Consider the following 56,542-nt stretch of genomic DNA (forward strand, 5'->3'; position numbering starts at 1 on the left):
TGCCATACCTGCTGTGATAGAACCACCAGGGCTGTTGATGTAGATGTGAATATCTTTTTCTGGATCTTGAGATTCCAAGAATAAAAGCTGGGAAACGATTGAGTTAGCTACGTTGTCATCAATTGCACTACCAAGCATAATGATGCGGTCTTTTAATAGTCGAGAGTAAATATCGTAAGCGCGTTCTCCACGATTTGTTTGTTCAATTACTGTAGGAATTAAATTCATCTGTTATTTCCTCCTTCTAAAGCTTTCTTAGTCTTATAATACAATTATGGTCAATAAAGGTCAAACGAAACCACTTTAAATCAAAAAAATATGTAGTTGTATCATGAAATATTCGCTATGTTTTCGAAATTCCCTGCTTATGTATCTTCAACATCATAACCGAATTCCATAAATTTAAACGTTATGAAAAGTGGAGAAAAAAAGAAAAGAACGCCTTTTAACTGAAGCGTTCTTTCGATAGTTAGTCTTTTAAAAGATAGGTAACTCTATTTAAAATCTTTTCAATTTGTTTCGCGTTTTTACTATACATTTCGCTTGCTGATTTCGACTTTGTTTCTAGGGAAAATAGTTCAAGATCAGCATGACATTTTTTTAAAGATGCTAATAATAAAGGTTTGTTTTGAGGAGAAGGCATTTGGAGTTTGTCATTGTAAATGTCGATAGTAAGTTGTCCGTATGAATCCACTTGACCGAGAAAGACATTTTCAATAACAACACCGAGCTTTTCTAGTTCAGAATGTAGCCAAGCGCGGTTATGTCCACTAGAGGATAAAGGTTTATCTAAGACATTGCCATCCATAATAACAGTTTGCGGTTCTTTTTCATTCGGTACTTTTAATCCAAGGTCTTTTGCAGTAATGGGCTGAGAATCTTTCTTTAATAATACATTTAATTCTCCGCTCGGTTCTAAGACAGCAAATTCGACTTCAGCTATACTGAATGCACCATTTCCTCTAAGAAGCTCAAGTAACTCATCACTTGTATATTTTTCTTTCTTTAAATTATCCTCAAGTACTTTTCCATCTTTTATTAACACTGTAGATTTTCCTTCAAAGAAATCTCTAGCAGTTTTGTTTTTCAAGGAAAGAATTCCAACGAAAAAAGGTACGGAGGCGAAAATAAGTATAGCAAAGACACCATGGAAAAACTTTTGGTCAAGCCCTGTAGATATTTGAGCGGCGATATCACCGATTGTCATTCCTGCTATGTATTCAAAAAAGGAAAGCTGAGAGATTTGCCTTTTTCCTAAGCACTTTGTAATAGTGAATAAAATGATTAATATGAATACAGAGCGAATAATGACAAGTGTCCATTCCGGCAGGTGAGACATAGTCATTTCCTCCAGTCTACTTAAAACCCTTTATATTGAGGTTCTTCACGTTCTAATACTGAAACTCTATCCTTTAAATCAGTGATGACACTGTCCATTTCTAACATACATTCATGAAATACGCGTTTTGCTTCGTCATCTGTGGAATTTAGCGAAAGAGAGCTTAAACTTGCTTGAGCGCCCCTTACACTAGCAAGGCAAGTTTTTACGCTAGCAATAACAGTCATACAAACACCCCCTTATCCTTTCGGTTTGAATAGCAATGCGCCAATGAAGCCGAAAATAATAGCTGCAGATACGCCGGCGCTCGTTACTTTAAACATGCCGGTAATAACGCCAACGATACCATGTTTTGCAGCTTCTTCCATTGCACCGTGAACGAGTGCATTTCCGAAGCTTGTAATAGGTACAGTTGCCCCGGCTCCAGCGAAATCAATTAATGGTTCATACAAATTGAATCCATCTAATATAGCTCCAGCAACGACGAGTGTTGCCATTGTGTGAGCGGGTGTTAGTTTTACAACATCAAACATAAGTTGTCCAATTACACAAATAAGTCCACCAATGACAAAAGCCCAGAAAAAAATCATTGCGTTGCACCTCCAAATTCAATTGAAACGGCGTGAGCGATACACGGAATCGTTTCTTCTTGTTGGAATGTAAGTGGAGATAGTAAAGCACCTGTCGCAACGACAAGTATTTTTTTGAACTCTCCTCTTTTCATTCGATTTAATAAATGACCGTATACGACGGTTGCGGAACATCCTGGTCCACTAGCACCGGCTATGACAGGCTGTCCTTCTCTATAAATGAGGAGTCCGCAATCTTGAAACTGTTCGCTCATTACTTTTGTTCCGTGTTTATGTAGTAAGTCATAAGCAATTTCGCGTCCTACATGTCCGAGATCGCCTGTTACAATTAAATCGTAGTAAGAGGCATCAATTTGACGTTCGCGTAAGTGAGCTTCAATTGTGTCGACGGCAGCTGGAGCCATTGCACCTCCCATATTAAACGGATCCGTTAATCCCATATCAACGACTCGTCCGATTGTGGCAGATGTTACCCTAGGGCCGTGCCCAGTATCGCTTAAAATAGCGGCTCCTGCTCCGGTTACTGTCCACTGTGCAGTAGGCGGCTTTTGTCCACCGTATTCGGTAGGATAGCGGAACTGTTTTTCTACAGCGGTGTTATGACTTGAGGCACCAGTTAATAAATATTTTGCGCCCTTTGCGTTTACGATACTTGCCCCAAGTGCTAAACCTTCCATGGAAGTAGAACAAGCCCCGAATAATCCGAGATAAGGAGTGCCCAGTGTGCGGCAAGCAAAGCTTGTAGGGGTAATTTGATTAATTAAATCTCCTGCGAGTACGAATTGAATATCGTCTTTACGAAGTTCTGCTTTTTCAGTAGCCCGGCTACAAGCTTCTTCGAATAAAATTTTATGTGCTTTTTCATAGGAATCTTGTCCGAGCCATAAATCTTCATGAAGGATATCGAAGTCTTCTGGGATTTTCCCTTTTGCCTCAAAAGGTCCACCAACGACTCCTGTTGAAATAATAACGGGTTTGTTTTCAAATACCCACGTTCGGTGTCCTTGTAACATTTATAGCCCTCCCCATTGAACGAGAATCGTTTTAATAAGTGCGATGACAAAAGCCGAAAATACACCAAATAAAATAACAGAGCCAGCTAATTTAAACATGTTACCGCCAACACCAAGAACAAATCCTTCCGTTCGGTGTTCGATACAAGCTGCAATAACGGAGTTTCCAAATCCAGTAACAGGTACAGCTGTACCAGCACCAGCAAACTGCCCAAAACGATCGTATATACCAAATCCAGTTAGTAACATAGAAATGAAAATAAGAGTTGCGACGGTTGGATTTCCTGCCGAACGTTCAGTGAAATCAAAATATGTGATGTAAAAAGTAGAAATGAGTTGTCCGATGAAGCAAATAAAACCACCAACGAAAAAGGCTTTTATACAATTTTTTAAGACAGGTCGTTTCGGTTCGCGTTCTTGTTCGAATTTTTTATACTCCTGTTGTACAGGGGTTAAGTTTTTATCTTTACTAGACATTGCAATCCTTCCTTTTCTTTTAAAAAGCGTTAAGTGTTAGACTCCATTTTTTTACCAATGAGTTTTAATTGCTTATTAATCTCATCTTTAGATACTTTTTTTTCCTTAATCTTTCTTTCGAGCTTTTCGAGTAACATAAAGATTTTTTTATCTGTACTTACACGAACATCGAAAGTAGGGTGCTCATCACTTAGCTGCTTTTGAAGCTTTTTACGAAGCGGTTTTAATCCAAACCTTTCGTGATGCTCAGGTGTAACTGCTATGTAGAGATCTAAATTTGAATTCACTGCTGTGCTTTTTATAATTTCATCCATAGCGAGAGCTCTTTTCTTCGCTCCTTGTGATATAGATTGATTAAAGGATTCCGTACTCGTCTTTGTTAACTTTGGACCTTTTTCTTTCTCCGTTTGTTTTGCTTCTTCTTTCACTTTTTTATCTAAAGGACTATTATCACATCCGGTAAAAGAGCTAAATAGAAGTGCAAATAATGCGGTTATGAGGCCGAGTTTTCGCATAATTATCATTCCATTTCTATTGCAATATGTAATGTGATAGAAAAAGGATGACTGCATATCATCCTTTTTCTATTTCACAGCAAGATTGGTTCGTTATTGCTGTGAGTATTGTGGTTCTTCCTGTTGGACTTCTTCAACACGTGGGTTTAAAGAATCGATAATCGTTTGTGTTTGCTGCGCAGCTGTTTGAAAAAGTTGCTTAGCTTGTTGGTTATCCGTATCAAGAGCGAATCCCTCTAAGCTAGCTTGTGCACTTTTTAATCCAGAAACAGTTTGCTTTAGTTTCGTAATTACAGTCATTGAATGAAGCCCCCTTTGGAATATCAATTCATAGGTTATAATTTGTGAGTTGGGGAGAATTTATGATTGGAAAATTTAGGGGTGGAATAGATTTTATATGCTTTTAGCTAAGATGTATAAGGTATTACGGGGATATTTTTATTGATTTAGATGGATTTTATTGCTATTATTATGAGAAGAAAATGAAGTGTTTTCTATAATCATGCGCCCATAGCTCAGTCGGATAGAGCGGTGGTTTCCGGTACCACGTCTGTCGGGGGTTCGAATCCCTCTGGGCGCGCTTTTAGATTTTTAAATAATTACATGTTTTTTCTTGAAACCTTGATATAACTGGACTTATATAATTTTGTAGGAACTATCTATTTCAAATAAACTTATACGTTTAGAATTATTTTTGCACGATTTTTGCACGTTTTATATAACTGATTGGAACAAATTCAACATAGTTTGATCAACGATTCTAGATTCCTTTTGTTCCATTTCATCTAAGACATGTGAATATGTTTGTAGTGTAATTACAATATCTTTGTGGCCAAGTCTTCTTGAAATGTATTTTATATTAACGCCATTGTATAAGAGTATAGATGCATGTGTATGGCGTAATGAATGACATGTTATTGGTTTAACATTGCACCTTGCGCAAATCTTTTTAAGAACTTTGTTTACAGCGTTATTTGTTATAACTTCCATTTGATTATTAATAAAGCACAAATTTTTAGTATTCCTTAAACCTGTTTTCAGAGCATGTTCTTTTTGGTGTTTTTGTAAATCTTTTAACAGACTCACTGTTTCCTGATCAATTGTTATTGTACGTACAGATTGATAATTTTTAGTGTTACCAAAGTCATTCTTATCACGATAATCCCAAGTCTTATTGATTGTAATTGTTCTCTCTTCTAAGTCTATACAGTCCCATGTCATCCCCATTATTTCACCAAATCTTGCCCCAGTGGCTATGGCAAAAAGAATTATATATCTTGAAATGTATTGTGGTGTCAAATTTGCGCGTAATTCATCCACTATGTTTTTCATCTCTTCTTGATTGATAAACTTTAATTCTTCTGATTTTGTTTCATTTTCTCCATGTATGATAGCTTTGTAAGTAGGGTCCCTATGCAAAATTCCATCTTCAATTGCATATTTTATACATGCTTTAACGCAGTTATGTTTTTTCTTGACGGTCATTTTAGCACGTTTTTTAGATAATTCATTTAAAAAGTTTTGATATAAAACCCTATTTAAGTCTTTCATACGGACACCAATAAAATGTTCTTCGACTAATTTTACAGATTGTAAAAGGTTTTTCTCATGCGATAGACTATGTTTTCCTTTTTTATATACCTCAAACCATTCTCGCATATACTCGGAGAATAGTTTATCTTCTGCATTTAAATTATGTCCACGACTTATTTTTTTTCTAATTCACTTGCTGCAATTGCTGCTTCCTTTTTGGTCGAGAATCCACCTTGGGTTTTTGTTTTGTATTTATCTCCATCTTTATAAGAAACGCGATACCTCCAACCAGTTGCTCTTTTTTCAAAGCTTGCCAAGTTTTTCTCCTCCATTCAAAATAAAATTCACTAAAACTTTTGAATGTTTATATGTGTATCAGTTAAGAAATGAACTAAGTAATTTTTATGATAAAAAGATACTCCTTTTGTCATCCGGATATATTCAAATGCATCTATAACACAAGCCGTTGTAACTTCAAGTTCTTCTGCTATATCCCAAGGTGTTTGGATGCCTTTTTCATAGCATAGTATTAAAGCATCAATTGTAACGATTCGGAGGCAGCCTATTTTTCGGGCTTGGAATTCTTGCTGACGTTCGGTAATAGTTTCCTGTTTAATTATATTACCTATGCCTTTCTCAAAGTGAGCTATTTCCTCACTAACTGTTACGTACTTTTCTGCAATGGTTTGATTAAGATTATTATTGATATATATTTCACTACCAACACAAAGTCCACTTAACCCATTAGGCATCTCATTATTAAAGTTGAAAGTTATTTCTGGATATTGTGCTATAAGTGTTTCCAACTTGTTCATATAAATGCTCCTATTTTCTTTTACTTTTAACAAAATTAATGAAGTCCATTACCTCTTGTAGTTCTTCTTTGCTTAAATTATCTTCCATGTGAGCTGCGATTACCATATGAGGATCCTCTTCTGTTTCCTGATCCTTGTTTATAGTGATAATCCCTGATACATCATCATCAGTAATTCTTTCTCCTTTTTCCAGCTTTTCTGCTATCGTAAAGAAACTTTGGGGACTTACCTGTAATGCCTTTGCATAATTTTGTATATCTAACTCATCAAGTGTGCTATTTCTATTTTCATGACCAGATATGGTGCTTTGTTTATAACCAGTAATTTTTTCTAAATCTTTTTGAGTCATTCTTCTGTATTTACGTAAATATTTGATCGCTGGACCCAGAATATTTTTTTTCAATTTCAAGTTACCTCCATCCATTGATACGATAAGGATAGTATACTCTAAAATAACGCGTGATACAATAAAAATATTGTGCATCGTAATATTATTTTTGTGTATAGCTTGAATAATATCGAGATATGCGATATTATTTGGTCATCGGATAATTCGGAGGTGACACAATGACTGTTAAAGAAGAAATTAGAAAGAAATATTTAAAACCTAAACGAATTTTAAAAAGAGAAAGAATGGCACGTGATATCACGATTGCAGAAATGGCAATTGCATTGGGGATCAATAGAGACGCATACTCTGCGAAGGAAAAAGGGAAATTTTCATTTTCGGATTATGAGATGCAAGTTATTAAAAAAAAGTTAGGCTTACCAATTGAGTATCTTTTTTTTATAGATTAATATCGAGTATCTCAATATTTTAAGGAGGGTTTTTAGTGGAAAAAGAAAAAACATGGTGGGAAATGAAAGATTTAAAAAAAGCTACTGGATATAGTTATGGTTGGTTAACACAAAATATTCTTTACAAACCTTGTTATAAAAAAATATTGGATATTAATAACGGTGGTTTTGTTTATTACCCAGAGTCTAGAGGGAAAAAGTGGTTGTTTATAGCTGATAGAATGCAAGAGTTTCTTGAAAAGCATTTTAATCAGATTGTGAGTAGATAAAAGCAAGTTAACTTACATATATCTATTAAGCCAATAAATCTTAAGGAGAGTGAAAAGCATGAACGGAGGTGAGTTAATTGAAAAATGGTAAAAAGCCAACAAAAAAAGAAAAGATTCATATTAAATCATACAATTTGAATCCTGATAATTGGTTGATTTTTAAAAAAGTAAGTAATGAATTGCATTTGGTGCATCGTAATACGAATAAAACTAAAGTTATTTCGAATTTGTAGAGGGGGAAATTAACATGAATCATTTAACAGTAGCAAACGAACAAGCATTAGTATTTGAAAACAACGGAAAAGTAGTAACAGATAGTCTAATGATTGCTGAAATGTTTGTAAAGACACATGACAATGTGTTGAAAGATATTAGAAAACAAATTGAATATGCGGGACCTGAATTTTCACTCGTAAATTTTCACGAGTCAAATTATGAAAATGAGCGTGGGCGAAAATACCTTAAGTATAACTTAACAGAAGAAGCTTTCACGTTGGTTGCAATGAGTTACAACACAAAAGAAGCTGTTCAAATGAAAATTAAGTTTATTGAAGAGTTTAAACGAATGAAACAACACATACAAAATCAGCAACAACTTCCTAAAGATCCAATGAGTATTCTGAAACTCACATTTGATGTTTTAGAAGGTCAAAAACAAGAAATTCAAGATATTAAATCAGATGTGAAGGATTTACGAGAAAATGCCCCTTTATATGCTATTGAATGTGATGAAGTATCAAAGGTTGTAAGAAAGTTAGGTGTTCTTCTATTAGGTGGTAAGGAATCTAATGCTTATCGGGATGTTAGCCTTAGAAAAAAAGTGTATAGCGATATTTATAGTCAATTACATAGAGAGTTTGGAATTAGTAGTTATAAAGCTATTAAACGTCATCATTTAGATAGAGCGATTCAAATCATTAATGAAGAATATTCACTTCCAATCATTTTAGAAGAAGAAATTACAGCTACAAATGCACAAATAAATATGGCGGAAGTTCAATAGGAGGAGCAATCATGCAACAAAAGATTTTAGTGATTACAAGTAATTTCGCAGGTTTTCCAGGTATCAGTGAATTTCACTCAAAAGATGCTGCGAAAGAAGAAGTTAAAAAGTTAATTCAAAAAGGTGTAAGTCCAAAATTAATTCGTGTAACGCAAGAAATCCCTATGAATATTGATATTCAAGTAGATGTTGAATTTTAAGAAGGAAGGCTTAGGTGAGAAAAATAATGGAAGTCATGATTGATTTAAATACATTTGCTGATGGAGCACTTGCTGAAAGATTTCATCAAGAGTTTGAGCGTGTAATGGAAAATATGGCGGATTTAAATACTGATCCTAAAAAAGCAAGAAAGATTGTTTTAACACTTTCGTTTGCTGGTGATAAAAAACGTGATGTATGGAATTGTCAGGTTCAAGCCACTTCAAAACTAGCACCAACAGAAGCGGTAGAGTCTAAGATTCTATTAGATATGGACCAAAACGGAAATTTAGTTGGTCAAGAGTTATCTTCTGGAATCCAAGGACAGTTTTATATGGATCTACAGGGTGATGTGAAAACAGATGTTGGACAACCTGTAGAAGAAGTAGAAGAAAATCAGGCTGCTGAGAAGCAAACAGTAGTAATCGATTATATGAAAAGTAAATCTAATTAAGAAAAGGGGAAATAAAAATGACTATGACAAGAGAAGCAATTGAAAAGGTATTAGAGATTGGAACGATTGAAACACATAAAATCGGGGAACAAACTTATTCAACACAACGATTACATCTTGTGCAAGAACCAACACCAGCGGAAATTATTGTTCGTAGTTTATCTGGTTTAGTAGGTTATGTGAAATCAGAATTTGACACAACTGAACCTGTAATGATTCATATTGTAAACCCAACAACGGTAAGTTGCTTTACTGCTGTTAATGGAGATAAGGCTAGAAGTACTTATATCGAAGCACAAGCATCTATTCCACGTTTTAATTTTGGAAGCTTTTATGACAGAGAAGAATTTAATATTGCATTGCAATCAGGTTTTGTACAAAACAATCATCGAGACATTGTTTTGCAGGTAGTAGGTACGGTTGTAGAAAATGATGTTAAGGAAATTGGAGATGATGGTGTATCGCAAGCTGTAACGGTGAAAACAGGAGTTGCGAGTAGAGGGAATGCAAAAGTACCTAATCCAGTGCAATTAAGCCCATATAGAACATTTGTTGAAGTGGAACAACCAGAAAGTAAGTTTGTGTTTAGAATGCGTGAAGGTGCTCGTTGTGGTTTGTTTGAAGCTGACGGTGGGGCTTGGAAATTAGAAGCAATGAATAACATTAAAGAGTACCTAAATAACGCATTATCGCAAGAAGTGGAATCTAAAAAGGTGTTTATTTTAGCCTAATGGACATTATAACGGTAGAAAGTACAACGAATGTCTGTATCTTTGGATTAGGGATAGCGGTACTTGCGTATGTAGTTTATAAAGGCGGTACTTTCATTGAACAAAAATTTGATGAAAGTGATCGCTTAGAAAGGGAGGCTTTAGTGATGGGAATAGAAAGCCGAGTTCTTCCGGAACATCTAGAAAAGGCTTTGGAATTAGAAGAGGAGCGTAGAGAGTGTATACAAAATCTGCATCTGTTATATAAACAAATGAACCAGGCAAATAAGAAAAGGAATAAAACTTTGTATCTTGAATTACATAACGCTTATCAGAAGCAAAGTATAAGAGATTTAGAGATATCAAAACAGTTATCAGCTATGTATTTTAAGAAACAGAAAAGTGATCGTGAAGCAGAAAGAACAGAGGTTTTTCGTGTAGCAGATCGTCTTGAAAAGGTTGGTGGCAGAAAAGAAGTAGTTGAAAGAATTCGCAAGAATGCATAAGAGAAGAACCCGCTGCAACGGGTCCTAAAGAAAGAATAATAATACGTATTATAACAATTAATTGATGTTTTGGAAATAGGAGAGGTAGGAAATATGGGTATTTTTCGAGTGAAAAAGGATACGAATTATTCGGTTATACACAATACGCCTTTGCGCGATGAAAATTTAAGTTGGAGGGCAAAGGGGTTATTGGCTTACATGCTTTCTTTACCGGATGATTGGACATTTCATGCTACTGAATTAAGTCAACATGCCAAGGATAGCGAGAAAACAACAACAAGTATCCTAAAAGAGTTGAAAAAGGCAGGGTATTTGAAGAGATATCCAATCCAAAATTCAGAAACAGGGAAAATTTCACATTGGGAAACCATTGTTTATGAGTTACCAACCATAGATACCAAAAACCATAGGGTGGATAAACCACCTAGTGGTGAAACCACTGAGTGGAAAAGCCACCCTATGGATGAACCACATGATGGTGAAACCACCGAGTGGACGAACCACCCTATGGAAAAATGCCGACTACTAAATACTAATTCTTTACTAAGTACTAATAATATACAAAATACTAATTATTATCATGATGATAATAAAGAATCGAAATCACATGTATTAGTCGATGAAGAATTTAAAGTCAGTTATAACTTTTTAAAAGGTGAAGGAATTCCATTAAGTGAAATTGCCATTACGGAATTAGGAGAGTTTTGTGATTCGTTTGGTAGCGAATTAATTAAACATGCTGCTCACAAAGCCATTGATGAAAATAAACCAAAATGGAATTATATTAAGGCTATTTTGAAAAGCTGGGAAAAGCAAAAAGTAAAAACATTAGATGATGTTGCTGCATTAGATAGACGCTTTGAAATGAGTAAGAATAAGCGATTGAATGGTTCGGGACCAGGTCGTTCAAATAGAAAAGAAATTGTTCCAGATTGGTTACGTGAAGATGTTGAGCCAACTAAAAAAGAAATTGAAAAGCAAAACTCGCAATCTATTGATGAAGAGCGTGAGAGATTGCAAGAAATGCTAAACAAATATAAATCATAGGAGCGATTTACATGTTAAATCCATTTGAAGATGTAATTGGTGAAGAGTGTTATGAATGCGAAAATCCTTTTCCTGAGTCTGATATGAGTAAAATATATATTTCTGGTTTGGAAAGAACTTTATGCAAGCAGTGTAGAGAGCAGCTTGAACAGAGAGTAAAAGTGTTAGATTTTCGTGTCATTCATGATGTTCTAAAGGAATTGATAAAAGGATTTGGCCGAGAGAAAGTCCGTCAATTTGATTTAGTAACTGCAAAAAGATACGTGATTGACAACGAAGTAGATCTAACGATTGAAAAACGTGGTGGCAAGTTCAATCAAGAACTTTTAGGTGAATTTGTTTCCTTATCTACTGAAGAGTTAATCACAGTCATCGAATTTTTAATGAGAAAAATGAATCCTAATCTATGGATGAATGCTGTGATAGGGAACGTGTTAGAGCAACGAATGATTATTACACTTTCACCGATAGAAGGTGAGTTAAATGACTGAACAAATTACAATGGATCATGATTTTATTTATGAGCCACTAATAGATACATACATGGTGGATATTATTACAGAATCAGGATTTAAATTAGAATTTTGTGAAGCTGAAACGAAAGAAGAAGCGGCATTAAAAATTCGTGAAAAATATCGTAAGAATTATAGTTTTAAGATTCGTAGTATTGAAGTTTCGAATAGATCGTTAAAAGAAATTCAAGAACTTAACTAACAATTGAATAGGAGAAGATACTCATGCGGAATCCATATGATTATTATATAACTCCAGAAGAATACGAAGTAGCAGCTGAACACGGAATTGGTCGCAATTTATTAGATTATAGGATTAGAAATTTGGGTTGGGATAAAAATCTCGCAATAACTAAATCACCTCGAAAATCAGAATGGTCTAAAGTGAAAGAAATTGCTTTAAAAAATAATATTAGCAGAACTACATTTAATAACCGAAGAAAAAGAGGATGGAGTTTAATAGATTCAATGACTAAGCCTCCATTGAGTCGCGAGGAAGCTTTGGAGCGTGCAAATGAATGCAGATGTGTACTGACATATGAACAATTACAACAGGCAGAGAGAATTGGATTAAAACGAAGTACAGTCTATGATCGGCTTAAAAAATTGAAATGGAATATGGAGGATGCGATAACAACACCAGTATTAACACGATCAGAATGTGCGAAGAGGTCTTATTGGGCCAATATGGTTATTCCATTGAGAGAAGAACGAATGAATCGCAGAAAGCTAACTTATATAGCAAAGTAGTTTGAATTCATAAATCTTTAATTAAGGAGAGATAGGGAATGAATTTACAAATTGATGAAAAGAATGTAGCTGCTGGTCAATGGGTTGTATGCAAATTGAAGGATAACAAAGTTATTACACAAGTGAAACGAGTGATTAAAGATACATTTAACAATAAAGTGGAATTATGGGGATCGTGGGGATGTGAAGGAGCAATACATGGTGATTGGGGCTACAATCATGCGAATAAATGTAGATATGCCACAGTTGAGGAAATCAACGCAGAAAGTGTAAGACGTGTATTTGCACAAAAGGGACGTAAGCCAAATGAGTATCGTTCTGGTGATATTGTAACAGATGACGTGTACGCATCTCGTGTTTTACACGTAATGGATGATAGAGCAACAGTAGAAGTTATGAATTTGCATCAAACGTATGAAGTAGCAACAGGAAATTTAGAAATTCTATTTTTCGCTGAAGATATGGCTGGATAAAGTAAGTGAATAAAAGGAGTGATGCTATGTTCTCGTTATTTGTAGGAATTATAGTGTTTATCATGGTGTTGTCATTTTTATGGATTATAGCAGGTAAATTAGGAGTTTTTGAGTGTATTGGAAACGTAGTATTAAAAATTAAAAACATGTTCAAGGAGGAAAAATAAAATGAATACAAAGAAAATTGTAGGTGCAGCAGTAGTAGGATTCAGTCTTTTAACAGGCGGAATTTTAACTGCAATGAGCGTAAAGGTGATTGACCAGGGGCATGCAGGTGTTGTTTATAACAGAAGTACAGGAATTGAAAAAGAAACTTTAGGGCAAGGATGGCACTTAGTTTCACCATTTAAACGTGTAACAGCTTATCCTATTTCAACAGAAACGGTTAAAGTGGGTAAATTCAGCGTACAAACCAAAGATGGTAAGCCTTTAACAGTGAGTCTATCTTATGATTACATGAATGATGCAGAGAAACTGCCTAAGATTTATAACAAATTCAAAGGACAAGCTCCAGATGTGATTGAGAACGGGTGGTTGCAGACTCGGCTTAAGAAAGCTACATTAAACGTTTTCTCTAACTATTCAGTTCTTGAGGTATTTCAACATCAAGGGGAGATTAACGGAGCAATCGAAAAAGAGTTTAGAAAAATGGTAGACACTACTGGATTCTTAGTAGATTCCGTTACGCTAGAAGCGCCTAAACCAGATGCAAATACAGCGAAAGCAATTCAAGGAGTAGTAGACGCTCAACAAAACCTTGAAAAAGCTGAGATTGAGAAAAAGCAAGCTACAATCAATGCAGAGAAAGCTATTGAAGAAGCAAGAGGGAAAGCTGAAGCGAATGAGATTATTAAGAAGTCTTTAACTCCAGAAATTGTAGAAATTAAAAAAATTGAAAAATGGGATGGTAAGTTACCGCAAGTAAGTGGAGAAGCTAATCCGATGATTCAAGTTAAATAGATTATGTTCCCAGGACTTTCTGAAATGAGAGAGTCCTGGAGTGTTATTAAATTTGAATTTTATAAGCAAAGGAGAATGCAAAGTGCAGAAATGCAATTATGTTGGTTGTAAAAGTGATGCGACAACTAAGGGGTTTGTATTAGCAAGAGATTCACAAGGTAGAAAGCACCTTCCTACAGATGTGTTTGCATGCGATAAACATAAAAAATCTAAAAGTTTCTTTGAATATAAAGTTACAAAGGCATAATTAACAAAATAGTATTTGAGAAAGGAGTTATTATTATGGCTTACAGTGGGGATCATGGAGCTGCGTTTGAGAATCTAATTAATTTTTCGAATGATATGTACAAGAGAAAGAACATAGCATTAATTACAAAACGTGCTACACCTGTAGTTGTTACAAGGTTATTTAAAGATGGAAGAATAAAAGAAGGATATTTCGAAAAAAAGTCAACCGTTGATTATGACGGAATATATAAAGGGCGAATGATAGCATTTGAAGCAAAAGCGACAACAAATAAGACAAGCTTTGCTTTACAAAATATATCACCACATCAAATTGAGTATCTAGAACAAGCTGAAAAGTTGGGGGTGATTTGTTTCTTCTTAATTGAATTTAGTATAGAGCATTCCATTTTCTTAGTTCCGTTTGAATTAATAAAAGAATATGTTCATGCTGCGAAATTAGGTGGACGGAAATCAATACCACGAGCAGTATTTAATGATAAGGCTTATCTTGTAAAACCAACTGATAGGGCGTTAGTAGATTACTTGTATTATGTAGATAAGTTAGAGTGGGTAGCGATATGAATAAAAAAGAAGCCCGTATTGCAATTTTAGATTTACAAGAGAAACATTGCACAGGTTGTGATTATAGATGTAGTAGGGATGTAGCACATTGTTGGACAGAATGTGCTACAGGAATAAGAATAAATGAATTAGGCGTTTTGTTAGGTGGTCGTATTGGTACGGACCAGAAGAAAACAAGAACAGTGAAAGAATGGAATGCATTTTGTAAGAAGGCAGTAACTATGAGTGATAAAGGAATGACATATGTGGGAATTGCAAAGAAATTGGGTGTGACTACAGCAAATTTGCATACTCAAATGAAAAAACGAGGATTGAAATAATTAATTTCACATACTGTAATTGTGATATCAAAATAAAAGACAAGTTTCGACAAAGAAACAACTGTCAGAACCTTAGTAATTTGGAGTTATTTTTCTTTTTGAATACAAATAGATGTACAAGTGTTAAAGCGTCTTAGAAAGGAAAATAAACGTGTTTTATGAGGTTTGTTGTTTTAAATAGAAAGTAGGTGAATCATCATTTGTTTGACTGGCTGAAAGACTATCAGAAATTAGAAGAAAGAATTGCATACTTAGATTACAACTTAGATAAAGCAAAAGCTGAATTGAAACGCTGGGTCAGTGGTGATTTGCGAGAAGTACGTTTAACTGCTGAATCGGAAGGTGCAAAAGTAGAAGAACGTATTGAAGCAATTGAATATGAGTTAGCAAATGAAATGAATGCCATGTATGACCTTATGGAATTGATTAATAAGTTTAAAGGGCTAGATAATCAAATACTTGTGAAGAAATACATATATGGTATGACATTAGAACAAATAGCATGGGATTTAAATTACAGTCCGAATTACATTAAACGTAAGCATGCCGAAGTAAGAAAGATAATAAAGTTTGTGGATGATTTATAAGGTTACTTTTTGGGAAGGTACTTTTAGGGAAACGAAACTATTGCAAATATGAATTATAGTAATAACATAAGATTTTGACGAAAGGGCAACTGGTGCACGGTTGCTCTTTTTAATTAGACAAACCATATCCATATAATAATGATAACAGCAAAGATAATGATTAGTATTTGTGAGAATTTCATAACATGCTCCTTTTAAACTATAGTGTTTGCAAAGGAGTGTCGAAGCATTCCTTACGGGTGCTTTTTGTTTTGGAGGGATAAAAGTTGGATTGTAAACATGAATTTATTGAGTTCAGAGTACATTCGAAGATTACGGATATATGCTCTATATGTGGTCGCATTGCAATGGAGAGCTTGATGACTATAAAACCTGACCAGAGACTTAAAAGCTTTTCTACTGCTGAATTACAGAGAGAAATTGATATTCGAGTGGACTATGAAAGAAAAGAAGAGAGGGAATAAAAGATGGATAATCAATATCTTGTTAACGAAATTCAAATGTTGAAACTTGAAATAAATCAGTTAACAAAAAATATTAGTGATTTACGAAGAGATAGAGATGAAATGGTTCAAACGATACATGTTATGTCACAAAGCATAGAGGGAATAAAGCAAACGGTTATTTCCCTTGAAGATATGGTTCGAAAGTAGATAAATACTGATGAAGAAGGAGGAAGAGCAGAATGGCTAATAACAAATTAAAGATTAATATTGATGCCGATACATCAGAAGCGTTAAAACAAATGAAAGAAGTAACAGAAGCTGCTAATGAATGTGTGGATGCATTGGAGAAGTTAGAAAAGGTTATGAGTAGGTTTAAGGGAAAGAGCGCACTGGAAGATATTGCAGTAGAATTTCCTGTTGTTTTAAATGGTAAGACGATGTCCTCAGAAATTGTCAAACGCATTAATGATAGTAATTCAAACATTCGAATATAAATCATATTTGTTGTTAAGGAAAGATAAGCGCAAACGTGTTGCATTTGAGAGGTGTGTGAATGGCGAAAGAATATGCAAAGAGGTTCTATAAGTCAACGCTATGGAAAAAATGTAGAGCTGCATATATAGCTACAACGTTAGATGGTATGTGTGAGCATTGCAAAGAAGTACCTGGATATATCGTTGACCATATAGTGGAGATTACACCAGTAAATATAAACAATCCAGACATCACATTGAACCATAAGAACTTACAATACTTATGCTTACAATGTCATAACACTAAGACATTTAGTAAGTACAGTCCGATGAGGGAAGATGTAATGTTTAATGAGAACGGCGAATTAATTAGGAGGGATTAGAGATGCAGTGTAATGGTAAGGTGTTAAATAAAGAACAAGTAGACAAGATACAGTTCATGCTTAATAACTATTCTAATAAGGGAATGGATATTTGTACATGTGATGTAGAGCGGGTACTAAACAAACAATATATGAAACTAACAAAGCTAGAGAAAGCTATTGCTCTTAGCATAGTCTTTAATGCTATTGATATTAAGGAATTAGATGGACATGTAAGTAAAGAAAAATTATCAGATGTACTAAAAGTATTTGAAGCGCTAAAAGAAGAGATAGATGCAGATAAAGAGTTAGAAGAAGAAAAAGAAGCGCATCTAAATATAATTAATAAACTAATTGATAGTTTATTAGCAGAAAAGAATCAGGAACAAAAAGAACCAAGCCCCCCCTTTCAAAAATAAATCAAAGCCCCTTAGGGGGACCGAGAGGGGAGCTTCGTGTAACACACGGGTCATTTCTATAGGGGGTGTGGTCATGAAAGGAGTGATGACTTATGAGTAACAATCAGGAATTAGAAAAAGAAAAAAGAATTAAACGAGAAATGACACGATTAAACAGTTTATTGAAGAATTTAGATCCTAAGAAAAAAAGAGCGGTTTCTTCACTCATAAAAAATGCTGCTTTTATGGCTGTCACTTTAGAAGATGTACAAGACAAAATTAATAAGAATGGAATTGAAGAGCAATATCAAAACGGGGCCAATCAGTTTGGTAATAAAAAAACAATTGCTGTTGAAGTGCATAATAATATGACGAAAAATCACGCGCAAGTGATGAAGCAACTAACTGATTTATTACCAAAAGAGCAACCTAAAGAAGAGGATGATGGATTTGATGAATTCGTGGCTGATAAATGAGTAAGCGAGTAAGAAAGCAGTACCCGTTAACCTATAATCCAATCATTGAGTATTACAATCAAATCGAATCTGGACAAGTAATTGTATCCAGTAAAGTTAGGCGGATATATAAAAAGCTTGTAGATGATGTGTATGATACTTCTTCTGTATTTGAGTATGATGCTAAGAAAGCGAATCATGTAATAGAATTCATTGAGAATTTTTGCAAACACTCAAAAGGTAAATGGGGCGGTAAGCCAATTGAATTGGAGATTTGGCAAAAAGCATTTTTAGCAGCTTCTTTTGGATTTGTTCATAAAATTGATGGAACGAGAAAGTATAGAGAAGTACTCTTAATTGTGGCTCGTAAAAACGGAAAGTCAACGATTGCTTCTGGAATTGGATTGTATTTACAAGTTGCCGATGGTGAACCAGGTGCAGAAATATATGCAGTTGCTACGAAATTAGACCAAGCGAAATTAGTTTGGTTAGATGCCAAAAGGATGGTTAAGAAATCCCCCGTATTATTAAAGCGAATTAAACCGCTTGTTCGTGAATTGAATGCAGATTTTAATGATAGTACATTTAAACCTTTGGGAAGTGATTCAGAAACACTTGATGGTCTTAATGTTCATGGGGCGATGATGGATGAAATACATGCTTGGAAAGATAAAAATCTATATGACGTTATAGTGGATGGCACTTCTTCAAGGGAACAACCAATGATTTTTATGATTACAACAGCTGGAACTATTCGTGAATCTGTTTACGATATGAAGTATGAAGAAGCTGAAATGCTTTTAAATGGCTTGGATGATCCAGACGGTTATAAAGATGATCGTTTCTTGCCAATTATATATGAATTAGATAAAAGAGCCGAATGGACTGATAATACCAAATGGGCAAAAGCGAATCCTGGTTTAGGTACAATAAAAAAGACGGATCAACTTGAAACAAAAGTAAATAAAGCGAAAGCAAATTCTTTGCTAGTTAAGAACTTACTAACAAAAGATTTTAATATCCGCGAAACAAGTACAGAAGCCTGGTTAACATTTGAACAATTAAATAACAAGGCTACCTTTGATGTAGCAAAATTAAAGCCTTCTTATGGGATTGGTGGTTGTGATTTATCTTCAACAACTGATTTAACCGCAGCGAAGGTTATTTTTATGCTTCCAAACGATCCGCATGTTTACGTATTACAAATGTATTGGCTTCCTGAAGATTTGCTTGAGCAAAGAAGTAAAGAAGATAAGATTCCATATAATTTATGGGCAGAACAAGAATTATTAAGAACAACACCAGGCAACTCAGTACATTATAAATTTGTGACTGAATGGTTTTTAGAAATACGTGATGAATACGGTATTTATATTCCGTGGATCGGTTATGATAGATGGTCCGCAAAATATTGGGTGGAGGAAATGGAAGGCTACTTTGGTAAAGAAGCAATGATTCCAGTTGCCCAAGGGAAACAAACTCTTTCTAGCCCTATGAAATTATTAGGAGCGGATTTAGAGTCTAAATTAGTAAATTACAACAATAACAGCATTGATAAATGGTGTTTATCGAATACAGCTATTGATGTGGATAAAAACCTGAATATACAGCCGAACAAAACAAATAATCAACGTAGAAGGATTGATGGAACCGCAGCGCTTTTAAATGCATATGTTGTGCTTCAAGAAAAACGTAATGATTACTTAAATATGATTTGAGGGAGGTGAGGAATTGGGGTTATTCAACAAAATATTCGGTAGAAAACAACCGCCTACTACGACCCGTTTTGAAATGATAAACGATAATGGAGGAGGCTTTTTCTCATGGAATGGGAATATCTATCAAAGTGATATTATCAGGGCCTGTATACGCCCTAAAGCAAAGGCTGTTGGTAAATTAATAGCAAAGCATATACGAGATAATGCAAATGAATTTAAAGTAAATCCAGAGCCGTATATTAGATTCATTTTAGAAGAACCGAATCCATTAATGACAGGTCAAATATTCCAAGAAAAAATGACTGTACAGCTAGAGCTGAACCATAACGCCTTTGCATATATCAAACGGGATGAATTAGGAGTTCCAATTGAAATTTATCCTTTGCCATGTGTAACAATAGAAGTTGTAGAGGGAGCTCAAGGTGATATTTTTCTTACTTTTTATTTTAAAAATGGGAAGAGAATGACCGTTCCCTATGTTGATGTTATCCATCTTAGAAAAGATTTTAACGAAGATGATTTCTTTGGTGAACATCCAGGTAAAGCTTTATCTTCCTTAATGGATATTGTTACAACTACCGATCAGGGAATTGTGAAAGCAATTAAAAATAGTGCAGTGGTGAAATGGATATTAAAATTCAAATCGGTTTTAAAACAAGAGGACATTGATGCACAAGTTCAAAATTTCAAGAAAAATTATTTGAGTATTGATAATGAAAACGGTGGAGCAGCTTCATCTGATCCGCGCTATGATTTAGAACAAGTTAAACCAGAAGCATTTGTTCCAGATTCAAAACAAATGCAAGAAACAACACAGAGAATTTATAACTTCTTTAATACAAACGAAAAAATCATTCAAAGTAAATACAATGAGGATGAATGGAATGCTTACTATGAATCTGAAATTGAACCGTTAGCGATGCAACTTTCTGGGGAATTTACCAGGAAGTTTTTTTCACGTAGGGAACGTGGCTTTGGGAACAAAATTATTTTCGAAGCAGCAAGCCTTCAATATGCTTCTATGCAGACTAAAATGAATTTAGTTCAAATGGTTGATAGAGGAGCAATGACACCGAATGAATGGCGTTCTATTCTCTCTGTAGGTCCAATTGAAGGTGGAGACAAGCCAATTCGAAGACTAGATACAGCGTTAGTTAAAGATGGAAATACGACTGTTGAAGGAGGTGGGGACAATGGACAAGACGGAAACAAGGGAAATAGTAACGCAGAAGATTGAAATTAGAGAAGATGATAACGGAAATCGGACACTTATAGGCTATGCAGTAAAGTGGGAAAAGAAATCCGTAGTCATGGGATATTATCGTAAGTTTCGTGAGCAATTTAAAAATGGAGCATTTACAGAAACATTGCAAAATGATGACCAACGTTTTTTATGGTCTCATGATACATCTAAAGTGCTGGGAAGAACAAAGAATAATACGTTACGTTTGAGCGAGGATGCCGTGGGCTTACGCTTTGAATTGGATTTACCAGATACAACTCTAGGTAATGACACTTACAAATCTATTAAGCGTGGAGATGTAGATGGTGTTTCGTTTGGGTTTAGCATGATAAGCGAAGAAATCCAAGAACCAGATGATGATCTGATGCTAAGAACTGTTACAAAAGCAAAACTATTAGAAGTTAGCGCAGTAGCTTTTCCGGCATATCCAGATTCAGAAGTAAGTGCTAGGGGATATGATCCTTATAAACATTTTACAGAAGAAAAAAAGCGCTCGGAAAAGCGCAGAAGACTATATTTACAAACATTATTATAAAAGGTGGACTTTGAACATGAATAAAGAACAATTATTAAAACGTAAATCTGAAATCAGTGAATTATTAAGTGATGAAACTCGCTCTATTGATAACCTTGATGCAATTGAAACAGAGTTACGAGATATTAATAATCAGTTGGCGGCGATTGAGAAGCGTGAACAACTTTTAAATGAAGCACGCTCTATCAATGAAGGAAATGCAACTGGTGCTAATAAGATTGAAACATTTAATACGAATCCATTAAATGAAAAACGTGAACTTGGTACAAATACAGTTGAATATCGTAATGCTTTTATGAATTACGTATTACGCGGTGAAACAATTCCAGCTGAATTACGTGCAAATGCTGTTACGAAAACAAGTGACATCGGTTCTGTTATCCCACAAACAGTATTAGATAAAATTATCGAAAAGATTGAAGCGGTAGGAATGATTCTACCTTTAATTACTCGTACAGCTATTAAAGGTGGCGTAACAGTACCAACTTCAGCAGTTAAACCAGTCGCAACATGGGTTGCTGAAAGCTCTGGAAGTGATAAACAAAAGAAAACTACAGGAAGCATTACTTTCAACTATCATAAATTACGTTGTGCCGTAGCTGTTTCTCTTGAAGTAGAAACAATGTCTCTAGCGGTATTTGAAACAACATTAATTAATAATATTGTGGAAGCTATGACAAAAGCGATTGAACAAGCTATTGTTAGTGGTGATGGGTCTGGTAAACCAAAAGGAATTTTAGCGGAAACACCTGTTGACGGACAAGCATTAGATGTTGCGAAAATTAACTACAAAACGTTAACAGACGCAGAAGCAGCTTTACCACTTGAGTATGAAGCAAGTGCGATTTGGACGATGACGAAAAAGACATTTATGGAATTTTCGGCAATGACAGATGCAGACGGCCAGCCGATTGCACGTACAAATTACGGGATTTCTGGTAAACCAGAACGCATTTTATTAGGTCGTCCAGTTGTTCTATGTAATTATATTGATAGTTTCGCAACGGCTACTGAAGGAACAACATTTGCATTCTTATTTAATTACAAAGATTATATTTTTAATACAAACTACCAAATGGGTGTTAAGAAATATGAAGACAATGAAACTGACGATCAAGTTACAAAGGCAATTATGATTGTGGATGGTAAAGTAGTAGACAAAAACTCTTTAGTTGTTTTAAAAAAAGCTCCAGCAGCTTAATAAAGGAGTGATACAATGAATCATTTAGTCTTGAATGCTTTCATTGATAAAGAAACAAAAGTTGGATATTCAAAAGGCGATATGTACGAGTCAAATGATCCGAAACGTATTGCCTTTTTAATTGAAAAAGAATTCTTAAAAGGAAATAAAGAAATTTCTACATTCCCTAAGCATACTGGCGGTGGATGGTATGAATTATCAAATGGTGAAAAAGTGCAAGGGAAAGAGGAAGCGATGTCAGCTGAACGATCATTGAAAGGTAACCAATCATGATTTTAAAAGATATAAAAAAGGCATTGCGCATTTCTCATGATGCTCTTGACGATGAAATAAACGATGTAATAGAAGCGGCCCGACATGACTTAATGTTGTCGGGTGTTTCTTCCATCAAAGCGAATAATGACGATGATCCGTTAATCAAAAGAGCGATAAAAGTATATTGCAAAGCAGAATTTGTTGCTGAAGCCAAAGAAGCTGAAAGATTCCAGGCATCTTATAACATGTTAAAAAATCATCTCACTTTAGCAGGTGATTACAAATGAATGATATTGTATTCTTTCCAGTTGTAACGACTACTACAGATGATTTGGGTCAAATAGAAGCGGCAGAAGATTTTACAAGACAAGTATTTTGTGAGAAAAAAAGTGTTTCTCAAAATGAATTCTTTCAAGCGGGCCAAAATGGTTTTAAGCCTAAATGTGTATTAATTGTTTATACATTGGATTATCAAGAAGAACAGAAAGTACAGTATCACAACAAGAAATACAACATTTATCGCACATACGAAAGAGACGATGAAAGAATTGAACTCTATTGTGAGGTGAAGACAGGTGGCTAATATCGATGATTTATCCAATGAAATTGCTAGGGAACTACAAAGATATGCCAATGTAATTGAGGAAGACATGGAAGTGGCGAAGGAAGAGGTAGCGGATAATTTAGTGGGTGAATTAAAGCAAAAAAGCCCTAAAAATACAGGTAGGTATAGTAAAGGTTGGCGAAAAAAGAAGGATGGGAACGCAATTATTGTTCATAATGCTTTAAAACCGCAGCTTACTCATTTACTGGAGAAAGGTCATGCGAAGGCAAATGGTGGACGAGTACCAGCAAAGGTTCATATTGCACCAGCTGAAGAACATGCAATTCATGATTTTGTTGAACGTGTTGAAAGGGCGATTGGTCAATGACATTAGGTGAATTAAAGAAAGTTCTTGAGGCTACAGGTTATCCTGTGGCTTATTCCCATTTCACTGAAACACCAGGTGTTCCCGTCCCTTCACCGCCTTATGTTTGCTACTTTGTAGATGGATCACCTAACATGGCAGCCGACAATAAGACCTATCACAAAATAAATGATGTAAATATAGAGCTTTATACAATTAAGAAGGATTTAGTTGCAGAAGCCAAGCTAGAACAAGTCCTGGATGATTATGAGATTCCTTATGAGTCATATGGGACTTTTATTGAATCTGAAAAACTATTTCAAAAAATATATGAAACGAGGTTGTTGTAAATGAATGAAAACAAGGTAACATTCGGTTTAAAAAATGTACATTACGTGCCATTAGATATTAAGGATTTCTTAGTTACATTTGGTACACCAATTCCATTACCTGGTGGAGTGGAACTAACATTTGAGCCACGCGGTGATTTAATTGAATTCTATGCGGATGACATGCTTTATTACGCAGCAAGTAATAATCAGGGTTACGATGGAACATTAAGTATTGCTACTATCCCAGAAAAGTTTGCTATTGATGCACTTGGTGAGGAATTAGACGAAACAGATGGTGTATTGAATGAATTGGCTGATGCAAAAGGAAAACCATTCGCATTATTATTTGAGTTTGATGGTGATGTCAATGCAACTCGACATGTTATGTATAACTGTTCAGCAAGTCGTCCAACACTTGCATCTAAAACAAAAACAAGTTCAGCTGAGCCAAATACAAATGAACTGAAGTTTGTTTCTAGTCCAATTATTTTAGCACCAGGGGGAAGACCTATGGTTAAAACAAAAACAACATCTAAAACAACGCAAGAAATTTACAAAAATTGGTACAAAGAAGTGTACGTTAAAAAACCAGCAGCACCAAAAGGAGCGTAATAGTAAATGGAAAAGACAATTACAATAGATGGAAAACAAGTCCGATTAAAAAGTACAGCAGCTACTGTTAAACGATATAAAGCGCAATTCAGACGTGATTTATTTGCTGATATGTTTAAGTTAGGGATTTTGTCTCCTTCAAATCCTCAAGAGGGTTCACTAGCCACTATTGATTTAGCAAATGCAGATTTAAGTAAGTTAGATTTTGAAGTTGTATATGATTTAGTTTGGTTATATGCGAAAACAGCAAATCCAGAAATTGATGATCCAATTACATGGTTAGACGGTTTTGATGAATTCCCTATCTCAGAGATTATTCCAGAAATTATGGATATGATTCAAAGTACGATGGGCGCAAAAAAAAAATAAAGAAAAGTAATGGAGAGCAAGGGACTTTCAGTGATGAAGAATTAACCACTGATACGTTCCTTGCTCTTTGTTATAAAGCGAAATTAACGCATTGGGATTTGGAAGTTATGACAATTGGAGATTGTTTTGATTATATTGCAGAATTCGCTGAAATGGAGAATCCAGACAAAGAAAGAGTCAGAAAAGCAAACCAAAAAGACTTTGATTCATTCTAAGGAAGGAGTGAGAATATGGCTGGAAGAATTAAAGGGATTACCATTGAAATTGGTGGTGAAACCACAGGTCTTCAAAATGCATTAAAAGATGTGAATAAACGTAGTAATGATCTAACAAAAGAATTAAAAGATGTAGAACGTCTTTTGAAATTTGATCCTGGTAATGTGGAAGCTTTAGCTCAAAAGCAAAAGTTGTTGACGCAACAAATTGAAAATACAACAGAAAAGCTAGATAAATTGAAGGCAGCCGAACAACAAGTGCAAGCACAATTTCAAAATGGAAAAATTTCTGAAGAACAGTATCGCGCGTTTAGGCGTGAAATTGAATTTACACAAGGGTCACTTGATGGGCTGAAAAATAAGCTTGGTAATATGAAAGCTGAACAAGAGAATGTAGCGAGTTCAACAAGACAATTAGAAACATTGTTTAGTGCTACAGGAAAAAGCGTGGATGATTTTGCAGGCGCATTAGGTAATCGTCTTGTAAATGCAATTCGAAATGGTACAGCAACAAGTAAGCAATTAGAACAAGCGATTGGGATTATTGGACGAGAAGCATTAGGCACAGAAGCTGATATTGAAAAATTACAACGTGCCCTTCGATCTGTGGATGCTGGAAATTCAATTCAACAAGTTCGAAATGAGTTAAGGGATTTGCAACAAGAGGCTGAGAGAACAGAGAAGAAGTTTGAAGGGCTCCAAGTAGGACTCGAAAACGTCATTGGTGGGTTGGCAGCTGGTGGTGGAATTGCAACCGCAGTTGAAAAAGCGATGGATATGTCAAAGTTAAAAACAAAAATTGATGTATCTTTCGAAGTGCCGGAGTCATCTAAAAAGACAGTTGAAGAATCAGTAAGGGCTGTTACTGCGTATGGTGTTGACATAGATGAAGCTTTAGAAGGAAACCGTAGGCAGTGGGCATTAAATAAAGATGCTTCTGATGAAACAAATGCAGCCATAGCTAAAGGTGCCGCTGGTATTGTAGCGGTTTATTCTGATATTGATTTTACCGAATTGATACAGGAAGCGAACGAAATTGGGGCAACTTTAGGAATTACAAATGAGGAAGCTTTAGGGTTAGTTCATACTCTCCTTAAAACAGGTTTTCCACCTGAGCAACTAGATATTATTGCTGAATATGGTGACCAAATGATGCAGGCAGGGTTTACAGCAAAAGAAGTACAAGGAATTATGTCGGCTGGAATTGATACGAAAACGTGGAATATTGATAATCTTCTAGACGGTGTCAAAGAAGGACGTATCAAAATGGCGGAATTTGGTGCGGGTGTAGATAAATCTATGCAAGAGGTTTTAGATAAAACAAAGATTTCAGCTGACCAGTTTGAAAAATGGGGTCAGGCGATTGCTGGTGGCGGTGAAAATGGACAAAAGGCGATGCTTGAAGCAACCAAGGCTTTAGCTGGTGTTGAAAATGCTACAGACAGAAATGCACTTGGCACGAAGATGTTCGGTACTCTTTGGGAAGACCAAGGAAAGAAGATCATTGATACCATTTTAAAAGCAGAAGGAAAACAAGTTGATCTAAAAAAAGGTGTAGAAGATTTAAATAACACCACCTCTAAATTAGATGCGTCTCCAGCGGCTAAAATGCAAAAAGCAATGAATGATTTACAGAAGGCGCTTGAACCAGTGTTATTAGTGATAGCAGACCTTGTTTCGAAATTTGCAGAATGGGTTTCTAATAATCCAGAATTAGCAGCAACGTTAGCGGCTATTGGTGTTGCTATTGGTGTAATTTCTGGTGCGGTTATGGCACTTGCTCCTATCGTTATGGCGGTCATGGGTCTGTTTGGTATCGGGGCAGGACTAGCAGCCACGTTTGTTGCTGTAGTTCCTATTATTATAGGGCTTATAGCAGCTATAGGAATTGCAATTTATAAAAATTGGGACGATATCCAAAAATGGACCATGGAGGTATGGAATTCAATTACAGAATTTCTAACAGGAATTTGGGAAGGTATATCCCAATGGGCAACAGAAACATGGGAAAGCATTAGTGAATCTACTTCTTCAGCATGGAATGCCATTAAAGAATTTTTAACAGAACTATGGAATGGAATCATGGAGTCTTTATCTGAAACATGGAATTCGATTGTTGAAACGACTACGGAAACATGGAATTCGATTGTAGAGTATTTGACTGGAATATGGGATGGAGTAGTTGAAACATTATCGGAAGTTTGGAATGGCATCAGTCAAACTACTTCTGAAGTGTGGACAGCGATTAGTGAGTTTTTCATTAACACTTGGAATGGACTAGTTGCCTTTCTAACTCCTATCTTACAAGGAATTGCTGATTTCTTCTCTATGATTTGGAACTGTATTTCCACAGTGATTCAAACTGTATGGGGTTTTATTACTCAATACTTACAAGCAATTTGGACGGCTATTTTATATTTTGCCACTCCAATTTTCGAGTCTATACGAGAGTTTTTAGCTTCGGTATGGGAATCTATTAAAGAAAAAGCTACAGCGGTGTGGGATACACTTACAAATTTCTTAACGACTTGTTGGAATGGAATCGTTTCAATTGCAACAACTGTATTTGAGTGGATTAAAAATACAGTTACAACCGTTTGGGATACAATCAGTTCAGCAACAATGTCTGTATGGAATGCTGTTAAGAGTTTCTTACAATCATGCTGGAACGGGTTAGTAGCTTTTGTAACGCCAATATTCACCTCAATAAAAGATTGGATTGTGAATACATGGAATACGATTAGTTCCACAACAAGTGCAGTATGGAATACGATTAAAAGCTATCTATCTAGCTTATGGAACGCAATTGTTTCCACAGCGAGTTCTGTATTCAATAGCATCAAAGAAGCCATTTCAACGGTTTGGAACATGATTAGTAGCACAAGCAGTAGTATTTGGAATGGTATTAAATCTACACTGTCAAACATTTGGGAGGGTATCAAGTCAACCGCATCTTCTGTCTGGAATGGATTAAAAGAAGCAATTATGACTCCTGTTCGTTGGGTAACTAATGCGGTTAGTGGAGCATTTGAAGGCATGAAATCAGCAGTATTAGGCGTATGGGATGGTATTAAAAGTGGTATTCGTACAGCTATCAATGGAATTATTCGTATCATAAATAAATTTATAGATGGCTTTAATACACCAGCGGAATTACTAAACAATATACCAGGAGTTAGCGCGCCGACTATTCCACATGTACCGATGCTTGCTAAAGGCGGAAAGCCTGTAGGAGATGGCTCATTTATTACTGGAGAAAAAGGCCCCGAACTGTTTACTAAAAGAGGGAATTCAATTACAGTTACGCCGTTATCTTCAAAAGAAAGATCCCTCGGTATCACTGGAACTATGAATCAACTAATGAGTGATATGAGCCGAATGATGGCTAGTTCAATGAGTCAATTATCGGGATTAAAGAGTGTTATGAGTGGTGTGTATGGAAATATGTCAAATAGTAGACAAGCTATAGCAGCTGGTGTTGCAAATCAAGTGATTAATTATTCTTCGGGATCATCTGGCGGTGGGGTCATTCCAATGCTTGGTGGAGATTTAGTTATTGAAGTACCTGTTAATTTAGAAGGAAGAGACGTGGCACGCGGTACTTATCGCTATACAACCGAGTATCAAGAAAGAGAAGCAAAAAGAAACTCAGACTTTTAAGTTTGGGTTTCTTTTATTTTATAAAGAAACGGGGTGACAGTATGAGTTCTTTTACATTTAACAACATACGCAAAGATTTTATTCAAATAGAAAAGGGATGGAAAAAACCAGCGTGGGCGCCGTTAAAACGGAAATTTCTAAGTGTTCCAGGTTATCCAGGTGCAAGATTATTAACGACAGAAACTGAAATGCGAGTTTTACCTGTTCCGGTGGGAATTATTGTTCCTGATGGATCTGACTTAGAAACATTAAAAGAAGAAATAGCAGAGTGGCTAATTACAGAAAAACCTGTTGAATTAGTCTTTGATGTAACACCTGATAGGACATACCTGGCGGTTATTGATGAAGATTTTGATCCTGAGGATTTTGTTACTTTAGGTAAAGGTACTTTGAATTTTGTTTGTCCAATGCCATATAAGTTAGGGCCTACTAAAACGGTAGAATTTGAAATGGATGGACGTGGGTTAATAGCAAATGTGCAAAACAAAGGAAGCGTAGAATCCAATCCGATTATAGAGGTTGAAGTGACGAAGCCTTCCACATTTCTTGATGTATGGAATGAAACGAATTATTTTCGCATTGGATATCCATTAAAAGCAGACCAGGTTCCAGTGGAAAGAAATCAACGTGTGTTATGGGACGAGATGGGGACAACCATAGGATGGACGGATGTCCCTAAAACAGAAGACATGACAGGTGGAGGAAAGTTTAAATCAGATGGATATCGTTTTATGGCTGAATATTTAGGTGAGCCTACAGTAAAAGGTTGGCATGGTTGCATAGCCAAAAAGAATATTCCACAAGGACCATTACAGGATTTCATTATGCAAGCCTATGTACGTATTAATAGTCATCATTGGGATCAAATGGGGCGTGTGGAAATCGGTCTTCTTGATGAAAATAGCGATTATGTAGCTCGTATATCGATGAGCGATGTTCAATGGGAAGCCGAGCAAAACAGTGGATTCGCTTCTGTAGGTAATAGTAAAAAACCAGGTGGACAGGTATTCATTAATGAACATGGAGATCACCCAGACACTTGGACAAATTTTAGAGGTCGTTTATGGCTTGCTAGAACTGGGAACAGATGGGAAGCATATATTTCTAAATTTATTTTAGGTACGGAGATTGATGATGCTGAAAGGTTCGTTGTCTGGTTTGATGAAAATAACGTGAATATGAGCAAAGTAGCTCAAGTTCAAATTAGCATTTCTCAGTTTTCAAATAACATGTTTTGTTCGGAAATGTCTATTGATGATTTGAAAATCTGGAAGGTTAACATGAATACACAAAATAATCCGCCTTATATCTTTGATGTTGGGGATAAAGTAATTATCGATACTGAGCGAAGCCTTGTATCAATCAATGGTAAAAAAGCTATTAATCTAAAGGACATATTCAGCGATTATCCTGTTATTCATAAGGGTTCGAATAAACTAGAAATTATGCCTTCAACTGTCGGGACAGCCAAAGTAACGTATAGGGAGCGATTTAGATGAGGACACCAAGCGGAATCTTACATGTTGTTGATTTTAAAACGAGTCAAATCGTTTCCAATATACAACCAAAAGACTATTGGGATGATAAACGTCATTGGGAGATAAAAAATAACATTGATACATTAGAGTTTAAAGTATTTGATAATACAGAAGATGCATCTACACTCATACAGCAAAATTTAGTTTTAAAAGAGGTAAGAGACGGACGGATTGTTCCGTATGTTATTACTGAGACTGAAAAAAATTCAGATGATAGATCAGTAATCGCTTATGCATCTGGAGAATGGATTCAACTAGCAAAATCGGGCATTATCAATCCTCAGAAGATTGTAGGCAAAACCGTCAATGAGTTTATAGATATGGCTCTTGTGGGTACAAAGTGGAAAAGAGGGAAAACAGAATACGCTGGCTTCCACACTATGACGATTGATGAATTTATAGATCCACTTAAGTTTTTAAAAAATATTGCTTCCTTGTTCGAGTTAGAAATCCAATATCGTGCGGAAGTTGTAGGGTCTCAAATTGTTGGCCGTTATGTAGATATGGTGAAAAAGCGAGGGCGTGATACAGGTAAAGAAGTAACTCTTGGTAAAGATTTGATGGGTATCAAACGAATTGAGAATTCCCAAAACATCTGTACAGCCCTATTAGGGTTCGTAAAAAAAGAAGGTGGAGATTTTATAACCATCTCTACTATTAATAATGGAGTTCCTTATCTTGTAGACAGTGATGCGTTTCAGCGATGGAATGAGCGAGGTCAACATAAATTTGGCTTTTATACACCAGAAACAGAAGAAGATATAACACCACAACGTCTTTTAACTCTCATGAAAACAGAACTAGCCAAACGAATAAATACATCCTATATATATGAAGTTCAAGCACAAAGTATAGGTCGTGTATTTGGACTAGCTCATGAGCTGATTAATGAGGGGGATACAATCCGAATAAAAGATACAGGGTTTACACCAAAGCTTTATTTAGAAGCAAGAGCAATTGCTGGTGATGAGTCATTTACTGATCCTTCACAAGATAAATATGCATTCGGAGATTATCGAGAAATTGTGGATGCTAATGAAGAATTGCGGAAGCTCTATAATAAAGTGCTGGCTTCATTAGGTAGTAAACAAGAAATCCTTAATCAGCTTGATGAGTTAGTTAAAGAAACTGTTGTAACAGCAAACAATGCTCAAAAAGAATCCGAATCCGCCAAGAAACTTGCGGAAAAGGTCCAGGAAAACCTGAAAAATAATACGGTGAATATTATTGAAGCTAAAAATCCACCGACCGATAATCTTATAGTAGGTAAGACATTATGGCGAGACATTAGCAACGGTAAACCAGGTATTTTAAAAGTGTGGAACGGTAAAGGTTGGGAACTTCTTATTCCTGATGTAGAGTCAGTAAAGGAAGAAACACTGAAACAAGTTAATAAAGATATTCAGCTCACAAAAGAAGAATTAAACAAAAAAGTGGAAGAAGCGCAAAGTGAAACCAATGGACAATTCAAGGAAGTTAAAAATAGTCTCCAAGAAGTTTCGCAAACTATTAAAAATGTACAAAACTCTCAAGGTGAAATTAATAAAACTGTTTCTGAAATGAAACAAACTAACGAGGGTTTTACTAAATCTATTGAATCGTTAACAAAAAAAGACGGTGAAATTACTGAAAAATTAAATACAGTGGAAGATACAGTTGAAGGTACAAAACAAACGATTGCCGATGTGAAGCAAACAACAAATAATTTAACAAAAACAACAAATGAAATAAAGAATACTGCGACTTCAAATAAGCAGACCATTGAACAATTACAAACCGATATGAGTAACATTTCTGTAGGTTCAATTAATCTAGCAAGCGAGTCAGAAATAGGGTTAAACAAACAGAATATGACCGGAATATGGTCAGACAGTAAACAAATGACTCTTTCCAATAAGATTAATTACAGAAACAAAACGTTTACTATCTCCTTCTTATTTACTGGGAAAATGACGAAACTCAATGCAAATCCTTGGTTTGGTGTGGAAATTGCAATAACTTATATAGATGGAGAGCAAGAATGGAAATCTGTACGTGCAGACTCACAATTAAAGATTAATGTAGATTATAAGGACGAGCCTCTAACTGTTACATTCAAAACAAAAGATAAGGATGTAACTCAAATTAGGTTTTATTACTCAGGACGCAATATTGATGGTAATTTAAACTCACATCATGCGAAATTGGAAGAGGGGAACATAAGAACTACATGGCAGCCTGCTAATGATGAGGTTACTTCTAAAGAAACGTTCACGAAAAAAACAACTGAGATTGAGCAAAGTGTGAATGGAATCAAAGAAAGTATTAAAACGGTAGAAAAAACACAAACCTCTTTTAATGAACGTGTTAACACTGTAGAAAAGAATGCAGAAGGAACAACTGCAAGTGTTAAGAAATTACAGGAAACACAAACTGAGCAAGGAAAAACATTAACTCAGGCTACTACAACGATACAGCAACACTCTGAAGAATTGAAACTAGCAATGAAAAAGAAAGATGTTGAGGATTATGTAGGTGGTTTAGGTACTGTTAACGAGTTGCGTGATGCGGACTTTAAGTTAGGACAGAAATATTGGTTTTGGAATAGTGGTAGTGGGGCTACTGGCTCTGTTGATACCAACTTAAAATACAAAGGTATGAATACATTTTCAATTACCGTTACTGGCCAGACTCAAGATCGTTGGTGGGGACTTACAAGTCAATACATCGAGTGCCAGGTTAACGAAGATTTTGTTGCATCAGGTTATTTCAATACGGATGGGAAAACACCTATTGATAGTGGTGGTGCATGTATTGAAATTGAATGGTGGACGGCTGACAAAAAAACTCGTGTTAAAACAGCTAGAACGAATATCAAGGTTGTAAATAATACGTGGGTTCGTGCTGTATGTACAGATAAAGCACCTGCCAATGCAGCGTTTGTGAGATGGCGTTATTACGTTACAAGAAATGGACGTTTATGGTGTGCTGCACCTATGTTACAACGTGGCACTATAGCTACAGAATTTTGGTTACATCCGAAAGATCAAACGGATGCTGACAAAATGCTAGAAGATATAGCCAATAGAGTAGCAACTGAACCTTACAATAAAAAAGTTACAGAATTAGAAAGAAGTATTAGTGCTACTGCAGAAGGTGTCGAAATAACATCGAAGAAACAAGAAAAGTTTATTAATGAGACTTACGCCGCTTATGTAAAAGAAACGGGTTCTAAACTTAAGGTTCTTGATGAAGGAATCCTTGCAGAAGTTAAAAAAGGGAATATCATCGCAGCTATTAACTTCTCAACGGAAAAATTAGAAATTGATGTTTCAAAGGTAGCCATTAATGCCGATACAATGGTGAAATGGTTAACTGCAAAGGGCATTGATACGAATATTATCAAAGTTAATGGCGATAAAATTACCATCGATAAAAACGGCGTTACTATTAAAATGTTAGATTTCCTTTTTGAAGATGAATGGGGAACGAAAACAACCGTTATGCCAAAACGAAATTTAATAGCCGATCATGATTTTTCTAGTGTTCCAAAATTGAACATAGGTAACCCCAATTATCAGGGGTTTGGTGTTGGATATGGTCTACCTTGGAAAGTACAAGGAAACGGTGTAGTGATAGAAAATAACACTTTTATATTTAACTATGAACAAATGGTAAATGCAGTACGTGTCGACACGTATAATTACCCAGAAACAAAAGTTCAAAATGGGATTCATCCAGGAAACTCTTATACATTGTCAGCACATTATAGAACCGCACAGATCAATGGTGTGCGTACAACTGCAAAACCACGATTGCAGGTATGCTTTGTTACGCCATTGGATGAAGTGAGTTATAAAATTTGGCACGAAATATATAAAGATTTTCCAGAGCCATCTACATTTTATGGTGAAATTAGAAGGTATAATTTCACATTTACCGTTCCTAACAATTACAATCCACAAGAACATATGATTGTAGTTAAAGTTACAGCTGCAAATGCGCAAGTTTCTGCGGGTAGAGCTGTTTGTGTTTCAGGGATAACATTGGTTAGTGGTAACTATGCTTGCATGTATAACTGGGATCGTGCGGCATCAGAAAGAGCCGATGGTCTTCAACCGTTTAATAGAATTGCTATAGGTAGCGTAAATAACAACATAGGTCCAGCTGCTCATGGGCAGACCTTTGATATAAGTACTGAAAAGGATGTATTCGTAAATCAACCTATTCTAACGCAGGGAATAAATTTAGGGCGTAATAAAATGGGCCAAGCTGGATCCATTCGTTTCTTTGATGGTGGTCAAGGCTATGGGTTTTATTTTATGGGAATGGGAGGACAATGGTACAAGCTACCTAACGTTTAGGAGGAAAATATATGGATGATTACAAAGATTTACAAGGTTATCCCTTACAAGCGGGGCAAGGTGCTCCGTTTGCTGGTAGGTTAGTAGATTCAGAAAGAAACGAAAACGGAGTATTTGTGCGAATTCCTTTTGATATGCTAAACAATGCCGGTTTATATGGCGCTAATAAAGTAGAGGTGTGGGGGGAAACAGATGGAACGATATATTTCCGTATCGCAACAAGATGCGAAATATGTAAACGCGGAGCTCGTCTGTATGAATTAGAAACGAATTTTGGGAAAAAGAAACTTTGTTTAGAGTGTTATACATCACTTACAGGGAATGATCCATCTCAAGAACCGCCAACACCAACTAATGAAAATAACACACAAACAGAGCAGGAGCAGCAATAGCTGGTCTTTTTTTATTTTGAAAAGGAGGAAAGAATGTGGATCGTATTGATGTACTATTAAAAACTTTTATTGCCACTTTTGGTGGCTTCTGTGGGTATTTTTTGGGAGGATGGGATGCAACATTGAAAATCTTATTGACGATGGCAGTTATTGATTATTTAACTGGCATAATTGCAGCAGGATATAACGGAGAATTAAAAAGTAAAGTTGGTTTCAAAGGCATCGCCAAAAAGGTGGTGCTTTTTCTTTTGGTCGGAGCGGCCGCTCAACTAGATTCAGCACTGGGAAGTAACAGCGCAATTCGTGAAGCGACTATTTTCTTCTTCATGGGTAATGAGTTACTTTCACTGTTGGAAAACGCTGGTCGTATGGGAATCCCCTTACCTTCAGCATTAACAAATGCAGTTGAAGTTTTGGGTGGAAAACAAAAGCAAGAAGAGAAAAAGGGAGATGTTCAATAATGGAAATTAGAAAAAAATTAGTTGACCCAAGTAAATATGGTACAAAGTGTCCGTATACAATGAATCCAGAATTCATTACAGTCCACAATACGTACAACGACGCTACAGCAGAAAATGAAGTATCTTATATGATTCGCAATGATAATCAAGTATCGTTTCATATCGCGGTAGATAATAAGGAAGCTGTACAAGGAATTCCTTTAGAGCGTAACGCCTGGCATACTGGCGACGGTAACGGGAATGGTAATCGTAAATCTATTGGGGTTGAAATTTGCTACTCTTTAAGCGGTGGAGATAGATATTATAAAGCGGAAGACAATGCAGCTATCGTTGTAGCTCAACTAATGAAACAGTACAATATTCCAATTCATAAAGTTCGTACACACCAATCATGGAGTGGGAAGTACTGTCCTCATCGTATGTTGGCAGAGGGGCGTTGGAATAACTTTATTGAAAGGGTTCAACATGCATATAATGGAGGTAGTAGTCTAATTAACTTAACGCCTACTCCATCTTTCAGTGGTGAAACAGGTATTGCATATATTGGAGGAAATAGCGTTAATCTTCGTAAAGGTCCAGGCACTGGATACGGGATTATTCGTCAATTAGGTAAAGGAGAATCTTACCAAGTATGGGGTGATTCAAACGGTTGGCTAAACCTTGGTGGCGATCAATGGATTTATAATGATCCATCATACATTCGTTATACAGGAGGAAAAGTACCAGCATCTTCTAAACCTTTAAATGATGGCGTTGGTGTAGTGACTATTACAACTGATGTATTACGTGTTCGTAAAGGTCCAGGAACTAACTATGGCATCGTGAAAAATGTGTATCAAGGTGAAAAATATCAAACGTGGGGATATAGAGACGGTTGGTATAATGTTGGAGGCGACCAATGGGTTTCTGGTGAATATGTGAAGTTTGAAAAATAAAACATATTACTGTACAAAAGAATAGTTTTATCAAAAAATAAATATCAATTAATTTTTTAATGCTAGTACTCATATATTGACTGTTGTATTGGTAACGGGTAATCTAAAAATACATCATTTCTTATTTCATATTTATGGTAAGTATCCGTAAATTAACCTGAAAAATCCCTTTTTGCAATTATATGCAGAAGGGGATTTTTATTTTTATGAAATTTAAAATTTACTTTTAGATAATGCCTTTAATATCGGATTTATAACTCTACTTATTAAACGGAATCCCCTAAATATAGACTGAATAACCTTCAATGATTGTCCCCCCTTAAATTAATTAGATTATACCCTTTTAAAGATATTTCTGTAAATAATACATACCCACCCGAATGTATATAATATTCAGTTAATTATTTAGAAAATAGAAACGGAAATATGTTAATCCTTTTTTGTAATTTTCTGTTATCATTAAATGAAGATATATAAAGGAGGAGGGATTTTATGTTTACTTCTACTAGGAGCGAGAAGATTACACAACTATTGAATGAGTGGTATACAGAAATCAGATCAAGAAACATTGATAATGCACACCGCATGAAAGAACAGATTGATAGCATGATTCAACAGTTAAAAAATGAAGAAAAGGAATCATTACAAGATCAAAAATTACTACTTTACTATTCCCTATTAGATTTTAGGTACAATTATTTGATAGATAATTTAGGTGTATCTAAAGATAGTTTTGATACAATTGAATCATTTGATATGCCTACTGATAACTTCCTAACATATTATTATCATTTCTTTAAAGCAATTCATTCTGATGCAATCGGAAATCATATTTTGGCAAAAGATCATTATTATAAAGCAGAATCTTTACTTCAATATATCCCTGACGAACTAGAAAAAGCTGAATTCTACTATAAATTAGGGTATTCCTACTATGACAACCAACAAGCTCTTCAAGCTATCAAAGAAGTAACGAAAGCAAAAGATATGTTTTTAAAACATGAAGGTTATGAAGCGAACGTGGCATTTTGTGATAATATGCTAGGGTTATCTTGTATAAATCTAAAAGAATGGTCGCTAGCTGAAGAACACTTTGCAGCTGCAATGGATCGCTTCCAAAAAATCGGGGAAGAGAAATTTATTATTATGGCTCGACATAACTTAGGGTGGATGTATTCTAATCAAAATCTATCTACGTTAGCTCTTCGTTATCTTTCGGAAGTTGTTGAAAAATCGCCAAATCATTATAAGGCTATATATGTCAAAGCAAAAGAACATTACAAATTAAAAGAATACGAAAGCGCTACTGAGCTTATTGAAAAAGGGTATGCAATTTGTAATGATTTACAAATTGAGGGATACCAACATCATTTCGCAATTTTAAAAGCGTTGAATGACAATGCTTCTGCCGAAGAATTAGAAGAGATTATTCTTAAAGGAATTTCTTATTTTGAAAGAGAAGAATTATATGAGTACCTTCAGGAATATGAGGAAAAGCTAGCAATCAAGTTTTATGAAGAAAATCAACATACTAAAGCAAGTCAATATTTTTATGCAAGCTCACAATCAAGACAAAAATCTTTTGATAAGGGGGCGTTAAAATGAAGAAAATAACGATTAGGGTACTAGGGATTATGGCAGCGTTTACGCTAGTAATTGGTATATACAGTCCTACCGAGAAAGATCACAGTCATGTTCATACATTAATGGAACATGGCGATGGTGGTGGTTGATTTTATATTTCTCAATAAACACCACAACTAAATATGATAAAATAACAATGGAACAGATTTTCCTGATACATTTTTTAAGTCAGATGATGTTATTAAAATTAAAGTGGTTTTCAAGTCGAAGAAGGGCACTCATTACGAGTGCCTTTTCTTTTTAGTAATTTATTCATCTTCTTCGTCTTCAAAAGCACGTAAGCTATTAAGCAATTCTGTAAAAGAGGAGCAAACAGGGTAAATTGCTTCTTCCATCTCTTCTTCCTCGTGGTCCCAAAATACAACGGTTGGAGCTTCGGGATTATTTCGGTAATCAAAGCATAGAAGGTTACCAAACGGGTCTCTAGCAAAAGGGTATACTTTATCAACTAATCTATCTTTTATACCTTCATAGTTTTGGACAATCGAATATTTATCTTCTATATGAAGAGTTAAGAGGTCACTGAATACATTTTCATCTTGTTCTGGTACATCAAATACTTTTGGGTTAGGGTATCCCCCGTCATATTTCTTCACGCACGCAACAAAATCGTTGGGTAATTTAATATTAAAATATTGTTCTACCTTTTGGATTTCTTCGTCTGTAACTGGTGTTTTACTCATAAAGGACCATGTAATATTGTTCATTTTTGCCACTCCTTATTTATCGCTATCTTTTCCCCAAATTCTATACCCACCTGTATGACCAGTATCGTGATGTATCTGATAATCTACAAGTTGCATTCTACCAGTATCTTGATGGTGATGCCACGTGTAATGCTTTGGTGTTTCACCTTGTTTAAACATTTGAATTTCTTCTTTCGTAAATTTTGAAGCTAAATCAGGGTCTTTTATTATTTGTTCGTATAATGCTTTACTACATTTTCTAAAATGTGTTGTTCTAGATTTTTTGAAGTCTGCCTCTTTTAGGATTACCTCACCCTTAGATTTAAAAATAGGGAACCCATCTGCATCATATGGAATACCTGTAACAGGATGTTTGTCTCCTGCCAACTCACCTTTTCTTAATCTTATTGTCTTAGGACCATTTGGACCTTCATAAGTATATGGAGCTGCTTTCTGCAAATACTGTTGGATACTTCCAACTCCTGCATATGAGAAAGAAGTTCCAGGTATGAATTCATAGTTATTTAATATATGCAATGCATTTCTGTATGCAGAGGAGTTTGTTAGAAGAGATTTTCCTTTTGTAAGACTTGTAAAAGCTGCTACTTTTCCTACCTGTCCAAATTTATCCAGACCCTTGCTGCCAATAAAACCTGTGAGTAGCGAGGTGACTGCATAAGCTGCATAATGTTCTCTACTTTCCATATCCCCATTCCAAAATTCATTCATGAATGAATCTGATAAAGCATTCCATGCAGCAGGAAGTGTTTCTTCATAGTTTACAATCGCATCCCGCATATTCAACCAGGTCTCTTTATCTCCCAAAGCAACAAATCCGTCCCATGCGTCTACAACGCCATCTACTACACCAGTGGAAATACCAGTCCAGGCATCGTTCAAATCCTTTTTATTTCTATCCCAAAAGGATTGTTCTGATTGTGGTGGGATTTTGCCGCACATTGCACCTTCTTCAATTGAATTATCAGCCTGACGCTTCCTATCTTCTGTAATCGATTGAATAGAAGTCACCCATTCCATATTCAACCCTTGTGTACTAAATGTACCACTTGCTGGACTAAAACCTTTCCCACTTTGTACTTCCGCAAGACCTGTTGCAATACTAGCGGCTAATTGAATTGCTGCATTATAGTTATCGCTAGATGTTTGATTAAATTCATATAGGTGTTCTAACTTTTCTTGCAGTTTACGCCTCATGACAGCAAAAAGATTTACCATAGCGTCCATGCCCGAGATTGGCATAGCTTGATTGAGTGCTTCCGTACTTGCTATCATTCGATCAATTTCTCGAATTTGTTCTAATATTTCTTGTTCAATAACATCTGTTGAAGCTACCTGTGATTGAAATTGACTTGGAAAGGCATCGTTCTGACGGATTAATTCTTCACATAAGTAAATAATTCCTTGTGCTAAAGGGCGAAAAGTTTCTGCAAAAAATGCTTTTGCACTATCGTAAGTTTCCCCTTGTAGAACGGTATCACTTGTAAAAGAATCAATTGATTGAATAACTTGTTCCATACCTTGAATGGTAGCGGTACATACAGCATTCATACTTTGTGTTTGGTTATGTACTTCCCCTAAATACATGTTTAAACTCAAAAATCTCCCCCCTTTTTTAATAAGTAAATCATACCAATTTTACGTAATAACTGTAAATGTTCGTTTCTAATTTATTGACGAAACAGAACGATTGTTCTGTAATTTATACAAACAAATGTTCCCTCGGAGGTCATCTTATGAATCATTTACTTACATGCTCATTCAATCAAAAAATACCAATTGAATTAATTTATTTAAACGGTTCAGGAGATTTCTCTCAAAGAACTGTGATTGTTAGAAAGATATATGAAGATCGTGTATTAGTGTATTGCATGCAAAAACAACAAGTTAGAATGCTGAAATTACCTAATATACTTTCTGTTGATAAAGTAAGAAATAACTATCAATATGCTTAAAATAAATAATGAGGTGAGGTCATATGTCAACAGCAATTCCAAAACCACCAAAGAAAAAGGCTACTAAAAAAGAACCTAGACCATACATGGATGAATTTGAACAACAAGAGGCTGCTGAATTAATTCAATTGGCAGTACAAGATGATACAGAATTAGTATTTACTGTGTATCGAAAATATAAAGAGCCAGATATTATTCAAGGAAAAATCGTTAAACTTGAACAACAATTGGGTAGAATTGTTGTGAATGATGGACCGAATGCAATACATAAAATTCAATTCATGGATATTTTGAAAATCGCAACACCTAGTTAATTTAGCTAGGTTTTTTTATATGGCCATAAATTCTTTATCGAAGTAGAACTTGTCCATTAAGTTGTTTACAATCCCGTTGAAATAAGCGAATTTACCCTTTTTCATTTTTACTCCGGATTTAATTTTCATAACAAACCCTTTGATAGCTTTTAAGCCAATAGTAAGTTCCTGGTCTTTAGTAAATGCTTTATCACCTGTTGTATGGTTAACGATTTTATTACACTGTCTTACGACCTTCCACAGTTCTTGAATTGTTTTAGATTCACTGTAAAAAGAGCTAACCAAAGAAACAAAACGTTCTGGTACCCAGTGAGCAACAAAATCAGCCTCTTTAATGTTTTCCACAAGTGTAGTGTTATTCTGAGTATTAGTACGTTTGTTTATATTTTGTTTTAAGGTTTTAGTAGTTGTTTTATTGGTGTGACACTTTTTTTCATTTTTAACAGGTGCTTGTGTGACAACCTGTTCCTCCACAATGATTGGTTGAATAACAATAGCGTTACATGTTTGTCTCATATCGATTTTACGCTTCATTTCTAGCTGTTTAATAATACCTAAAGACTCTAGGTGTAGGCATACTCTAATAACCGTTCTACGGCTAATATTAAGGTCTTCAGCGATGTGTTTTTTCGTTCTGAAAGATACGCCAAAGAACTTAGAAGAATAGTTGTGTAATTTATTTAATACAGTTAATTGGGTTTTGTTTAACTGATCGGCGAATTTCTCTTTGTACGCCCGAACAGTTTTATTTAATTCATCAATAGTTTTGAATGTTGCTAGATTTTTATATGTTTCATTACCTGCAATAATTGTAATTCCTTGTTTCTTTTCCATAGTGGTTTGTCTCCTTTTTGGAAACAAAAAAGCAACGTCACCAATTTGGTAAACGTTGCTTAATAGACCCTGCATGATGTAAAATAGCTCATGAGAGTATAGCAAGTGTTTACCTGGCCTAATCAGGTGGACGGTATATAGAGTGTTCGTAGCACTTTACATACACGCTGTGCTCTTTTGTTTTGTGTAGATTTTGCACGCTGAAATAATTTTGCATGAATTTTGCACGATTACTTCTGGAAATCTAAAGGAGCCTTGATATAAAAGGGGTGTTTTACTATTAGTTCGAATCCCTCTGGGCGCGTTATATAAACTTTAATATTATTTTGTGCAGAATCCCTTTGTGTGGTAAGTAAAAATACCACGTGCAAAGGGCTTTTTTGATGTTATTGTTAGCCTATTATTGTTTATTTACTGTTGAATCCGGAGCTGAAATTCCTAACTTACATTTTGTAGGTTAGGAATTTTTTATTTTAAAAATGTTAAAAATATGCAATTTTGCGAAGTTACCTAAAAACTTTGAATCTTGTAAATTTATAACTGTAGAGAACAACAAACAAACAAACAAATAAATAGAAAAACAAAAGGAGGAATGAAATGGTTAAGAAATTCAAATTTACAAAAGAGGAATTAGTAGAAGCATGGAAAGATCCACAAGTAAGAGAAAAATTAAAAGATTTACCGAACCATCCATCAGGAAAAGCGTTAAATGAATTAAGCGAAGAAGAACTAGCGGAAATTCAAGGGGCATCAGATGTACAACCAGAAACAACACCACTTTGTGTGGGAGTAATTATAGGATTAACAACGTCAATTAAGATTTGTAAATAAAAATAAAAAACAAAATGAGAGGATGAATGAAATGACAAAAGGATACAAGTTCACAAAAGAAGAGTTAGTAGAAGCATGGAAAGATCCCCAAGTAAGAGAAAAGTTAAAAGACTTACCGAAGCACCCATCGGGTAAAGCGTTAAATGAATTAAGTGAAGAAGAACTAGCGGAAATTCAAGGGGCATCAGATGTACAACCAGAAACAACACCACTTTGTGTGGGAGTAATTATAGGATTAACAACGTCAATTAAGATTTGTAAATAAAAATAAAAAACAAAATGAGAGGATGAATGAAATGACAAAAGGCTACAAGTTTACAAAAGAAGAGTTAGTAGAGGCATGGAAAGATCCACAAGTAAGAGAAAAATTAAAAGACTTACCGAAACACCCATCTGGAAAAGCGCTAAATGAATTAAGTGAGGAAGAATTAGCGGAAATCCAAGGGGCATCGGATGTACAACCAGAAACAACACCACTTTGTGTGGGAGTAATTATAGGATTAACAACGTCAATTAAGATTTGTAAATAAAAATAAAAAACAAAATGAGAGGATGAATGAAATGACAAAAGGATACAAGTTCACAAAAGAAGAGTTAGTAGAGGCTTGGAAAGATCCACAAGTAAGAGAAAAGTTAAAAGATTTACCGAAACATCCATCGGGTAAAGCGTTAAATGAATTAAGCGAAGAAGAACTAGCGGAAATTCAAGGGGCATCGGATGTACAACCAGAAACAACGCCGCTTTGTGTGGGAGTAATTATAGGATTAACAACGTCAATTAAGATTTGTAAATAAAAATAAAAAACAAAATGAGAGGATGAATGAAATGACAAAAGGCTACAAGTTTACAAAAGAAGAGTTAGTAGAAGCATGGAAAGATCCCCAAGTAAGAGAAAAGTTAAAAGACTTACCGAAGCACCCATCGGGTAAAGCGTTAAATGAATTAAGTGAAGAAGAACTAGCGGGAATTCAAGGGGCATCAGATGTACAACCAGAAACAACACCACTTTGTGTGGGAGTAATTATAGGATTAACAACGTCAATTAAGATTTGTAAATAAAAATAAAAAACAAAATGAGAGGATGAATGAAATGACAAAAGGATACAAGTTCACAAAAGAAGAGTTAGTAGAGGCATGGAAAGATCCCCAAGTAAGAGAAAAGTTAAAAGATTTACCGAAACATCCATCGGGTAAAGCGTTAAATGAATTAAGCGAAGAAGAACTAGCGGAAATCCAAGGGGCATCGGATGTACAACCAGAAACAACACCACTTTGTGTGGGAGTAATTATAGGATTAACAACGTCAATTAAGATTTGTAAATAAAAATAAAAACCAAAACGAGAGGATGAATGAAATGTCAAAAGAATACAAGTTCACAAAAGAAGAGTTAGTAGAGGCGTGGAAAGATCCCCAAGTAAGAGAAAAGTTAAAAGACTTACCGAAACACCCATCTGGAAAAGCGCTAAATGAATTAAGTGAGGAGGAATTAGCGGAAATCCAAGGGGCATCGGATGTACAACCAGAAACAACACCACTTTGTGTGGGAGTAATTATAGGAATAACGGCATCAATTAAAATTTGTAAGTAGATAGGTTTCATTCGAAAGGGGTATTCATCTCCTTTTGAATGAAACAGATTCCAATATTCGAATGCGAAAAATCGAATGTTGGAATCTGTTTCCCCTGAAGGGGACCAATTTATTGGAATATGGATTTTAAAATAAGGAAGGGGATTAAATTATTATGTTAATTCACTCATATATAAATGAAAAGGCATTTGCGAAGAGTCTTAATTTGAAAGAGCGTTATAAAACGCTAAAGAGTAGAAGAGATTTATTATTATCGGAGGATTTAAATTTAGCCCAATTAAATAAATGGATAGATAAAATGTTCAGAAGTAATAAAGCTGATTTTGATTTTAAATTAAAAATGAATGAAATGACAAAAGAAGATTTTGCGAGTTTAATTGAGAAAATCCCTGAATCAAAAGAGCATTTATATATAGATGAATTAAATGAACATGTGAATTTGCGCGTGTTAGAAATAGGAATAGAGTTGTGTGAAAGTAAGCCATTAAGTGCAGAGGAAGATTTAGGGTTTATAGAATTTGTTAGGCCGTTTGCACTTTATGCAGCCGAAATGATAGATAGTTCGTTGAAATATAGATTAAATAGGATACGTTATGAGCATGAAGAGATTAAAGAAATGCTAGTGCGATCTTTAGTAGAAGAGTTATTAAATAATGCGGTGCGATCACTAGTCTTAGAATTTAATATTGCAAAACTAAGGGAAGAACTAGTAGGAGAGACTCCAGAAGAGCGATTTCTTTCCTTTGTCAGAGAGAAAGCTAGAAATAAGGAGAATTTAATTGCGTTCTATGAGGAATACGCAACATTAACACGAAGGTTAATTTTGAGAACAGAGTATTTTATACAAAATGTTCAAATGTTACTATTTCGTTTGAATGAAAATTGGCTACAGTTACAAAAAGAATTTCAATTGCAGGATGTATCATTAAGCGAAATTAAGGTTGGATTAGGAGATACACATCAAGAAGGGAAAACAGTTGTCCAGCTTGTATTCTCTTCAGGTAAAGAAATTTTATATAAGCCAAAGTCTATGGAAATTACGAAATCGTACCATGCATTTTTAGAATGGATGAATGAGGTAAGTGGAAGTATACAACTTCCATCATATAAAGTTTTAGACTTTGGTGAATATGGATGGGAAGAAAAAATATTGTATAAACCGTGCTCTTCTAAAGAAGAGGTGGAGCGCTACTATTTACGTTTTGGTAAGTTGATTGGTTTAATGCATATGTTAAAAGGTGCTGATTTGCATTTTGAAAATATAATTGCTCATGGAGAGTATCCATACATTATTGATTCGGAGACGATTTTTCATCAATATCCAAAACTGAATTTTCCGGATAGTGCGGAAGTAAAATTGAAATATGAACAAAGCGACTCAGTGATAGGGTCTGGATTGTTACCGCAAGCTATGTTTCAAAACATCGATGGAAAAGGTATAGATTTAAGTGCTTTAAATGGAAAAGAGCAAGATTTGCCGTTTAAGGTGCTGGCCTTAAGTCAAAATAGTAAGGATGAAATGGAATTTACTATGAAAGAAGCCAAAAGTCAAAGTGCTAAAAATCTACCGAAACTTGGAGTAGAAGAAATTTATGTAGAGGATTATTTAACCTTTATTATTGATGGTTTTCAGGAAATGTGTAAATTTTTTATTGAGTATAAGGAAGAGATTTTATCAGAAAGAGGACCTTTAATTACATTTAGAGAAAATAAAATTCGCATTGTTGCTAGGGCGACTCAACAATATTGTAATTTCTTACAAGAGTCTACACATCCAGACTATATGAGAGATTCAATTTTATTGGAACAATTATTTGAAAGAGTATGGTATTACCCATATGAAAATAAGGGGCTAGTCATTCATGAGATTCAAGACTTATTACGTGCGGATGTTCCTATATTTACGACTTTTACAGATTCACGAGATCTATATAGTAGTACAGGTGAAAGGATGGAAGACTTTTTTAAGGAGAGCGGTTATGAGCAAGTATATAATAGAATTTATCATTTTGATGATAAGGAATTGGAAAAGCAACGAGGGTGGCTGAAGTTGGCAATACAGGGAAATAGAGATATTGATATTAAAGTGAGAAGAAAAGAGGATTACAGAAGTGAATTATTAGAAAATCATCAGGAGACAATCTTGCAGGAAGCTATAAATATCGGAGAGTCTTTAGTAGAGAATGTAGTATTATCAGATGATAAAACAACAGCATCATGGTTACAAGCAAATGTTATTCACGACAAGTGGTATGTTGCCGCGATGAAGCAAAATTTATATGACGGTTTAGGTGGCGTAGCACTATTCTTATTGTATCTAAATAAGGTTACAGGAAACGAAAAATATTTAGAGGTTGCTCATAAGGCGTTGAAGTCAGCGATGAACCCTTTATCGAAAGCGAAGGGGCTTCTATCGACCTTCTTGGGTAAATATTCATTGTTATATCCATTAGCACATTTTCAATCTATAAGTCCTAGAAAAGAATATCAGGATTTTTTAGAAGAAATAAAAGTAGAATTAAAAGAAAGGCTCAAAGAAGAAGAAGAGTTTGATTTGTTAAGTGGCTCAGCAGGAGTTATTCAAGTGGCTCTTAATTTATTTGAAATGACAAAGGATCAAGATTATTTAGATCTTGCTGATATGTACAGTAAGCATTTGGTGGAAAATGTATCAATATTAGAAAGTGGAGTAGCGTGGAAGAATAAACATACTAACAGTTATTTAGGCGGTTTTTCTCATGGGACGAGTGGTATCGCTTGGAGCTTATGGCGTTCAGGGATTATGAATAGGAATCAAGAATATATTGATTTAGCTAAAAAAGCATTTGCTTATGATCGATCATTGTTTGAAAAAGAAGAAAGTGCGTGGAAAGACACAAGAGAGAGTGAGAAGAAGTGCTTACATCAATGGTGCCACGGTTCCACTGGAATAGGATTGAGTAGAGTTTTAGTAAGAAGCTATGAAGAAGATGTAGAAATGGACGAAGAAATTCGAGTGGCTGTAGATAATGTACGAAAGTATGGATTTAAAAATAATGATACATTATGTCATGGGAATATGGGGGACACGGAATTACTATTGGCTGTTTCACAGTTGTATGGTAATAAAGAATTGTATGAACAGGCGTTACAAATTGGCATACAAGTTATTAATAATTATAGAGAAACTGGTAGTTATCAATGTGATGCACCAGATGATATTCAATCATTTGGTATGTTTGTAGGGATAGCAGGAGTTGGTATGCAGTTGTTAAGACTATTACAGCCGAATGAAATTCCATCCGTTATGACATTAGAAAATGTAAAAGGATAAATGAAAAGACATTCTACCTTTTGGTAGAATGTCTTTATTATACATTTACATTTATTATACCTTTTCGAACAGCTTCAGCTAATGCTTCAGAACGAGAACTCACCTTGAACTTTTTAAACAGTTTCGTTAAATTATATTCAACAGCCCTAGAACTCATATATAATTCATCTGCAATTTGTTTATTACTTTTTCCTTTCGCAATGGATTCAAGAATTTCTAATTCTTTTTGTGTAATTGTAACATGGCTTGATGCTCTTTTCGTATCTAAGTTATCAACAGTCATATCTTCAACTCGAAGTTGTCGCAATAGAGAAATTGGAATTAAAGTATACCCATTTAAGACGGCCCGAATAGCCATTAATAACTCTTGCTGTGATGCTGATTTGCTAACAATACCGCTAATACCAGAATCTATTAATAAATTAAATTGTGATAAATATTCGAAGCCTGTGTAGAGAATAATTTTTGCATCTGGTTGTATGTGTAAAAGTTTTTGAGCCACATCAAGTCCACTATAATTAGGCATGTTCATGTCTAAAAGATATATATCAAAAGGTGTTTTTGAACTTTGAGAAATTGCTTCCTGTTCGTTTAAAATGTATGTTGCTTGAATATCTTCTTCTAATTCGATCATATTTTTCGTACCTTCACCCACTATTTGGTGATCGTCTACAATCAAAACGTGTATCATTTTATTCACCTCGGTATAGTAATATTTACTTGTAGTCCATTTCCTATTTCTGAAATAAGCTGAATTTCGCCTCCTATTCCTTGAACGCGCCCTTTGATTCCAGATAAACCCATATGTTTATTTGAAGAATAAGGGGCTTGGGTATTAAAACCGATGCCGTTATCACGATAATCTAGATAAATACAATTATTTTCTTCCCATAAAAATATATTAATTAAGGTTGCATTAGAGTGCTTATCAGCATTGTTTAATAATTCTTGGATAATACGATAAATAGATAAAATTTTATCAAATTCGTAATGATTCTCCTGTATTGAGTCATATTCAAATTGAATTCGGAAATTAGTACGTAGTTGCATTTGTGCTAATAGCTCTTTAAGTGCACCTATAAGACCAATTTCAGATAGAAGAGCCGGTTTTAATTCATTACAAGTGTCACGAATTTGTTGAATAACATCAAACATACCGAATTTTATTTTTTCTAATTGTCCCTGCAATTCACCTGGTACAGTATGTTCTTTTAATACGGTTTCTAGTTTACGATACCAGACAATTTGGTCTTGCAGGGCAGCGTCATGAAGATCCGCAGCAAGCCGACGCCTTTCAGTTTCTGAGATTTGAAATAGTAGGCGCGAAAGAGTTGCTGAGTGTGTTTTATTTGCTATGCTTTCTTTTTCTAAAGATTGAATGATTTGATTAACTGAATTTAGGTTTTCATAAACTAGACGTACATATTTTACGATAGCAATAAACCAAGTTTTTTCATTGATATTAAATTTAATATTGTTGGTTTTATTTCCAACCCAAATGTAATGCTTTGTGTTTTGGGTAGAATATAAATAAATACCGATGCATCCGTCATCTTCTAATAAATCATTTATATACCCAGATTCCATTCCCCATTGTTTCTTTTTCGAAAGATTAAATTTTTCTGTTTCTCCGTAACTTTTATAACAATTATATGTATTTTGTTTTGTATCAAACTCAATAAATTGTATAAAACACGGTTTTAGTAGGGAGATAATTTCATTCATAAATTTTTTCTCTAAATCTTTTACTTTCATAATGGAAGAAAGTTGTTGTGCGAATTGATCAATACTTACATGTAAATTGGTTTTGCTTCTGAATAATTGATTGCGAAATGTGAAATCTAATCGTTCTTTTATTACAAGAAACAGTATGTTTAAAGGGAAAATGATAATGAAATTTTGCATGAGTCTAATAAAGAATCGCTCATCAGGATTAATACCCCAGCTTATAATTAATGTAATAATGATAGTTGGAAGTAATGAAAGCAAAGAGTAGTACCGAACACGATCAAACATAAAATCAATATCAAAGATTTGCTTTGTTAATATTAAATAAAAGTAGCCAATTGGAATGCAAAATAGGAATAATGCTGCAATATCAGCCCTAATAATGGCTGCATTAAATAATATCCTTGGAAGAGCATATAGCATTATAAATGGCCCGAAAGAAATACATTGGATAACTAACATAAATTTAAAAAAAGGCCTGTGTAAAGTATTTCTATATTTTATGTATCCTTTTAAAAGGAAATATACACTTAAAAGAATACTAAAACATAAATAAGCTAAATCTGTGTAAGCAGAGACTTGTTGCAAATTTGGAAGAAAGGTAACGGATAATAAGCCGGTAGTAATAACGGTCATGTATAGAAAAATGTGAAATCTAATCACATTTTTATGTATAATAATAATTTCCTTCCGCTTAAACAGCTGATATAAAAATAAAGTAAGAAATAAAGATACACTTTGAAAAGAGATACTTATAATTAAGAGTCCGCCAAAATCAGATTTACTAGATATAGAAGAGGCGGAAAGGCTAATAGAGGTTGCTAATAAAAAAAGCATAAAATAACGCTCTTCTCGCCTTATAGCTTTATTTCTATAGACAATAAAGCATAAGCTTAAAATGGTCAGAGAAAAAATCATTGGTAGATATAATGTAATAATTAGCTCTTCGTTGTCTGAAGTAGCTGTTGTGCTATAAGTAGAAATCCTATCATTCTGTATAGTTTGAATTTCAGTTGCATTTAAAAATTGATTTTGGTATCGCTTGAAAACCCCTAAATAAGGATTCGCCCCATCCACTTTGTAAATTTCATCACCTGCTTTTAAGGCTGTTTTTGCAGCCCAACCCGACGTATCAATTTGACTGATTGTATATGTATTATGTTTTTCTTTAGAAGCGATAATGCCACTGTAAGGCTGATAAAACTTGTAGAGGATGTAACTTTGTATGATTAAGTAAAAAATTATTAATGAAATTACGAAATAAATTGGACGTTGTTTAATCATTGCTAGAATTACCTCACTATCATATATAATTTCGGAATCCCGCAATAGGATTGCGGATAATAGCAAAAGAATATGTAATAATATAAAACTATAAAAATTGGTGGGGTGAACGATATATGATTAGAGAATTAGTTGAACGTATATTAGAAGATATTCAATTTAAAAATGTGTGTAGTCAAGGAACAATAGCCATTGATGGTATATCAAAACAAGAATTAGAAATTATTTTAGGTACTTTAAATAAATCGTCTTTACTTAGTAAAGCTGCTGAGACATGGAAGTAAACTAAATTAGAGTATCAATTAACCTATCCTTATTTGCTTGACTGAGTGAAAGTTGTTCGATGTATCCTTTTGATTTGTATACATATAGGTTCTGCATAACGGAGCAGTACTCCATTGATCCACCGTACAGTAATATGTGTTTTAAAGAATCTAATGTTTGATTATTTAATTCATCATATTGTATCTCTTGATTAAAGAACTTTTTTATAAGTATAAAGTTATCATTTTTACTATTTAAATAATATAGTATTGGTAAAGTTTTCTTTAAATTAAGAAAATCATTTTTCTTATCCCATTGCATAATATCACGCATGTCGTTTTTTATTTGATTAATAACGCCTATACATAGTGCGTAGTTTTCAATTAAAGAACGCTGGATAGGGTTGATATTCCCTGTTCCTAATAAGCATGCAAGTTTAATTAGATATCCAGATTTGTGAGTTACCATATCAATATAATCTTTCTCGGAATGGATTTCATTTTTAAGATCTAGTTGTTGTCCATTAATAGAGTTTAAAATAGAAGAGTGTATTTCATTTTTGAGCCAGTTTTTCATTTGAATTGAAAGGGAAGCCTTGTCAACTTCTTGCAAACAAATAAGTAAAAATCCCATAATTATATTGAGATTTGTGGCAATTGGATGTTTTGTCCAAGGTCCTTCTAAGAAATCTTCGTCTTGAATATCATCCATAATATCTAGAGCGAGCATAAGTAATTCTATAATTGTTAGCAGTAATTGTTTTTCCTCTTCATTTTGGTTATCTTGAAATATTTCATAATGTACGAGAGTGATGTTAGCAAAACGAGTAGAATCATTGAATTTGTATTCAATATATTCTGAAGAACATTGACGTAATGTAGATTCGAAAAAATGTCCATAAACCAGTTTTTTTGCACGCAAAATTAATTCATTTTGTAATGAATAAATCACTCGCAGCTCCCCTTTTGTAAAAATTCGGAATATTCCAATTGTAACATAAGAGGGACATCTTCACAATTAAGCATATCGCAAATGCGATATGTTTTTTTTATGAAGATGTTGCGGAGAATCCCGCTAATTTGTTTGCGGTAACTACAACGTGCATTGCGGACAATAACGTTTAAAAGAAGGATATGATATGAGTACAGATTAAGACAACACAGTTTAATAAACGAGAAAAAATAATCTAATATGGATTGAGAATAAAGGAGGAGAATGATGAAGAAAGTTTTAAGTGGTCGAGAAAAAGAAGTAGCTGTGTTGATTGCACGAGGTTTGAAGGATGTTGAAATAGCAAGGGAGTTATTTATTAGTAGAAGGAGAGTGGGGGAATTAGTAGCCTCAATTAAAAGAAAGTTAGAAATACATTCAAGGGTCCAAATTGGAATAGCTGCATATTTTTTAGGATTAATTACATTTGAATTTAATTTTAATCATGGTAACCATGAGGGTGTTGCTATGATTAATAGTTAAAGAGATAGGGGGGAATAAAATGGCAAAGGTGCCCTTTATAGAACAGATGGAACATAGCGAATGTGGATTAGCCTCATTGGCGATGGTCTTTAGTTTTTATGAAAAGCATGTTTCGTTAGCTGAATTAAGAGAAGAGTTTGGTGTTCCGAAAGGTGGTACATCTTTATACCAGCTTATGCATATTGCTAGGAAAAATGGTTTTCAAGTAAAAGGATATAAAGCTGAATATGAAGCTTTAAGTGAAGTTAAATTACCAGCAGTTATCCATTGGGAACATAAACATTATGTAGTCCTAGAGAAAGTGACAAAAAAGGGGGCTATAGTTATAGACCCTGCTTACGGAAGAAATAAAATCTCTAAAAAAGAAATGGAGGAAAAGTATTCTGGATTTGTATTAACACTAGAACCAGATGAGTCATTTCAAAAACAAAAAGGTGTCTCTCATTTGCAATTCTTTTTATCGTTTGTGTTAGGGAAAAAGAAATTAATAGCTTTAATTGTATTAGCCTCTTTAATAATTCAGGCTTTTGCGCTGGTGATTCCATTTGTCACAAGTTGGATGACTGACCATGTAATTATTCCGAGAGATCCGAGCTATATGAATATGATAGGTTACAGCATTTTAGTATTGCTAATAAGTTATCAAGTATTTGCTTCGTTAAGAGGTTTCCTAATAGCGAAGTTGCAAACGGCAATTGATATGTCTTTAATGCAAAGTTTTATAGAAAAACTATTAAGTCTTTCTTATAACTTTTTTGAGAATCGCTCTATGGGAGAACTGTTATTTAGAGCAAATTCCAATGTATATATTAGACAAATATTATCTACTAAGGTAATTTCCTTTCTTATAGATGGAATTCTGCTTTTCACTTACTTATTCTTCATGTTTCGTTATTCGACCTTATTAGGATTCGTTGTGTTAGCAGTTGGGAGTGTTATATTCGCCCTACTTGTCATGAGCACGACTGTTTCTAAGAAGTTAGCTGATAAAGAGGTTTCGGCTCAAGCTCAAGTTCAAAGGATTTTGTCTGAGAGTATTAATGGGATTAGTGACGTGAAGGTTATGGGATTGGAAAAGCAAGTGTATAAAGAATGGCAAGAACGCTTTGGTTCTCAGCTTATTCATGCAGAGAAGAGATCTATATGGACGGCATTGATGAATACATTAGCCGGTTCTATTCAATTTATCTTACCGTTGTTTCTGCTTTGGTTCAGTGGACAACAGGTGCTAGCTGGAAATATGACATTAGGAAGTGTACTCGGCTTTAATGCGTTAGCGATTTCGTTTATAACTCCGATTATTTCCATTGGGAGTGGCTATGGTGAATTGATTTATATTAGCTCCTATATTCAGCGGATTTACGATGTAATGCATGCGAGATCGGAGAGAGAGGTCAATCAATTTTCAGGAATTAAGAAACTGAATGGTGATATTGAGTTTGACAATGTTTCTTATCGTCACAATTATTTCAGTGAAGATGCAATTCAGAATGTTTCGTTTAAAATCAAAGCTGGTGAGAAGGTCGCAATTGTTGGGGCGTCTGGGTCTGGAAAAAGTACAATTGTAAAAATGCTTCTCGGACTATATACACCAACGAATGGGAAAATCCGATTTGATGGGATTGAAAGCGAAAAGTTAAATTTGAAATTTTTAAGGAAATCAATAGGCGTTGTTTTCCAAGAAGCGAGATTGTTTAACAAAACGGTAGGAGAAAATATCATTGCGCAAAGGAAAGGGGTGCCTCCGAATGGAGTAATTGAGGCATCGAAGCAAGCGAATATATTAGAAGATATTATGATGCTACCATTAAATTTTCAAACGATGGTATCTGAATTTGGAGTTAACTTCTCTGGTGGGCAAAGGCAAAGATTAATATTAGCTAGAGCATTGGTAACAAACCCATCTATTCTAATATTAGATGAGGCGACAAGTGCACTTGATACATTGTCTGAAAGAGTTATTGATGAGAATTTAACTGATATGTTATGTACAAGGATTGTCATTGCACATAGGTTAAGTACGGTTAAGAATGCAGATAAGATTATTGTTATGGATAAGGGAGCAATTGTAGAGATAGGATCACATACAGAACTACTTGAGAAGCAAGGGTATTATTATCAATTGTCAAAAGCTCAGGAAGTAAAAGGAGGGATTAAAAGTGAAAGATTGGCCTAAATATCGAAACACTATAGCGAAAATAGGTGCTGGAATTACAGTAGGATTATTATTAAACCTTCCTATAGTTGGAATTAGTACGATAAGCGCTGAAGAAATGAAACATAATCAAATTAAAGAAAATTCGTATGTGTTTACATTGAGGCAAGGTGAAAATACGGATGAGATGATAAAGGAAATTAGAGATAAATATCCCGATTTAAAGCTAGAAGTAATAAAAGAAATTAAGATGCTAAATATCGAAGGTGATAATTTAGAAAGAGTACAAGAAGCGAAGCAGCATTTATTAAAAAATTATAAAGGGATAATTGAAAAAGCAGGTAGAGAGGATGTAGTGGAATTAAAGCCGCCCGCTATAGTAAAGAAACCTTCGAATATAACAAAATACGCACCTTCACAATTAGAACAAGAAGAGGTCGATTATAGCAAATGGAAATGGGATGTCGATAAGGTAACAGAAAATGGAGAGAGCTATAAAATTGAACAAGGAAATCATAGTGTAAAGATTGGTGTTATTGATAGTGGGATTGATGTAAATCATCCTGCGCTAAAGGGAAATATAGTTAGTCAGGGGAAAATTTTAGTTCCGAATGTAGAATCAATTGAAGATAATATTGGTCATGGAACAATGATTGCTGGGTTAATAGCTGCTGATGGGAAAATAAAGGGGGTAGCGCCCAAAATTGGGATTGTACCATACAAAGTATTTCAAGGTAGTTCTGCGGATTCAAGCTGGATTATTAAAGCTATTGTAGAGGCTGCAAATGATGGTATGGATGTTATTAATTTAAGTTTAGGAACATACAAGTCCATTAAAGATCCAGAAGAAGGAGCTGTGTACTTAGCTTATAAAAGAGCAATAGAGTATGCGAATAGTAAAGGGAGTTTGCTAGTGGCTTCCTCTGGAACAGAAGGATTCGATATTTCAAATCCTTTTCAATTAGCTAAGCAAAGAGGATATGAAAACGACTTACAACTTCATATGCCAGGAGGTTTACCGGGGGTAGTAACTGTTGCGGGAACAAATAAAGATGATCGATTAGCTTATTACTCTAATTATGGAACCAATGTTGATATTGCAGCTCCATCAGGAGATTATGGATCTTTGTGGGAAAGTGAAAAAGTGGGAGATGAAACAGCTATGGTATTAACCACATATCCTACAAACCTTCCGCAATCCCAGCTAAGTGAATGGTTAGGGTTTGATAGAGGGTATGAGCTGATGATTGGAACGAGTCTAGCAGTTCCTAAAGTTTCTGCTACAGCCGCACTTGTAATTGCGGAATATAAAGAAAAATTTAGGCTGAAGCCTAGTAATGGATTTGTTAAAACAAGATTATATCAGGGGGCCAAACCGGCATTAGATGACGGAAAAAAATATTTTGGAAAAGGTATTGTAAATGCGAAGGGTGCACTTGATTTTCGAAATACAAATTTCAAAAAATGGGAGAGATAAAGATGAATTTTAAAAAGTTTTTACTTATGATTGGCGGAATTGCTTTAGGAATGGCAGTTATTTACTTTATTAAACAGTAAAGGGGATGTTATATATGGCGTTTGAAATTCAAGGATTAAATAAAACATTTGGTGAATATAAAGCCGTTAATGATTTAAATATACGTGTAGAAGAAGGTGGGATTTTAGGGATGCTGGGCCGAAATGGTGCTGGTAAGACGACAACGATTCGTATGATCTTAGATTTAATCAAACCGGATAGCGGCCAAATTCTATGGAATAATCGCCCTTTTTCAAAGAAAGACCTATCTATTGGCTATTTACCAGAAGAGCGTGGATTATACCCGAAAATGAATGTAGTGGAGCAATTGGTGTATTTCGGCAAGTTAGAAGGAATGCCAGCTAATCTTGCAAAAAGGCATGCGTTACAATGGCTAGAAAAATTAG

73 protein-coding genes, 1 tRNA gene and 1 pseudogene (2 of these 75 only partly in view) are annotated in these 56,542 nt (G+C 34.8%); 58 read left to right on the forward strand and 17 right to left on the reverse strand.

What is annotated here, in order from left to right:
- The 8 genes from clpP to MHI28_RS20040 all read right to left on the reverse strand — a co-directional run.
- Positions 1-228, reverse strand: the 5' portion of a protein-coding gene (gene clpP / locus MHI28_RS20005; RefSeq protein WP_001049162.1) for an ATP-dependent Clp endopeptidase proteolytic subunit ClpP. It extends 354 nt beyond the left edge of the window; the window shows 228 of its 582 coding nt (coding positions 1-228); its start codon is at positions 226-228; its stop codon lies beyond the left edge, outside the window.
- A gap of 241 nt (positions 229-469) precedes the next feature.
- Complete coding sequence (locus MHI28_RS20010) at positions 470-1,339, reverse strand: DUF421 domain-containing protein (RefSeq protein ID WP_340828213.1); 870 nt, start codon at positions 1,337-1,339, stop codon at positions 470-472.
- A gap of 20 nt (positions 1,340-1,359) precedes the next feature.
- Positions 1,360-1,566, reverse strand: a complete 207-nt coding sequence (locus tag MHI28_RS20015; RefSeq protein WP_000215918.1) for a DUF1657 domain-containing protein — start codon at positions 1,564-1,566, stop codon at positions 1,360-1,362.
- A 12-nt stretch (positions 1,567-1,578) separates the two neighbouring features.
- Complete coding sequence (gene spoVAE / locus MHI28_RS20020) at positions 1,579-1,929, reverse strand: stage V sporulation protein AE (protein WP_000575924.1); 351 nt, start codon at positions 1,927-1,929, stop codon at positions 1,579-1,581.
- The gene (gene spoVAD, locus MHI28_RS20025) at positions 1,926-2,942 is read right to left on the reverse strand and encodes a stage V sporulation protein AD (RefSeq protein ID WP_000938953.1); all 1,017 of its coding nucleotides are present in this window, start codon (positions 2,940-2,942) and stop codon (positions 1,926-1,928) included. The genes spoVAE and spoVAD overlap by 4 nt, the downstream gene beginning before the upstream one ends.
- Positions 2,943-3,419 (reverse strand): stage V sporulation protein AC, encoded by a 477-nt coding sequence (gene spoVAC / locus MHI28_RS20030; protein WP_000095399.1) that lies wholly within the window; start codon positions 3,417-3,419, stop codon positions 2,943-2,945. It lies immediately after the preceding gene.
- Positions 3,420-3,448: 29 nt separating this feature from the next.
- On the reverse strand, positions 3,449-3,934 hold the full coding sequence (locus tag MHI28_RS20035; protein WP_001228537.1) for a YhcN/YlaJ family sporulation lipoprotein: 486 nt from the start codon (positions 3,932-3,934) through the stop codon (positions 3,449-3,451).
- Between the two features lie 93 nt (positions 3,935-4,027).
- Entirely contained in the window at positions 4,028-4,234 is a 207-nt protein-coding gene (locus MHI28_RS20040) for a DUF1657 domain-containing protein (RefSeq protein ID WP_000216166.1), read from the reverse strand.
- Positions 4,235-4,438: 204 nt separating this feature from the next.
- On the opposite strand from MHI28_RS20040, the gene MHI28_RS20045 reads away from it, so the two are divergent.
- Positions 4,439-4,514 (forward strand) — tRNA-Arg (locus tag MHI28_RS20045).
- Between the two features lie 134 nt (positions 4,515-4,648).
- Here MHI28_RS20045 and MHI28_RS20050 read toward each other — a convergent pair.
- The 3 genes and pseudogenes from MHI28_RS20050 to MHI28_RS20060 all read right to left on the reverse strand — a co-directional run bounded on the left by MHI28_RS20050 (position 4,649) and on the right by MHI28_RS20060 (position 6,685).
- A pseudogene (locus MHI28_RS20050) lies at positions 4,649-5,784 on the reverse strand (tyrosine-type recombinase/integrase).
- A 30-nt stretch (positions 5,785-5,814) separates the two neighbouring features.
- Positions 5,815-6,282, reverse strand: a complete 468-nt coding sequence (locus MHI28_RS20055) for a hypothetical protein (protein WP_001037137.1) — start codon at positions 6,280-6,282, stop codon at positions 5,815-5,817.
- Between the two features lie 10 nt (positions 6,283-6,292).
- A complete protein-coding gene (locus tag MHI28_RS20060; RefSeq protein WP_086402613.1) occupies positions 6,293-6,685 on the reverse strand; it encodes a helix-turn-helix domain-containing protein in 393 nt (130 codons plus the stop codon).
- 164 nt (positions 6,686-6,849) lie between these two features.
- Here MHI28_RS20060 and MHI28_RS20065 point away from each other — a divergent pair, with 164 nt between their 5' ends.
- From MHI28_RS20065 to MHI28_RS20270, 42 genes are all read left to right on the forward strand, one after another.
- Entirely contained in the window at positions 6,850-7,080 is a 231-nt protein-coding gene (locus MHI28_RS20065) for a helix-turn-helix transcriptional regulator (protein WP_000216290.1), read from the forward strand.
- Between the two features lie 35 nt (positions 7,081-7,115).
- On the forward strand, positions 7,116-7,349 hold the full coding sequence (locus MHI28_RS20070) for a DUF771 domain-containing protein (protein WP_000410023.1): 234 nt from the start codon (positions 7,116-7,118) through the stop codon (positions 7,347-7,349).
- A 77-nt stretch (positions 7,350-7,426) separates the two neighbouring features.
- The gene (locus tag MHI28_RS20075; protein ID WP_325856245.1) at positions 7,427-7,582 is read left to right on the forward strand and encodes a DUF6906 family protein; all 156 of its coding nucleotides are present in this window, start codon (positions 7,427-7,429) and stop codon (positions 7,580-7,582) included.
- 14 nt (positions 7,583-7,596) lie between these two features.
- On the forward strand, positions 7,597-8,352 hold the full coding sequence (locus tag MHI28_RS20080) for a Rha family transcriptional regulator (protein ID WP_086388102.1): 756 nt from the start codon (positions 7,597-7,599) through the stop codon (positions 8,350-8,352).
- 11 nt (positions 8,353-8,363) lie between these two features.
- Positions 8,364-8,552, forward strand: a complete 189-nt coding sequence (locus tag MHI28_RS20085) for a hypothetical protein (RefSeq protein WP_340828216.1) — start codon at positions 8,364-8,366, stop codon at positions 8,550-8,552.
- Positions 8,553-8,578: 26 nt separating this feature from the next.
- Positions 8,579-9,004, forward strand: coding sequence for a replication terminator protein (locus tag MHI28_RS20090; RefSeq protein WP_340828217.1), 426 nt, complete (start codon positions 8,579-8,581; stop codon positions 9,002-9,004).
- A 17-nt stretch (positions 9,005-9,021) separates the two neighbouring features.
- Positions 9,022-9,735, forward strand: coding sequence for a hypothetical protein (locus tag MHI28_RS20095; RefSeq protein WP_340828218.1), 714 nt, complete (start codon positions 9,022-9,024; stop codon positions 9,733-9,735).
- Positions 9,735-10,220 (forward strand): hypothetical protein, encoded by a 486-nt coding sequence (locus tag MHI28_RS20100; protein ID WP_340828219.1) that lies wholly within the window; start codon positions 9,735-9,737, stop codon positions 10,218-10,220. The genes MHI28_RS20095 and MHI28_RS20100 overlap by 1 nt, the downstream gene beginning before the upstream one ends.
- Positions 10,221-10,313: 93 nt before the next feature.
- On the forward strand, positions 10,314-11,267 hold the full coding sequence (locus MHI28_RS20105) for a DnaD domain protein (RefSeq protein WP_098398331.1): 954 nt from the start codon (positions 10,314-10,316) through the stop codon (positions 11,265-11,267).
- Positions 11,268-11,278: 11 nt separating this feature from the next.
- Positions 11,279-11,758, forward strand: coding sequence for a hypothetical protein (locus tag MHI28_RS20110; RefSeq protein ID WP_340828220.1), 480 nt, complete (start codon positions 11,279-11,281; stop codon positions 11,756-11,758).
- Complete coding sequence (locus MHI28_RS20115) at positions 11,751-11,981, forward strand: hypothetical protein (protein WP_016125614.1); 231 nt, start codon at positions 11,751-11,753, stop codon at positions 11,979-11,981. The genes MHI28_RS20110 and MHI28_RS20115 overlap by 8 nt, the downstream gene beginning before the upstream one ends.
- 23 nt (positions 11,982-12,004) lie before the next feature.
- Positions 12,005-12,529 carry a hypothetical protein gene (locus MHI28_RS20120; RefSeq protein ID WP_340828221.1) on the forward strand — a complete coding sequence of 175 codons (525 nt, stop codon included), beginning with the start codon at positions 12,005-12,007 and terminating at the stop codon, positions 12,527-12,529.
- A 38-nt stretch (positions 12,530-12,567) separates the two neighbouring features.
- Positions 12,568-13,002, forward strand: coding sequence for a hypothetical protein (locus tag MHI28_RS20125; protein ID WP_340828222.1), 435 nt, complete (start codon positions 12,568-12,570; stop codon positions 13,000-13,002).
- 168 nt (positions 13,003-13,170) lie between these two features.
- Complete coding sequence (locus tag MHI28_RS20130; RefSeq protein WP_340828223.1) at positions 13,171-13,962, forward strand: prohibitin family protein; 792 nt, start codon at positions 13,171-13,173, stop codon at positions 13,960-13,962.
- Between the two features lie 82 nt (positions 13,963-14,044).
- Positions 14,045-14,209 (forward strand): hypothetical protein, encoded by a 165-nt coding sequence (locus tag MHI28_RS20135; protein ID WP_001168009.1) that lies wholly within the window; start codon positions 14,045-14,047, stop codon positions 14,207-14,209.
- A 35-nt stretch (positions 14,210-14,244) separates the two neighbouring features.
- On the forward strand, positions 14,245-14,772 hold the full coding sequence (locus MHI28_RS20140; protein WP_199691797.1) for a Holliday junction resolvase RecU: 528 nt from the start codon (positions 14,245-14,247) through the stop codon (positions 14,770-14,772).
- Complete coding sequence (locus tag MHI28_RS20145) at positions 14,769-15,092, forward strand: hypothetical protein (RefSeq protein WP_042596893.1); 324 nt, start codon at positions 14,769-14,771, stop codon at positions 15,090-15,092. Before MHI28_RS20140 ends, MHI28_RS20145 begins: the two co-directional genes overlap by 4 nt.
- A gap of 200 nt (positions 15,093-15,292) precedes the next feature.
- Entirely contained in the window at positions 15,293-15,679 is a 387-nt protein-coding gene (locus MHI28_RS20150; protein ID WP_000460743.1) for a hypothetical protein, read from the forward strand.
- Positions 15,680-16,146: 467 nt separating this feature from the next.
- Positions 16,147-16,332 (forward strand): hypothetical protein, encoded by a 186-nt coding sequence (locus MHI28_RS20155; protein WP_340828226.1) that lies wholly within the window; start codon positions 16,147-16,149, stop codon positions 16,330-16,332.
- Between the two features lie 32 nt (positions 16,333-16,364).
- Positions 16,365-16,619 carry a hypothetical protein gene (locus MHI28_RS20160; RefSeq protein WP_340828227.1) on the forward strand — a complete coding sequence of 85 codons (255 nt, stop codon included), beginning with the start codon at positions 16,365-16,367 and terminating at the stop codon, positions 16,617-16,619.
- Positions 16,620-16,678: 59 nt separating this feature from the next.
- Positions 16,679-16,981, forward strand: a complete 303-nt coding sequence (locus tag MHI28_RS20165; protein WP_340828228.1) for an HNH endonuclease signature motif containing protein — start codon at positions 16,679-16,681, stop codon at positions 16,979-16,981.
- A 2-nt stretch (positions 16,982-16,983) separates the two neighbouring features.
- A complete protein-coding gene (locus tag MHI28_RS20170) occupies positions 16,984-17,379 on the forward strand; it encodes a hypothetical protein (RefSeq protein WP_340828230.1) in 396 nt (131 codons plus the stop codon).
- A 92-nt stretch (positions 17,380-17,471) separates the two neighbouring features.
- The gene (locus MHI28_RS20175) at positions 17,472-17,834 is read left to right on the forward strand and encodes a hypothetical protein (protein ID WP_044797888.1); all 363 of its coding nucleotides are present in this window, start codon (positions 17,472-17,474) and stop codon (positions 17,832-17,834) included.
- Positions 17,831-19,531 carry a terminase large subunit gene (locus MHI28_RS20180; protein ID WP_340828231.1) on the forward strand — a complete coding sequence of 567 codons (1,701 nt, stop codon included), beginning with the start codon at positions 17,831-17,833 and terminating at the stop codon, positions 19,529-19,531. The genes MHI28_RS20175 and MHI28_RS20180 overlap by 4 nt, the downstream gene beginning before the upstream one ends.
- Positions 19,532-19,544: 13 nt before the next feature.
- Positions 19,545-20,768 carry a phage portal protein gene (locus MHI28_RS20185; protein ID WP_340828233.1) on the forward strand — a complete coding sequence of 408 codons (1,224 nt, stop codon included), beginning with the start codon at positions 19,545-19,547 and terminating at the stop codon, positions 20,766-20,768.
- On the forward strand, positions 20,725-21,309 hold the full coding sequence (locus tag MHI28_RS20190; protein ID WP_000361708.1) for an HK97 family phage prohead protease: 585 nt from the start codon (positions 20,725-20,727) through the stop codon (positions 21,307-21,309). The genes MHI28_RS20185 and MHI28_RS20190 overlap by 44 nt, the downstream gene beginning before the upstream one ends.
- A 16-nt stretch (positions 21,310-21,325) precedes the next feature.
- Positions 21,326-22,510 carry a phage major capsid protein gene (locus MHI28_RS20195; protein WP_340828234.1) on the forward strand — a complete coding sequence of 395 codons (1,185 nt, stop codon included), beginning with the start codon at positions 21,326-21,328 and terminating at the stop codon, positions 22,508-22,510.
- Between the two features lie 15 nt (positions 22,511-22,525).
- Positions 22,526-22,783, forward strand: coding sequence for a hypothetical protein (locus tag MHI28_RS20200; protein ID WP_340828235.1), 258 nt, complete (start codon positions 22,526-22,528; stop codon positions 22,781-22,783).
- Positions 22,780-23,052, forward strand: coding sequence for a head-tail connector protein (locus MHI28_RS20205; RefSeq protein ID WP_098658241.1), 273 nt, complete (start codon positions 22,780-22,782; stop codon positions 23,050-23,052). The genes MHI28_RS20200 and MHI28_RS20205 overlap by 4 nt, the downstream gene beginning before the upstream one ends.
- Positions 23,049-23,348, forward strand: coding sequence for a phage head closure protein (locus MHI28_RS20210; RefSeq protein ID WP_042596912.1), 300 nt, complete (start codon positions 23,049-23,051; stop codon positions 23,346-23,348). The genes MHI28_RS20205 and MHI28_RS20210 overlap by 4 nt, the downstream gene beginning before the upstream one ends.
- Positions 23,341-23,697 carry an HK97 gp10 family phage protein gene (locus tag MHI28_RS20215; protein WP_001273706.1) on the forward strand — a complete coding sequence of 119 codons (357 nt, stop codon included), beginning with the start codon at positions 23,341-23,343 and terminating at the stop codon, positions 23,695-23,697. The genes MHI28_RS20210 and MHI28_RS20215 overlap by 8 nt, the downstream gene beginning before the upstream one ends.
- Positions 23,694-24,023, forward strand: a complete 330-nt coding sequence (locus tag MHI28_RS20220) for a hypothetical protein (RefSeq protein ID WP_242300666.1) — start codon at positions 23,694-23,696, stop codon at positions 24,021-24,023. The genes MHI28_RS20215 and MHI28_RS20220 overlap by 4 nt, the downstream gene beginning before the upstream one ends.
- The gene (locus MHI28_RS20225; RefSeq protein ID WP_001004921.1) at positions 24,024-24,617 is read left to right on the forward strand and encodes a major tail protein; all 594 of its coding nucleotides are present in this window, start codon (positions 24,024-24,026) and stop codon (positions 24,615-24,617) included.
- 6 nt (positions 24,618-24,623) lie between these two features.
- Positions 24,624-24,986, forward strand: a complete 363-nt coding sequence (locus tag MHI28_RS20230; protein ID WP_000415931.1) for a hypothetical protein — start codon at positions 24,624-24,626, stop codon at positions 24,984-24,986.
- 230 nt (positions 24,987-25,216) lie between these two features.
- Complete coding sequence (locus MHI28_RS20235; protein ID WP_340828239.1) at positions 25,217-28,861, forward strand: phage tail protein; 3,645 nt, start codon at positions 25,217-25,219, stop codon at positions 28,859-28,861.
- A gap of 41 nt (positions 28,862-28,902) precedes the next feature.
- Positions 28,903-30,360, forward strand: a complete 1,458-nt coding sequence (locus MHI28_RS20240) for a distal tail protein Dit (RefSeq protein WP_340828240.1) — start codon at positions 28,903-28,905, stop codon at positions 30,358-30,360.
- Complete coding sequence (locus tag MHI28_RS20245; RefSeq protein ID WP_340828241.1) at positions 30,357-34,742, forward strand: phage tail spike protein; 4,386 nt, start codon at positions 30,357-30,359, stop codon at positions 34,740-34,742. Before MHI28_RS20240 ends, MHI28_RS20245 begins: the two co-directional genes overlap by 4 nt.
- Before the next feature lie 11 nt (positions 34,743-34,753).
- Positions 34,754-35,134, forward strand: a complete 381-nt coding sequence (locus MHI28_RS20250) for a hypothetical protein (protein WP_016099117.1) — start codon at positions 34,754-34,756, stop codon at positions 35,132-35,134.
- 35 nt (positions 35,135-35,169) lie between these two features.
- On the forward strand, positions 35,170-35,595 hold the full coding sequence (locus MHI28_RS20255) for a phage holin family protein (RefSeq protein ID WP_340828242.1): 426 nt from the start codon (positions 35,170-35,172) through the stop codon (positions 35,593-35,595).
- Positions 35,595-36,530 carry an N-acetylmuramoyl-L-alanine amidase gene (locus tag MHI28_RS20260; protein ID WP_340828243.1) on the forward strand — a complete coding sequence of 312 codons (936 nt, stop codon included), beginning with the start codon at positions 35,595-35,597 and terminating at the stop codon, positions 36,528-36,530. The genes MHI28_RS20255 and MHI28_RS20260 overlap by 1 nt, the downstream gene beginning before the upstream one ends.
- Positions 36,531-37,022: 492 nt before the next feature.
- Positions 37,023-38,135: a response regulator aspartate phosphatase gene (locus MHI28_RS20265; protein WP_340828244.1), complete on the forward strand. Its 1,113-nt coding sequence runs from the start codon at positions 37,023-37,025 to the stop codon at positions 38,133-38,135.
- Positions 38,132-38,263, forward strand: a complete 132-nt coding sequence (locus tag MHI28_RS20270; RefSeq protein ID WP_000724416.1) for a hypothetical protein — start codon at positions 38,132-38,134, stop codon at positions 38,261-38,263. The genes MHI28_RS20265 and MHI28_RS20270 overlap by 4 nt, the downstream gene beginning before the upstream one ends.
- A gap of 159 nt (positions 38,264-38,422) precedes the next feature.
- Here MHI28_RS20270 and MHI28_RS20275 read toward each other — a convergent pair whose 3' ends face one another.
- Together MHI28_RS20275 and MHI28_RS20280 are read right to left on the reverse strand one after the other, a co-directional pair.
- Complete coding sequence (locus MHI28_RS20275; RefSeq protein WP_016109438.1) at positions 38,423-38,881, reverse strand: SMI1/KNR4 family protein; 459 nt, start codon at positions 38,879-38,881, stop codon at positions 38,423-38,425.
- Positions 38,882-38,893: 12 nt separating this feature from the next.
- Complete coding sequence (locus tag MHI28_RS20280) at positions 38,894-40,477, reverse strand: HNH endonuclease (protein WP_340828245.1); 1,584 nt, start codon at positions 40,475-40,477, stop codon at positions 38,894-38,896.
- 137 nt (positions 40,478-40,614) lie between these two features.
- Between MHI28_RS20280 and MHI28_RS20285 the strand changes: the two genes are divergently transcribed.
- Positions 40,615-40,833: a hypothetical protein gene (locus MHI28_RS20285; RefSeq protein WP_065485619.1), complete on the forward strand. Its 219-nt coding sequence runs from the start codon at positions 40,615-40,617 to the stop codon at positions 40,831-40,833.
- A 23-nt stretch (positions 40,834-40,856) separates the two neighbouring features.
- Positions 40,857-41,147, forward strand: coding sequence for a YolD-like family protein (locus MHI28_RS20290; protein WP_065485612.1), 291 nt, complete (start codon positions 40,857-40,859; stop codon positions 41,145-41,147).
- Positions 41,148-41,162: 15 nt separating this feature from the next.
- Here the strand turns inward: MHI28_RS20290 and MHI28_RS20295 are convergent, their stop codons facing one another.
- A complete protein-coding gene (locus MHI28_RS20295) occupies positions 41,163-41,981 on the reverse strand; it encodes a helix-turn-helix domain-containing protein (protein ID WP_340828246.1) in 819 nt (272 codons plus the stop codon).
- Positions 41,982-42,578: 597 nt separating this feature from the next.
- Here MHI28_RS20295 and MHI28_RS20300 point away from each other — a divergent pair.
- The 8 genes from MHI28_RS20300 (at position 42,579) to MHI28_RS20335 (ending at position 47,715) form a co-directional block, all read left to right on the forward strand.
- A complete protein-coding gene (locus tag MHI28_RS20300; RefSeq protein ID WP_086391186.1) occupies positions 42,579-42,812 on the forward strand; it encodes a mersacidin family lantibiotic in 234 nt (77 codons plus the stop codon).
- Positions 42,813-42,843: 31 nt separating this feature from the next.
- The gene (locus MHI28_RS20305) at positions 42,844-43,077 is read left to right on the forward strand and encodes a mersacidin family lantibiotic (RefSeq protein ID WP_000160316.1); all 234 of its coding nucleotides are present in this window, start codon (positions 42,844-42,846) and stop codon (positions 43,075-43,077) included.
- Between the two features lie 31 nt (positions 43,078-43,108).
- A complete protein-coding gene (locus MHI28_RS20310) occupies positions 43,109-43,342 on the forward strand; it encodes a mersacidin family lantibiotic (protein ID WP_000160316.1) in 234 nt (77 codons plus the stop codon).
- A 31-nt stretch (positions 43,343-43,373) separates the two neighbouring features.
- Entirely contained in the window at positions 43,374-43,607 is a 234-nt protein-coding gene (locus MHI28_RS20315; protein ID WP_000160316.1) for a mersacidin family lantibiotic, read from the forward strand.
- Between the two features lie 31 nt (positions 43,608-43,638).
- Positions 43,639-43,872 (forward strand): mersacidin family lantibiotic, encoded by a 234-nt coding sequence (locus MHI28_RS20320; protein WP_150159044.1) that lies wholly within the window; start codon positions 43,639-43,641, stop codon positions 43,870-43,872.
- Positions 43,873-43,903: 31 nt separating this feature from the next.
- A complete protein-coding gene (locus MHI28_RS20325; protein WP_000160316.1) occupies positions 43,904-44,137 on the forward strand; it encodes a mersacidin family lantibiotic in 234 nt (77 codons plus the stop codon).
- Positions 44,138-44,168: 31 nt separating this feature from the next.
- Complete coding sequence (locus tag MHI28_RS20330; protein ID WP_000032577.1) at positions 44,169-44,402, forward strand: mersacidin family lantibiotic; 234 nt, start codon at positions 44,169-44,171, stop codon at positions 44,400-44,402.
- Between the two features lie 154 nt (positions 44,403-44,556).
- The gene (locus MHI28_RS20335) at positions 44,557-47,715 is read left to right on the forward strand and encodes a type 2 lanthipeptide synthetase LanM family protein (RefSeq protein ID WP_098424786.1); all 3,159 of its coding nucleotides are present in this window, start codon (positions 44,557-44,559) and stop codon (positions 47,713-47,715) included.
- 37 nt (positions 47,716-47,752) lie between these two features.
- On the opposite strand, the gene MHI28_RS20340 is transcribed toward MHI28_RS20335, so the two are convergent.
- Complete coding sequence (locus MHI28_RS20340) at positions 47,753-48,406, reverse strand: response regulator (RefSeq protein WP_000582194.1); 654 nt, start codon at positions 48,404-48,406, stop codon at positions 47,753-47,755.
- 5 nt (positions 48,407-48,411) lie between these two features.
- Entirely contained in the window at positions 48,412-50,727 is a 2,316-nt protein-coding gene (locus tag MHI28_RS20345; protein ID WP_000595466.1) for a sensor histidine kinase, read from the reverse strand.
- 116 nt (positions 50,728-50,843) lie between these two features.
- On the opposite strand from MHI28_RS20345, the gene MHI28_RS20350 reads away from it, so the two are divergent.
- Positions 50,844-51,011: a hypothetical protein gene (locus tag MHI28_RS20350; RefSeq protein WP_000617614.1), complete on the forward strand. Its 168-nt coding sequence runs from the start codon at positions 50,844-50,846 to the stop codon at positions 51,009-51,011.
- Between the two features lies 1 nt (position 51,012).
- Here MHI28_RS20350 and MHI28_RS20355 read toward each other — a convergent pair whose 3' ends face one another.
- Positions 51,013-51,942, reverse strand: coding sequence for a polyprenyl synthetase family protein (locus MHI28_RS20355; protein WP_000640554.1), 930 nt, complete (start codon positions 51,940-51,942; stop codon positions 51,013-51,015).
- Between the two features lie 267 nt (positions 51,943-52,209).
- On the opposite strand from MHI28_RS20355, the gene MHI28_RS20360 reads away from it, so the two are divergent.
- From MHI28_RS20360 to MHI28_RS20375, 4 genes are all read left to right on the forward strand, one after another.
- Entirely contained in the window at positions 52,210-52,464 is a 255-nt protein-coding gene (locus tag MHI28_RS20360; protein WP_000757187.1) for a response regulator transcription factor, read from the forward strand.
- A 19-nt stretch (positions 52,465-52,483) separates the two neighbouring features.
- Positions 52,484-54,640, forward strand: coding sequence for a peptidase domain-containing ABC transporter (locus tag MHI28_RS20365; RefSeq protein WP_001151549.1), 2,157 nt, complete (start codon positions 52,484-52,486; stop codon positions 54,638-54,640).
- The gene (locus MHI28_RS20370; protein WP_000656184.1) at positions 54,624-56,096 is read left to right on the forward strand and encodes a S8 family peptidase; all 1,473 of its coding nucleotides are present in this window, start codon (positions 54,624-54,626) and stop codon (positions 56,094-56,096) included. Before MHI28_RS20365 ends, MHI28_RS20370 begins: the two co-directional genes overlap by 17 nt.
- A gap of 94 nt (positions 56,097-56,190) precedes the next feature.
- Positions 56,191-56,542, forward strand: the start of a protein-coding gene (locus MHI28_RS20375; protein WP_000863495.1) for an ABC transporter ATP-binding protein. It continues 533 nt past the right edge of the window; only the first 352 of its 885 coding nucleotides appear in the window; its start codon is at positions 56,191-56,193; its stop codon lies off the right edge, out of view.

Origin of the sequence: Bacillus sp. FSL K6-0268, assembly GCF_038005425.1 — a bacterium.
Taxonomy (GTDB): Bacteria; Bacillota; Bacilli; order Bacillales; family Bacillaceae_G; genus Bacillus_A; species Bacillus_A thuringiensis_S.

Coding starts and splice junctions, on each gene's coding strand:
- MHI28_RS20010 (WP_340828213.1), bottom strand. CDS start 1,339: ATGTCTCACCTGCCGGAATGGACACTTGTCATTATTCGCTCTGTATTC.
- MHI28_RS20015 (WP_000215918.1), bottom strand. CDS start 1,566: ATGACTGTTATTGCTAGCGTAAAAACTTGCCTTGCTAGTGTAAGGGGC.
- spoVAE (WP_000575924.1), bottom strand. CDS start 1,929: ATGATTTTTTTCTGGGCTTTTGTCATTGGTGGACTTATTTGTGTAATT.
- spoVAD (WP_000938953.1), bottom strand. CDS start 2,942: ATGTTACAAGGACACCGAACGTGGGTATTTGAAAACAAACCCGTTATT.
- spoVAC (WP_000095399.1), bottom strand. CDS start 3,419: ATGTCTAGTAAAGATAAAAACTTAACCCCTGTACAACAGGAGTATAAA.
- MHI28_RS20035 (WP_001228537.1), bottom strand. CDS start 3,934: ATGCGAAAACTCGGCCTCATAACCGCATTATTTGCACTTCTATTTAGC.
- MHI28_RS20040 (WP_000216166.1), bottom strand. CDS start 4,234: ATGACTGTAATTACGAAACTAAAGCAAACTGTTTCTGGATTAAAAAGT.
- MHI28_RS20055 (WP_001037137.1), bottom strand. CDS start 6,282: ATGAACAAGTTGGAAACACTTATAGCACAATATCCAGAAATAACTTTC.
- MHI28_RS20065 (WP_000216290.1), top strand. CDS start 6,850: ATGACTGTTAAAGAAGAAATTAGAAAGAAATATTTAAAACCTAAACGA.
- MHI28_RS20080 (WP_086388102.1), top strand. CDS start 7,597: ATGAATCATTTAACAGTAGCAAACGAACAAGCATTAGTATTTGAAAAC.
- MHI28_RS20085 (WP_340828216.1), top strand. CDS start 8,364: ATGCAACAAAAGATTTTAGTGATTACAAGTAATTTCGCAGGTTTTCCA.
- MHI28_RS20090 (WP_340828217.1), top strand. CDS start 8,579: ATGGAAGTCATGATTGATTTAAATACATTTGCTGATGGAGCACTTGCT.
- MHI28_RS20095 (WP_340828218.1), top strand. CDS start 9,022: ATGACTATGACAAGAGAAGCAATTGAAAAGGTATTAGAGATTGGAACG.
- MHI28_RS20100 (WP_340828219.1), top strand. CDS start 9,735: ATGGACATTATAACGGTAGAAAGTACAACGAATGTCTGTATCTTTGGA.
- MHI28_RS20105 (WP_098398331.1), top strand. CDS start 10,314: ATGGGTATTTTTCGAGTGAAAAAGGATACGAATTATTCGGTTATACAC.
- MHI28_RS20110 (WP_340828220.1), top strand. CDS start 11,279: ATGTTAAATCCATTTGAAGATGTAATTGGTGAAGAGTGTTATGAATGC.
- MHI28_RS20115 (WP_016125614.1), top strand. CDS start 11,751: ATGACTGAACAAATTACAATGGATCATGATTTTATTTATGAGCCACTA.
- MHI28_RS20120 (WP_340828221.1), top strand. CDS start 12,005: ATGCGGAATCCATATGATTATTATATAACTCCAGAAGAATACGAAGTA.
- MHI28_RS20125 (WP_340828222.1), top strand. CDS start 12,568: ATGAATTTACAAATTGATGAAAAGAATGTAGCTGCTGGTCAATGGGTT.
- MHI28_RS20130 (WP_340828223.1), top strand. CDS start 13,171: ATGAATACAAAGAAAATTGTAGGTGCAGCAGTAGTAGGATTCAGTCTT.
- MHI28_RS20140 (WP_199691797.1), top strand. CDS start 14,245: ATGGCTTACAGTGGGGATCATGGAGCTGCGTTTGAGAATCTAATTAAT.
- MHI28_RS20145 (WP_042596893.1), top strand. CDS start 14,769: ATGAATAAAAAAGAAGCCCGTATTGCAATTTTAGATTTACAAGAGAAA.
- MHI28_RS20155 (WP_340828226.1), top strand. CDS start 16,147: ATGGATAATCAATATCTTGTTAACGAAATTCAAATGTTGAAACTTGAA.
- MHI28_RS20160 (WP_340828227.1), top strand. CDS start 16,365: ATGGCTAATAACAAATTAAAGATTAATATTGATGCCGATACATCAGAA.
- MHI28_RS20165 (WP_340828228.1), top strand. CDS start 16,679: ATGGCGAAAGAATATGCAAAGAGGTTCTATAAGTCAACGCTATGGAAA.
- MHI28_RS20170 (WP_340828230.1), top strand. CDS start 16,984: ATGCAGTGTAATGGTAAGGTGTTAAATAAAGAACAAGTAGACAAGATA.
- MHI28_RS20175 (WP_044797888.1), top strand. CDS start 17,472: ATGAGTAACAATCAGGAATTAGAAAAAGAAAAAAGAATTAAACGAGAA.
- MHI28_RS20180 (WP_340828231.1), top strand. CDS start 17,831: ATGAGTAAGCGAGTAAGAAAGCAGTACCCGTTAACCTATAATCCAATC.
- MHI28_RS20190 (WP_000361708.1), top strand. CDS start 20,725: ATGGACAAGACGGAAACAAGGGAAATAGTAACGCAGAAGATTGAAATT.
- MHI28_RS20195 (WP_340828234.1), top strand. CDS start 21,326: ATGAATAAAGAACAATTATTAAAACGTAAATCTGAAATCAGTGAATTA.
- MHI28_RS20200 (WP_340828235.1), top strand. CDS start 22,526: ATGAATCATTTAGTCTTGAATGCTTTCATTGATAAAGAAACAAAAGTT.
- MHI28_RS20205 (WP_098658241.1), top strand. CDS start 22,780: ATGATTTTAAAAGATATAAAAAAGGCATTGCGCATTTCTCATGATGCT.
- MHI28_RS20210 (WP_042596912.1), top strand. CDS start 23,049: ATGAATGATATTGTATTCTTTCCAGTTGTAACGACTACTACAGATGAT.
- MHI28_RS20220 (WP_242300666.1), top strand. CDS start 23,694: ATGACATTAGGTGAATTAAAGAAAGTTCTTGAGGCTACAGGTTATCCT.
- MHI28_RS20225 (WP_001004921.1), top strand. CDS start 24,024: ATGAATGAAAACAAGGTAACATTCGGTTTAAAAAATGTACATTACGTG.
- MHI28_RS20230 (WP_000415931.1), top strand. CDS start 24,624: ATGGAAAAGACAATTACAATAGATGGAAAACAAGTCCGATTAAAAAGT.
- MHI28_RS20235 (WP_340828239.1), top strand. CDS start 25,217: ATGGCTGGAAGAATTAAAGGGATTACCATTGAAATTGGTGGTGAAACC.
- MHI28_RS20240 (WP_340828240.1), top strand. CDS start 28,903: ATGAGTTCTTTTACATTTAACAACATACGCAAAGATTTTATTCAAATA.
- MHI28_RS20245 (WP_340828241.1), top strand. CDS start 30,357: ATGAGGACACCAAGCGGAATCTTACATGTTGTTGATTTTAAAACGAGT.
- MHI28_RS20250 (WP_016099117.1), top strand. CDS start 34,754: ATGGATGATTACAAAGATTTACAAGGTTATCCCTTACAAGCGGGGCAA.
- MHI28_RS20260 (WP_340828243.1), top strand. CDS start 35,595: ATGGAAATTAGAAAAAAATTAGTTGACCCAAGTAAATATGGTACAAAG.
- MHI28_RS20265 (WP_340828244.1), top strand. CDS start 37,023: ATGTTTACTTCTACTAGGAGCGAGAAGATTACACAACTATTGAATGAG.
- MHI28_RS20270 (WP_000724416.1), top strand. CDS start 38,132: ATGAAGAAAATAACGATTAGGGTACTAGGGATTATGGCAGCGTTTACG.
- MHI28_RS20275 (WP_016109438.1), bottom strand. CDS start 38,881: ATGAACAATATTACATGGTCCTTTATGAGTAAAACACCAGTTACAGAC.
- MHI28_RS20285 (WP_065485619.1), top strand. CDS start 40,615: ATGAATCATTTACTTACATGCTCATTCAATCAAAAAATACCAATTGAA.
- MHI28_RS20290 (WP_065485612.1), top strand. CDS start 40,857: ATGTCAACAGCAATTCCAAAACCACCAAAGAAAAAGGCTACTAAAAAA.
- MHI28_RS20295 (WP_340828246.1), bottom strand. CDS start 41,981: ATGGAAAAGAAACAAGGAATTACAATTATTGCAGGTAATGAAACATAT.
- MHI28_RS20300 (WP_086391186.1), top strand. CDS start 42,579: ATGGTTAAGAAATTCAAATTTACAAAAGAGGAATTAGTAGAAGCATGG.
- MHI28_RS20305 (WP_000160316.1), top strand. CDS start 42,844: ATGACAAAAGGATACAAGTTCACAAAAGAAGAGTTAGTAGAAGCATGG.
- MHI28_RS20310 (WP_000160316.1), top strand. CDS start 43,109: ATGACAAAAGGCTACAAGTTTACAAAAGAAGAGTTAGTAGAGGCATGG.
- MHI28_RS20315 (WP_000160316.1), top strand. CDS start 43,374: ATGACAAAAGGATACAAGTTCACAAAAGAAGAGTTAGTAGAGGCTTGG.
- MHI28_RS20320 (WP_150159044.1), top strand. CDS start 43,639: ATGACAAAAGGCTACAAGTTTACAAAAGAAGAGTTAGTAGAAGCATGG.
- MHI28_RS20325 (WP_000160316.1), top strand. CDS start 43,904: ATGACAAAAGGATACAAGTTCACAAAAGAAGAGTTAGTAGAGGCATGG.
- MHI28_RS20330 (WP_000032577.1), top strand. CDS start 44,169: ATGTCAAAAGAATACAAGTTCACAAAAGAAGAGTTAGTAGAGGCGTGG.
- MHI28_RS20335 (WP_098424786.1), top strand. CDS start 44,557: ATGTTAATTCACTCATATATAAATGAAAAGGCATTTGCGAAGAGTCTT.
- MHI28_RS20340 (WP_000582194.1), bottom strand. CDS start 48,406: ATGATACACGTTTTGATTGTAGACGATCACCAAATAGTGGGTGAAGGT.
- MHI28_RS20345 (WP_000595466.1), bottom strand. CDS start 50,727: ATGATTAAACAACGTCCAATTTATTTCGTAATTTCATTAATAATTTTT.
- MHI28_RS20350 (WP_000617614.1), top strand. CDS start 50,844: ATGATTAGAGAATTAGTTGAACGTATATTAGAAGATATTCAATTTAAA.
- MHI28_RS20360 (WP_000757187.1), top strand. CDS start 52,210: ATGAAGAAAGTTTTAAGTGGTCGAGAAAAAGAAGTAGCTGTGTTGATT.
- MHI28_RS20365 (WP_001151549.1), top strand. CDS start 52,484: ATGGCAAAGGTGCCCTTTATAGAACAGATGGAACATAGCGAATGTGGA.